The organism is Ignavibacteriales bacterium (assembly GCA_026390595.1).
Taxonomy (GTDB): Bacteria; Bacteroidota; Ignavibacteria; order UBA10030; family UBA10030; genus UBA9647.
The window spans coordinates 57,672-115,342 of record JAPLFQ010000025.1 but is presented as its reverse complement, the minus strand read 5'-3'; the positions used below and the strand labels follow the sequence as shown (position 1 = coordinate 115,342).

41 protein-coding genes (2 of these 41 cut by a window edge) are annotated in these 57,671 nt (G+C 54.1%); 27 read left to right on the top strand and 14 right to left on the bottom strand.

The window, feature by feature from the left end; translation table 11 throughout:
• From NTU47_14395 to NTU47_14385, 3 genes are all read right to left on the bottom strand, one after another.
• Positions 1 to 2,571: the 5' portion of a phospholipase D-like domain-containing protein gene (locus NTU47_14395; protein ID MCX6134999.1), read on the bottom strand. It extends 786 nt beyond the left edge of the window; 2,571 of the gene's 3,357 nt are visible here — the first part of the coding sequence; the start codon lies at positions 2,569 to 2,571; its stop codon lies beyond the left edge, outside the window.
• A gap of 68 nt (positions 2,572 to 2,639) precedes the next feature.
• On the bottom strand, positions 2,640 to 3,635 hold the full coding sequence (locus tag NTU47_14390; GenBank protein ID MCX6134998.1) for a hypothetical protein: 996 nt from the start codon (positions 3,633 to 3,635) through the stop codon (positions 2,640 to 2,642).
• Positions 3,632 to 5,896 (bottom strand): TonB-dependent receptor, encoded by a 2,265-nt coding sequence (locus NTU47_14385; GenBank protein MCX6134997.1) that lies wholly within the window; start codon positions 5,894 to 5,896, stop codon positions 3,632 to 3,634. Before NTU47_14385 ends, NTU47_14390 begins: the two co-directional genes overlap by 4 nt.
• Positions 5,897 to 6,218: 322 nt before the next feature.
• Between NTU47_14385 and NTU47_14380 the strand changes: the two genes are divergently transcribed.
• From NTU47_14380 to NTU47_14265, 24 genes are all read left to right on the top strand, one after another.
• Positions 6,219 to 6,611 (top strand): (deoxy)nucleoside triphosphate pyrophosphohydrolase, encoded by a 393-nt coding sequence (locus NTU47_14380; GenBank protein ID MCX6134996.1) that lies wholly within the window; start codon positions 6,219 to 6,221, stop codon positions 6,609 to 6,611.
• A gap of 87 nt (positions 6,612 to 6,698) precedes the next feature.
• Positions 6,699 to 7,616: an A/G-specific adenine glycosylase gene (locus NTU47_14375; GenBank protein MCX6134995.1), complete on the top strand. Its 918-nt coding sequence runs from the start codon at positions 6,699 to 6,701 to the stop codon at positions 7,614 to 7,616.
• A gap of 8 nt (positions 7,617 to 7,624) precedes the next feature.
• Positions 7,625 to 8,266 (top strand): hypothetical protein, encoded by a 642-nt coding sequence (locus NTU47_14370; protein ID MCX6134994.1) that lies wholly within the window; start codon positions 7,625 to 7,627, stop codon positions 8,264 to 8,266.
• A gap of 1,121 nt (positions 8,267 to 9,387) precedes the next feature.
• The gene (locus NTU47_14365; protein MCX6134993.1) at positions 9,388 to 9,777 is read left to right on the top strand and encodes a hypothetical protein; all 390 of its coding nucleotides are present in this window, start codon (positions 9,388 to 9,390) and stop codon (positions 9,775 to 9,777) included.
• A gap of 5 nt (positions 9,778 to 9,782) precedes the next feature.
• Entirely contained in the window at positions 9,783 to 10,280 is a 498-nt protein-coding gene (locus NTU47_14360; GenBank protein MCX6134992.1) for a YajQ family cyclic di-GMP-binding protein, read from the top strand.
• Positions 10,281 to 11,870 (top strand): N-acetylmuramoyl-L-alanine amidase, encoded by a 1,590-nt coding sequence (locus tag NTU47_14355; GenBank protein ID MCX6134991.1) that lies wholly within the window; start codon positions 10,281 to 10,283, stop codon positions 11,868 to 11,870.
• Positions 11,871 to 12,358: 488 nt separating this feature from the next.
• Positions 12,359 to 15,505, top strand: a complete 3,147-nt coding sequence (locus NTU47_14350; protein MCX6134990.1) for a carboxypeptidase-like regulatory domain-containing protein — start codon at positions 12,359 to 12,361, stop codon at positions 15,503 to 15,505.
• Between the two features lie 139 nt (positions 15,506 to 15,644).
• Positions 15,645 to 17,807: a hypothetical protein gene (locus NTU47_14345; protein ID MCX6134989.1), complete on the top strand. Its 2,163-nt coding sequence runs from the start codon at positions 15,645 to 15,647 to the stop codon at positions 17,805 to 17,807.
• A 32-nt stretch (positions 17,808 to 17,839) separates the two neighbouring features.
• Complete coding sequence (locus NTU47_14340; protein ID MCX6134988.1) at positions 17,840 to 18,880, top strand: PorV/PorQ family protein; 1,041 nt, start codon at positions 17,840 to 17,842, stop codon at positions 18,878 to 18,880.
• Positions 18,881 to 19,055: 175 nt separating this feature from the next.
• Entirely contained in the window at positions 19,056 to 20,264 is a 1,209-nt protein-coding gene (locus NTU47_14335; GenBank protein ID MCX6134987.1) for an IPT/TIG domain-containing protein, read from the top strand.
• A gap of 134 nt (positions 20,265 to 20,398) precedes the next feature.
• The gene (locus tag NTU47_14330) at positions 20,399 to 21,730 is read left to right on the top strand and encodes a T9SS type A sorting domain-containing protein (protein MCX6134986.1); all 1,332 of its coding nucleotides are present in this window, start codon (positions 20,399 to 20,401) and stop codon (positions 21,728 to 21,730) included.
• A gap of 479 nt (positions 21,731 to 22,209) precedes the next feature.
• Positions 22,210 to 22,623, top strand: a complete 414-nt coding sequence (locus NTU47_14325) for a four helix bundle protein (protein ID MCX6134985.1) — start codon at positions 22,210 to 22,212, stop codon at positions 22,621 to 22,623.
• A 1,021-nt stretch (positions 22,624 to 23,644) separates the two neighbouring features.
• Positions 23,645 to 26,782: a TonB-dependent receptor gene (locus tag NTU47_14320; GenBank protein ID MCX6134984.1), complete on the top strand. Its 3,138-nt coding sequence runs from the start codon at positions 23,645 to 23,647 to the stop codon at positions 26,780 to 26,782.
• Positions 26,783 to 26,991: 209 nt separating this feature from the next.
• Positions 26,992 to 28,362, top strand: coding sequence for a glycosyl hydrolase family 18 protein (locus tag NTU47_14315; GenBank protein MCX6134983.1), 1,371 nt, complete (start codon positions 26,992 to 26,994; stop codon positions 28,360 to 28,362).
• Between the two features lie 8 nt (positions 28,363 to 28,370).
• A complete protein-coding gene (locus NTU47_14310) occupies positions 28,371 to 30,491 on the top strand; it encodes a hypothetical protein (GenBank protein ID MCX6134982.1) in 2,121 nt (706 codons plus the stop codon).
• A 78-nt stretch (positions 30,492 to 30,569) separates the two neighbouring features.
• Positions 30,570 to 31,724 (top strand): PorV/PorQ family protein, encoded by a 1,155-nt coding sequence (locus tag NTU47_14305; protein MCX6134981.1) that lies wholly within the window; start codon positions 30,570 to 30,572, stop codon positions 31,722 to 31,724.
• 19 nt (positions 31,725 to 31,743) lie between these two features.
• Positions 31,744 to 32,697: a GNAT family N-acetyltransferase gene (locus NTU47_14300; GenBank protein MCX6134980.1), complete on the top strand. Its 954-nt coding sequence runs from the start codon at positions 31,744 to 31,746 to the stop codon at positions 32,695 to 32,697.
• Positions 32,698 to 32,866: 169 nt separating this feature from the next.
• Positions 32,867 to 33,577: a PIG-L family deacetylase gene (locus NTU47_14295; protein ID MCX6134979.1), complete on the top strand. Its 711-nt coding sequence runs from the start codon at positions 32,867 to 32,869 to the stop codon at positions 33,575 to 33,577.
• A 128-nt stretch (positions 33,578 to 33,705) separates the two neighbouring features.
• On the top strand, positions 33,706 to 34,638 hold the full coding sequence (locus NTU47_14290; protein ID MCX6134978.1) for a GNAT family N-acetyltransferase: 933 nt from the start codon (positions 33,706 to 33,708) through the stop codon (positions 34,636 to 34,638).
• Between the two features lie 140 nt (positions 34,639 to 34,778).
• Positions 34,779 to 36,551, top strand: coding sequence for a discoidin domain-containing protein (locus NTU47_14285; GenBank protein MCX6134977.1), 1,773 nt, complete (start codon positions 34,779 to 34,781; stop codon positions 36,549 to 36,551).
• A 133-nt stretch (positions 36,552 to 36,684) separates the two neighbouring features.
• Entirely contained in the window at positions 36,685 to 37,785 is a 1,101-nt protein-coding gene (locus NTU47_14280; GenBank protein ID MCX6134976.1) for a heparan-alpha-glucosaminide N-acetyltransferase domain-containing protein, read from the top strand.
• Between the two features lie 3 nt (positions 37,786 to 37,788).
• Positions 37,789 to 38,994, top strand: coding sequence for a DUF1343 domain-containing protein (locus tag NTU47_14275; GenBank protein MCX6134975.1), 1,206 nt, complete (start codon positions 37,789 to 37,791; stop codon positions 38,992 to 38,994).
• A 273-nt stretch (positions 38,995 to 39,267) separates the two neighbouring features.
• Positions 39,268 to 40,758 (top strand): sodium:solute symporter family protein, encoded by a 1,491-nt coding sequence (locus NTU47_14270; protein ID MCX6134974.1) that lies wholly within the window; start codon positions 39,268 to 39,270, stop codon positions 40,756 to 40,758.
• Positions 40,759 to 40,914: a hypothetical protein gene (locus NTU47_14265; GenBank protein MCX6134973.1), complete on the top strand. Its 156-nt coding sequence runs from the start codon at positions 40,759 to 40,761 to the stop codon at positions 40,912 to 40,914. It abuts the gene before it with no gap.
• An 81-nt stretch (positions 40,915 to 40,995) separates the two neighbouring features.
• Here NTU47_14265 and NTU47_14260 read toward each other — a convergent pair whose 3' ends face one another.
• Positions 40,996 to 41,229, bottom strand: coding sequence for a hypothetical protein (locus tag NTU47_14260; GenBank protein MCX6134972.1), 234 nt, complete (start codon positions 41,227 to 41,229; stop codon positions 40,996 to 40,998).
• On the opposite strand from NTU47_14260, the gene NTU47_14255 reads away from it, so the two are divergent.
• Both NTU47_14255 and NTU47_14250 read left to right on the top strand, forming a co-directional pair.
• Positions 41,210 to 42,121 carry a hypothetical protein gene (locus NTU47_14255; GenBank protein MCX6134971.1) on the top strand — a complete coding sequence of 304 codons (912 nt, stop codon included), beginning with the start codon at positions 41,210 to 41,212 and terminating at the stop codon, positions 42,119 to 42,121. The two genes, NTU47_14260 and NTU47_14255, sit on opposite strands and share 20 nt — an antisense overlap.
• The gene (locus tag NTU47_14250; GenBank protein ID MCX6134970.1) at positions 42,118 to 44,670 is read left to right on the top strand and encodes an Ig-like domain-containing protein; all 2,553 of its coding nucleotides are present in this window, start codon (positions 42,118 to 42,120) and stop codon (positions 44,668 to 44,670) included. The genes NTU47_14255 and NTU47_14250 overlap by 4 nt, the downstream gene beginning before the upstream one ends.
• Positions 44,671 to 44,788: 118 nt before the next feature.
• Here the strand turns inward: NTU47_14250 and NTU47_14245 are convergent, their stop codons facing one another.
• Both NTU47_14245 and NTU47_14240 read right to left on the bottom strand, forming a co-directional pair.
• On the bottom strand, positions 44,789 to 46,660 hold the full coding sequence (locus NTU47_14245; protein ID MCX6134969.1) for an Nramp family divalent metal transporter: 1,872 nt from the start codon (positions 46,658 to 46,660) through the stop codon (positions 44,789 to 44,791).
• Positions 46,661 to 47,314: a metal-dependent transcriptional regulator gene (locus NTU47_14240; GenBank protein ID MCX6134968.1), complete on the bottom strand. Its 654-nt coding sequence runs from the start codon at positions 47,312 to 47,314 to the stop codon at positions 46,661 to 46,663. It abuts the gene before it with no gap.
• A 182-nt stretch (positions 47,315 to 47,496) separates the two neighbouring features.
• Between NTU47_14240 and NTU47_14235 the strand changes: the two genes are divergently transcribed.
• Positions 47,497 to 48,597, top strand: coding sequence for a response regulator (locus tag NTU47_14235; GenBank protein ID MCX6134967.1), 1,101 nt, complete (start codon positions 47,497 to 47,499; stop codon positions 48,595 to 48,597).
• 183 nt (positions 48,598 to 48,780) lie between these two features.
• Here the strand turns inward: NTU47_14235 and NTU47_14230 are convergent, their stop codons facing one another.
• The 8 genes from NTU47_14230 to NTU47_14195 all read right to left on the bottom strand — a co-directional run.
• Complete coding sequence (locus tag NTU47_14230; protein ID MCX6134966.1) at positions 48,781 to 49,515, bottom strand: outer membrane lipoprotein-sorting protein; 735 nt, start codon at positions 49,513 to 49,515, stop codon at positions 48,781 to 48,783.
• The gene (locus NTU47_14225; GenBank protein MCX6134965.1) at positions 49,515 to 50,789 is read right to left on the bottom strand and encodes an MFS transporter; all 1,275 of its coding nucleotides are present in this window, start codon (positions 50,787 to 50,789) and stop codon (positions 49,515 to 49,517) included. The genes NTU47_14230 and NTU47_14225 overlap by 1 nt, the downstream gene beginning before the upstream one ends.
• Positions 50,790 to 50,821: 32 nt before the next feature.
• The gene (locus tag NTU47_14220; protein MCX6134964.1) at positions 50,822 to 51,658 is read right to left on the bottom strand and encodes an ABC transporter permease; all 837 of its coding nucleotides are present in this window, start codon (positions 51,656 to 51,658) and stop codon (positions 50,822 to 50,824) included.
• Positions 51,655 to 52,590, bottom strand: a complete 936-nt coding sequence (locus NTU47_14215) for an ABC transporter ATP-binding protein (GenBank protein MCX6134963.1) — start codon at positions 52,588 to 52,590, stop codon at positions 51,655 to 51,657. Before NTU47_14215 ends, NTU47_14220 begins: the two co-directional genes overlap by 4 nt.
• Before the next feature lie 347 nt (positions 52,591 to 52,937).
• Entirely contained in the window at positions 52,938 to 53,627 is a 690-nt protein-coding gene (locus tag NTU47_14210; protein MCX6134962.1) for a hypothetical protein, read from the bottom strand.
• Positions 53,628 to 53,652: 25 nt separating this feature from the next.
• Positions 53,653 to 55,677: a hypothetical protein gene (locus NTU47_14205; GenBank protein MCX6134961.1), complete on the bottom strand. Its 2,025-nt coding sequence runs from the start codon at positions 55,675 to 55,677 to the stop codon at positions 53,653 to 53,655.
• 105 nt (positions 55,678 to 55,782) lie between these two features.
• Positions 55,783 to 56,736 (bottom strand): hypothetical protein, encoded by a 954-nt coding sequence (locus NTU47_14200; GenBank protein MCX6134960.1) that lies wholly within the window; start codon positions 56,734 to 56,736, stop codon positions 55,783 to 55,785.
• Positions 56,737 to 56,901: 165 nt separating this feature from the next.
• Positions 56,902 to 57,671 carry the 3' portion of a hypothetical protein gene (locus NTU47_14195; GenBank protein ID MCX6134959.1) on the bottom strand. 121 nt of this gene lie beyond the right edge of the window, so only the last 770 of its 891 coding nucleotides appear in the window; its start codon lies beyond the right edge, outside the window; the stop codon is at positions 56,902 to 56,904.

Here is a 57,671-nt window from a genome sequence, read left to right as displayed (position 1 = left end):
ACCGTTCACATTGAAGACATGCGGCGTGTTATCCAGTTTCCGCGCACCGAACCTCGAATTCGCTGCGTTCGACGTTGTTGAATCGCTTCCCCACATTTCGTTGAATTCAGCCGTGTACGCTCCAGCCAGAGACTGATCCTGAATCTCAATGGCGTTCTGATAGTCATCGTTTGTTCCGGAATCAGTCAGATTCCAGGAACCTGTCCACACCCATGCCTGGTCCGGTGTCCCTCCACGGTAATCGATGATCAGGAACTTGTTGTGGTGCAATCCAACGCCGCCGTTCACTGCGTCGTAATCATCTGTGATCCACGGAATACCGGCCGGCACTATGTATTGATTGATCGTGGTTCCGGTCCCCGCGGACATATTATCACGCTCTATGATAAACCTGACTTTCACCCCCCGCCTCCACGCCTCGCTTAACGCCGACGCGATCGTCTGCCCGACTTGTCCGCTCATACTATAGAGAGCGCAGTCGATCGACTTCTTTGCAGCGTTGATGCGGCGCACCAGGAGCTCGGTGAGATTTGCGTTCCCCTTCGCCGTATCCCCCCGCGCCAACGACGTGTTGACGGACTTGTTGAAGTAGACGTTGATCTGACCCGTCGAGCCCTGTGATGCCGTACTGATGACCCGATCTCCCGCAAAGCTCGTGTCGGTTCCGCTGACCGAATACGCCTGAACATGATAGGTCGTTGCAGGAGACAACCCTGAGAGCGTAATCCGATGAACCGTTTGCGGCGTCGCATTGCCGATGACGCCAAGCTCATATGCGCGGGTCCGTCCGTACCGGGCATAGTTCGAGCCCGGTTTCGCTGTTTCCCACTGCACGTCAAACCCCGTCGGTGTTATGGACCTTTCCAGAGGCAAAACAGTAATAACCGGGCCCTTGGAGAAAATATCGGTACTGAAACGGGGCATGACCTGGTAGCCACCAACGAACGGCGGCGTTGCCACAAACTGACCGACGACGCCGACGAGATCGAACTCGCCCGCCGGAGCCGGGGTGTTCGCGATACTGGTGACGTCACCATCAATGCGCACCTGAATACTGTCGGTCTCATCACGGAGCCAGAAGTTCGAGCCCGATCCACTCACGCCCCACACAGAAACCGGCTGCCCCAATGCGTTCCGGACAGTCACGCGGTTCAACTGCACGAGCATTCCCTCGTAGAACTCAATCCCGTTCGACCCGTCGCGGGTCAACTGGGCACATGTAACCACGACTGGAATGACCTCGTTCCCACTGCTGTTGATCTTGTGCAGAGTAACGCCTGCCAGTTCCGTCAGTCCGTTGAACTGAGTTATCGTTCCCGTTATCGTCACCTCATCTCCGATCTTCACGGCATTTTCGAACGTCTGGTCGAATACCGCGAGACCTCCCGACCCATCCTGGATGTACGCAGGCCCTCCAAACTCCTTCGCAGCTGTCACGATCCCCCTGACGCTCACGGGCCTCTGCAGATTGAGCGGAATCCCCTGCGGATCGTTGACTTTGACCACTGCTACAGCCTGTGGATTCCCGTACAGAACGAACGATGGCAGGGGAGTCACTAACGCCGTCGAATCGCTCCCGGCTCCGGACTCGAGAGAGAAGAGGATCTTCACTGTCGTATCCGGCGCGGCAAGACCCGCAATGCGAATCATGATGCTGTCGATTGCGGTTATCGTGAACCCGGTTACCTTGACACTGTCCCTGGTTTGCTGAAGAAGAGACTGGCCGCCATTGGATACTGTCACACTGAACGATGCACGTGACCAATCAAGCAAAGGATGCTTCGCAAATCGCAGACCTGTGATGGGCGCATCGGAGACACCATGCAGGATAATTGTCGCCTGGATTCCCGTATCGGCTTTCGCTATCAGCGGCAGGACGGACGCGACACCGATGCCTGCCTGGATTGCTGGAGGGGGTTCCTTCGGAGTGGCACTGTTCTGCGGATTGATGTTCGATTGAGCGACGAAATCACCCGCGTTGTTGTTTGTGTCCCTCCCATTTCCCGATTTCTCTTCCGAACCGCCGGGTCCAAGCGTAACGTCCGTCGAAGTTGCCGACGCCTTGCGTTCAGCGCTCGTGGTGTTCGAAAGCAAAGGAGCCGGCCCGGAACCCTCAAATGAACTCGCAACTCCGTATCCCACAAAGTCAACGACTGACGGGTCGGTCGGTCCAGTGACAGGAGTCGACCCTGACGACAGGGCGACTTTGCCTTGCGTCCCGGAAAGCGCTAGTATCCCTGTTGCATCAGGCGCAGGAAGATCTTTTGTTCCCCCCGCTCCTGGCGCCTCCTGAATCAGGAAAAAGCTCTTTGGTTGAATGATCCCTGAAAAGACATGAAGATTCGTTGTGCCGAATGATCCCGTCGCGGAAGCATACTGAACCGACCAATTGACCAAGGTGACTGGAGCATTCGTCGGATTATAGAGTTCAACAAAGTCATTCTTCCACGTCGAACCGCTATTGCCTCCCCCGCCATAGACTTCACTGATCACGATATGGTCCGCGACCTGTCCGAACAGCGGAGCAGAGAGAACGATGCCAAACATTGCACAAAGAACACGAAGCCTCATTGATTCTCCTGAACGATGGTCTTTCGATTTATTGTTTTTCCCGGTTGCGGACAAGGCGTTGGGGTCTGTCAACGATAGTTGTACCCAAAGGACCTTACGTAGTTGAAATCAAGAAAGAATAATGACTGGTTCACAAAGTATGTGCCGAAAATCCCGATCCCTCCCCCGATATTGGAGTACACCAGTTGATCGACGCGTACCGAAAACTGATCGAGCGAGCCGTGGACGCTGGAGTAGTACTTCGACAGCGGCGTGTCGTATTCCATGAGCACAAAGGTCGCTCCGTGAACTCCGTAATTGCTCTTTTGCGGATCACCGGCCGAGATGTTCGCCATCGCTGAATCGATGGCAGCAAAATCAAACGTCAAGGAAGTCTCCATCGTATACGACGGATAGAGAGCCGTCGGACCTTTCGATCCGGCAAAGTACTTCAGCGGAACCTCTATTGTGCCCATCACCTCCGCAGAGCCTACCATCTTGGCATAGGAGATCACGAGCCGCGGGAAGAACAAGTGAGGATCGGTTGCAGCACCGTTATCCCAGCTGAGCACCCAGTTTTTGACTCCCGGCGGGAAGTTCATTCTTGGATTGATGCCCTGGGGAAAATCGAAGGACGAAGCAACAGGGCGGATCGCCGGAGCCTCCGTTTGAGCGGTCAATTTTCTCCCATCGGGAAGAGTCGCCGTAATCGATATTTTGTCGGACGGCGCAGGGAGCGGCATCCGGCCGTAGTAGGAGTGCTGCTTCGAACCGTACCGCAGGGAGTCGGGGTTGAATCGGAGACTGTCCTTCATCGGATATTCCCGGCCGTTGACCGTTACCCTCAACGAAGCCCCGACAACCGAAGGATCGTTTGTGTTGACTGACGGATCGAACCCATCCACGTCGTACACCCTCGCGAGCAATGCGCTCACTGTCGAAGACGGCCTGCCTGCGGTTGCCTGAACATAGCACTGTAATACGTATTCATCGCGCGTAACGGCTTTGGGATTGAAGGACTGATCGCATCCCGCCGACATCAGCAGTACGAAGCCTATGATCAGTATGATTCCCCTGCGCATCATAATTCGACCTTCAACGAAACGGAGGGAAGAATCCGTAGCATATACACTGCTTTTCCCGTGTCACGGTTGAAATAGAAGACGTTCTTGTTGTCGTAGACATTGATGAGGCTGATTCCAGCCGTGATGTTCGCGTTCTCGATCTGGAATTTTCTGCTGAGACTGAGGTCAAGGCGGTGGTAGGCCGGAAGCCGTGCTGAGTTTCTGCTTCCCCAAACTGTGGACGGCTCCACACTTCCTCTATCATAGTTGGAAGACCAGGGTTCGAAATCGACCCGATCATAGTACCCGGCGATCGGTGTAAAGGGCATACCTGAATGGACGGACCACGTCGCGCTCGTCTGCCAACCGGATCCGAGTTCATACCCTACAAGCACATTCATCGCATGACGTATGTCGTACCTCGGGAAGTACCATACTCCGTTTCTAACCTTGAACGCCCAGCTCAGCGCATATCCGATCTTGGCATACATTCTGCCGGGCTGGTACAATGTGAGCAATTCGAGACCGTACGACTCCCCGTCGACATTCACGAAATCCCGGTCCTTCTCGGTGAATTTTCTCTCATTGATATCAACGAGGTTTGCGATGGGTTTGAAGTACCCAACGAGTTCCGTCGTCAAATCATCTCTCCATTGCGTTTTCATCCCCAGCGAGAAATGGGCTGCGCGGGCGGAGTTGAGGTAATTGGGTGTGATCACCCAGGGCTCAAAAACGGAAATCAGTTCGCTCTCATCAGAGAGCGTCGTCATTTCCTGTGAGTACCATCCGAATGACCCTTTGAACGAAACCGAGGGTGTCAACCGATATGTTAAACTCCCGCGGAGTTCGTAGAGGAGCGGGCGATACTCCGAGACCGCAACGAGCTTGAACCGGATGCCGATCGTAAACCCGATATTGTCCCACCGATAGAACCTGTAGTCAGCGTACGCGCTCAGGTCCACACCGTGCTGGTCGACCGAGAGTTTTTTCCCGTACAGGTTCTGCAATTCCAGCGACGTTGAAAGAAATTTGTTCTGCCACCCGAACACGAATTCATCTTTGCTGTCATACAAATAGGTGAAGTCCCAGTCTGCCGTGAAATCCGACACGCGGTTTTTCCGCGGTTTGGCCTGGCTCAGGTTCGGATACAGTTCGGCATCAAATCCGCTGTACGAAATTGACACCACGGAGTAGAGCGGAGTCGACCATATCTTGTGCCAGTTCAAACCCAGGATCCTGTTGCGGATCAGGTAGTTTTCCTGAAACGGGTCGTCGTTGATCACCTGGTCGCCGCTCAGAAATCCGTGAAAAGCGAACCGGCTGTTTTCGTCGATGTCCGGATTCGCGTAACTCAGCTTCCAGGACAGGTCATAGAAATCAAACGGAGAGTCCTGGTTTCTCAGATAGTGTTTCATCACCGAAGCGTACCAGCTCTTCCTCCCCGTCACCAGAAAAGAGCCTCCCGAAATAGGGCCTTCCAACGCTACCTTGCCGGCGAGCAGTGTTGCATTCGCCGTCTCCTGGAAGCGGTTCCGGTTTCCATCCCGCGTCACAACGTTCAATATAGAGGAGAGTCTCCCCCCGTATGATGGAGGGAACCCACCTTCGTGGAATTCGAGCAGCGAGACCATTTCAGGGTCCACAACGCTGAAGATCCCCAGCGTATGAAAGGGACTGTACACAGTTGCGCCATTCAGAAGAACGAGGTTCTGGTCGCTTCCGCCGCCGCGCACGTAATAGCGGGCGCTGATATCGCTTGTTGTGGCCACTCCCGGATTTGACTGCAACACACGGAAAATGTCCGACTCGACTCCCGGCGGCACCATGGCAATTTCCTTTGTCGAGATCTTCTGCAGACCAAGGTTCGCTTCATTCGGGCGCGCCGGTCTCTCTCCGACAACAAGCATCTCCTCTTTTTCGATGACCGTTGCCGAAAGCTGAATATCTTTCTGGAGGATCTGGTTTTCGCGTACAGTAACCGTGTGCTCCTTTGTACGAAATCCGACCTGGGAGACCATCAACACGTACGTGCCGGGCGGGACAGAGGAGATGTGATAGAACCCGGACGAATTCGTGGAGGAACCGAGTGCTGTTCCCCGGAGGACGACATTTGCATACGGGATCGGCTGGCCATTGGAAGAATCCGTGACTGTGCCTCGGATTCTCCCCTGATCGATCGCTGCCTGGGAAAATGCGGGGGGACCGATCGCGGCCATCGACGTGAGAAAGAGGAACACCACGTACCTGCGCGGATGAGAACGTTTTCGTAATACTCGTTGCATGAAATCCTGAATTGTACTGATGACGTTCGCTGCGCTCCCACCTTCTGTGCAGCGCGGGCTCCATCGGGGGCAGAGCTGAGGCTTCGGTGAGGCTGGTAACCTAAAGTAGAGAGAATCCTTCAGACCTGCAATTGCGTGAGGTGACATTCCGTTATCAACCTGGAGAAGCAAACCGCCAAGAGCGCGAAGAGCGCCAAAAAGAAAAAGATGTTGCTCAGTTCTTGGATTCTAAACTTTTCGCGTTCTTGGCGGACTTGGCGGTTCGTCTTCATTTACCGCGCAAGTTGGAATTTCATGGTTCATTCGGTATATTTTCCAACATATGACACGAGCAGCGGTCGCCATCATTCAGAACGGCAAACAAATACTCATTTGCCAGCGGAAAAAGACATCCCGCTATGGACTCAAATGGGAGTTCCCTGGCGGAAAAGTAGAAGAAGGAGAATCATTCTTCGATTGCATGAAGCGCGAACTGCGCGAAGAGCTCTCGATTGCGGTTGAGAGATTCGATCGGTCGGAGTCACAGATCAGCAGGTATGACGATGGCGGAGTTTTTGAAGTCATGTATTTTTTTGTGTCACGCTTCGAAGGCACTCCGGTTAACAACGCCTTCGAACAGATTCGCTGGGTCACGCTCCCTGAGCTCAGGTTGCTGGACATACTCGAGGGGAACAAACCCATTGTTTCACGTATGAATGAAGCGATATTCCAGTAGAGCTGCTGTGACCTTTTGGAATGGTGATTATCCATTTTCCGTTGACCGTTGGCCATGATTCATTATCGCGCTCGAAAAGACAACCAAATGACCAAACCAGTTCATCGGGAAAATCGGAAATCGAAAATCATCCTGTCACTCCTGCGCTGGTATCGGAAGCATGGGCGCGAACTTCCCTGGAGAAACGAAAAAGATCCGTACCGCATACTCGTGTCGGAGGTAATGCTCCAGCAGACGCAAGTAGCCCGGGTTCAGGCCAAATATCCGGAATTCCTCAAGAAATACCCCACATTCAAGAAACTGGCGTCCGCCGGGACTTCAGATGTAGTGCGGGCCTGGCGCGGAATGGGATACAACAATAGAGCGATTCGTCTCCACGCCCTTTCTCAGAAAGTCGTTCGTGAGCATGGCGCAAAACTCCCGCACAGAATCGAGGACCTCAGGAAATTGCCCGGCATCGGGCGCTACACTGCTCACGCCATAGCATGTTTTGCATTCGGCCAAAGAGTCCCGGTCGTGGACATAAACGTTTTTCGCGTCATGGGCCGGCTCTATCCTGTGAACAACAAGGAGACTCTCCACACACCACATATTGTGTGGGAACTCGCGAGTGCCCATCTCCCCCGCTCAAACGCTCACGACTGGAACCAAGCCATGATGGATCTCGGTTCTACGATCTGCACAGCTGCGCGGCCGCGTTGCGGAAGCTGCCCATTGAAAAGGTATTGCCCGAGCGCCCATGCCGCTCCGCAGAAGCTCTTGCGACGATCCAGAATTGAACCTGGCCGAAACGGAATCCCCAATCGGATCTACAGGGGAAAAGCAATTGAAGTTCTGCGAGATCTGAAGGCAGGTGCGTCAATGAACTCCGCATCTCTGGCGCGCAAAGTCGTGACTGACTTCACGCCGCGGGATCGGCCCTGGTTCCGCTCTCTTCTTCAAAGCCTCGAGCGCGACGGCATGGTCAGGTTGAGGGGCAAAACAAGAATCTCTCTATCTGACTGAGGAGGTCTTTGAAAACGAAAGCCCGCGAACAGGCTCTGACTGATTTGAAGTTGCTCCATGAAGCCAGAAAGGAAGCAATCCGCAACCGGCTGGGGGACTTTCGTCGCGTGAACCCATCCAGTTACTTCTATGAGATGGCATACTGTCTCATGACACCGCAGACGAGCGCGGAGAGTGCGGGAAAAGTTGTCGAAGTACTCCAGAGACTCTCCTTTCACTCAAAGCCCGTTGAACCCGAGCCCATCCTCCGCAACCGCGCCACGTACATTCGATTTCACAGAACGAAGTCACAGCACTTGTTGAGGCTGAAAGATGATTTTCCCGTCGTGTTGGAATTTCTTTCGAGCAACGCTCCCGCTTCTGAACTTCGCGAATGGCTCGTGAAGAATGTGAAGGGATTGGGATATAAGGAAGCGACCCATTTTCTTCGGAATGTTGGTAGGAACGGCGGATTGGCGATCCTTGACCGTCACATCCTGCGAAACCTCAAGCGGTACGGTGCCATCCGCTCGCTCCCCAAAACGCTTTCGCGAAAACACTACCTCTCCATCGAGCGACAGTTCATGCGTTTCGCAGACCGGATAGGAATTCCACTCGACGAACTCGACCTTCTCTTCTGGAGCATGGAAACGGGAGTGATCCGGAAGTAATGATGATTCCATCCTCGACGATCACGTATTGTCAACGAAGTATTTTGTCTTTGGAGCGGGGACAATCGGGAGCGCCGCAGCGTTCGACTTCGCGCTACCTCCGCACGCTGAATAGATGACGACTAGTGTCGCGTCTCGCATGTTCCTTATTTTAGTCGTACGGTTGAACTTCTTGCACCACAGAATGCAACCCGAGGATCACAATCGAGTTTTTCCTGCAATCTCAGTACAAAGCAAAACACACACCCCTTCCGCCCAACAAGACGGCGGACGAGTACATCCCCTCTCCCCACCACGCCGGCCATCACACAGAGGGGACTCTTTGTGCGCGATACAAGAACGTCACGTCCCCTCTCGTGCGAAACCACGTGGGTTGTGGGAGGGGAGCAGAAGGGTGTGTGCCTTTTCGTGATAGCCTGAGTTGATGTCTGCTCAGATCTCTGCGTCGTGATGTGGACGTATTCAAGGTTCTTCCGAGACGCAACACTAACAGTGACCGAAGAACCTACAGCGTGGACTATTCGATGCAGACAATCGTTCATGGCTCAGATCCTTCGCTCCCGCCCCATGAGAGGTGTAACGAAACGGTACTAATGAGACACCTCGAAGCACTGTCTGAGAATGAGACACTTTCTCGCCTCTCTGTTTCCTTTCTATGGGACCATCTCCAACAGAGGCCGTTCCTCCTGATTATCTTGGCTTCTCGAGGAATCTGTCGATGAACTCTCCCACCCAGCCCGCAAGCAGGGTTGACCATTGCGGGCCAATTCTGGCAATTCGATGGCTCGCATTGGAGCAGGCAGTCCTTTACCGCATTCGGTGCCCGATAATCCGGTGAGACGTGGTGACCGCATTATTGAATCCTCAGCCATTGATTTTTTCGATGAGAATAACAATATTACCGGTACAGCATCGGATGGGTGCTAACCCGTTTTCGTTTTCCGCTCAACCCATTGCGGGCGAATGAATTGCGAGACGGTGCGTTGATCCGCCCGAAGTTTGCGTGACGTTTGAAAATCTTTTGCGAATCACGTGCAACACGCGGCATCAAATTTGAATTAACTGCTGAGATCACGGCAGCGGTCTTCCGGGTTGCCACCATAACTCGAACGAGTTGACCTATGGGACAAACTCAGCTTTTCCTTGTTGTTCTGGGCATGATGCTCATCGGCATCGCGATTTATGTCGGCGTGAGCATGTTCTCAGCCAACACGGTTGAGGATTCGCGGAATGCAATCATCGTTGACCTCCAGAACTTCGCGGCGCGCGCCAATGCGTACTACTGGAAGCCGCCGACACAGGGCGGAGGTGGCAAGAGTTTCACCAACATTTCTATGTCGCAGGTCTATCCGATGAGCGAGAATGCAAATGCGGCGTACCACATAGAAAGCGCTCAGGATGACCAGTGTGTAATTTCCGGGGTCGGCAAAGTCGTCACCACAAACGGGGATTCTATCCGCGTCCGTATCCGCGTCACCACGCAGCGCAACATTGTTGAGATTATCAATTAACGTGCATGGCCCAGCAGAATTCATTTGACATAGTCTCCGAAGTCAATCTCCAGGAAGTCGACAACGCCCTCAATCAGGCCCGCAAAGAGATCATCCAGCGATACGATTTCAAAGACTCCAAGACGCAAATCGACTTCAATACCAACGAGAAGCAGATTACCCTCCATACCATCGACGAGTTCCATCTCAAGAGCGCCGTCGATATCCTCCAATCCAAGCTGATAAAAAGAGGCGTGTCGATCAAAGCGCTGCGCTATGGTCCCATGGAGCCCGCGACAGGCGCCACTGTCAAACAAGTGATCACACTCGTGGTCGGGATCGGCAAGGATGATGCCCGTGCAGTTGTGAAGATGATCAAGGACTCAAAGGTCCGAGTACAGGCCCAGATCATGGAGGATCAGGTCCGAGTGAGCGGGAAGGACAAGGATGATCTGCAGTCTGTGATCCAGCTGCTGCGCGATGCCGACTTATCGTTCCCTGTGCAATTCGTTAATTACCGATAGATGACCAGCACTCGTTTTTCTCTTTCCGCTGCAGCAGTCCTGGTTTTCCTGCTCTGCTCTCCCCCTTTCATCGCACTCGCCCAGAACACTTCGCTTCGTATCCAGTTCGGCGACAAGATGACGACGGTCCCCGGCTATGACAGCGCCGGAGTCGTATTCATTTCGGTGCAGGAGTACGCGGCAGCGATGTCGCTGCCAAGCGCGAAAAGCCCGGAGCGGCGAAAGATCGAAGTCCGCCTTCCAAATCACCGCGTGAAAGCTACCGCCGGAAGCCCATTCCTGGTCATCACGGATATCACAACGAGCATCTCTTCCGTGTATCAGGTAACGAGGGGCATCGTGCTCAAGGATAGTCTGTTCTATGCGCCCGCGTCCGAATTTGTCTCCCTCCTTGAGCGTCTCTCCCCTCTCGGCGTGTCGCTGCAGACAGATTCGAGATTGGTGACCAAGGAACCGGTGGCCGCTGAATCCCAGTTTGATGTCACAGGACTCTCGATAGAATCCCGTCAGAACGGATATCTCCTCACCATCAAAGCGCCCAGAAAACTCGGCACGTTTGACGCGTTCCTATCGCATGATGGCTGGCTCTACGTCACGATCAACGATGCACAGGCCGATACAGTGGCCCTCAGCCGCTTCAAGGCAGTCGATGCCATTCGCAGGGTGCTGGTGTTCCAGTCGCCGACGTCAGTTCAGCTGACGTTTCAGGTTTCGCCCGATATCGTCCAGGTCGACCCGTTGATCGACAGCCAGAACTCGAACCTGCTCATTGCTCTTCATACACGAAACGCCGTTCCAAAGGAAGAACCCGAGAGCAAAAAGGCGGAAGCAGTCAAAAAGCAGGGAGAGACGCAGGACAAGTTGCAGCGCGCACGTGATCGCTCCAGGCTGGATGTGATCGTCATCGACGCAGGCCACGGGGGGAAGGATCCCGGAACAATCGGCGTGAGCGGAACCCGCGAGAAGGATGTGGCCCTGGGTGTCGCGCTCAAACTCGGAGAGCTTATCAAGCAAAACCTGAAGGATGTGGAGGTCGTGTACACCCGGAAGAACGACACGTTCGTCGAGCTCTACCAGAGGGGGAGAATTGCGAATGACGCTGAGGGAAAGCTTTTCATCAGCATCCACTGCAACTCAACCGAGCGGAAGCCTTCCTCTGCGAACGGATTTGAAATCTACATCCTCCGCCCCGGCAAGACTGAAAGCGCAATTCGGATTGCCGAGAAGGAAAACGACGCGGTCAAGCTCGAGGATAACTACAAGGACCGGTACCAGGAGTTGACGGAAGAGAACTTCATTCTCATCACCATGCGCCAGAGTGCTTTCATTCGCTACAGCGAGGAATTCGCCGCGCGAGCGAGCGAGGCGATGGCGAACCTGTTGAAAATTCAAAACAGCGGTGTCAAGCAGGCGGGATTTCTGGTCCTCGTGGGAGCTTCCATGCCGAATGTACTTGTCGAAACAGGCTTCCTCTCGAACAGGCAGGAGGAAAAAATCCTCCGCAGTCAGGAGGGGCAGCAGAACGTCGCTCATGCACTATTCGAAGGGATCAAACAGTACAAAGAGGACTACGAAAAAGCACTTCAGTAGCTTGTCTGCCTGACTACCATAATTGACAAGTTCATTGTTCAGCTATGCTTCCATCTTACATTTTCATTTCTCCAGCTGACTCTGCAAGTAGCCCATCTCCAGTGACATCTCAAGTGAACCGCCTCTACGTCTTACAGGCAAGGGCACTAGCTCCCGTTCATCCCTCTTCGTCCCATTAAAACCTTCATGATTTTCGATTGTGCTATTCGGATTTTATTTCCAACATCGTCCGGTGTGAGGGCTCTGCACGCACTCACGCACAATTCGCGTATCCATCGAGATGACAGCGCTCATTCTCCATTTACGGTGATTGCGAAGGGACTGAGACAGCCTCATTTCGCTTGACATCCTGACGAAGTTTTTCAATATTCTCGCAGGCTACTATTCGACCATGCAGGCGTGGAGCTCATGCTGCATCACTCTCACTATGCCCCCCTTTTTGGATACTACTCTTATTGATCTTACAATCGTATCAGGAGAATAATGATATGAAGTCCGTTAGATACGTCCTTAGCATCTTGTTACTGTTCTCGGCTTCAGTCGCCTGGGCGCAATCGGGCAAGATAGCTGGAAAAGTAGTTGATGCGCGGACGGGAGAAGCGATCGTCGGTGCGAACATCGTAGTGGAAGGCACGCTGATTGGTGCCGCGTCCAACTTCGAAGGGTTCTTCACGATCTTGAGCGTCCCGCCGGGCACCTACCGTATCCGCGCCTCCGTTCTGGGCTACACTCCCTCCACCCAGATCGACGTACGTGTGAACATCAACCAGACCACTCAGATGGAATTCAAGATGAGTGAGCAGGCCATCCAGGCGCAGGAGGTGGTTATTGTTGCCACACGCCCTGTCGTTGAACGGGACGTTGCCGCAAGTCGGGCGAACATCACCGCACGGGAAGTGGAAAACCTGCCGGTGTCTCAGGTGTCCAGCGTCATCGGACTTGAAGCCGGCGTGCAGGGTCTTACAATCCGTGGAGGAGGCTCTGAGCAGACTGCATTCATGGCAGACGGTCTGACGATGAGGGATGAGAGGAACAATCAGCCATATACTGCTATCAGCCTTCTCGCTGTCCAGGAATTCCAGATTCAGACCGGCGGATTCAGTGCAGAGTATGGCAACATCCGCTCCGGCGTAATCAACGTTGTCACGAAAGAGGGAAGCCCCAAGAAATACAACGTTGGCATGCAAGCGCGCATGAGCCCGCCAACAAGAAAGTACTTCGGAATCGCACCGAATGATGCGAGTTCGTACTGGGTGCGCCCCTTCCTTGACAATGCTGTCGCGTGGACCGGGACGAACAACGGAAAGTGGGACCCCTGGACGCAGGAACAGTATGCGGTCTTCGGCGGATGGAACGCAATCTCACAGGCACTGCTGAGCGACAACGACCCCACAAACGACCTCACGCCAGCAGCGGCACAGGATGTCTGGAAGTGGCAGCACCGGAAGAATTTTGACATTACCAAGCCCGACTACGATATCGACTTTGGCCTTGGCGGACCTGTTCCCGGAGGCGAGGGTCTTGGAAACCTCCGGTTCTACGCGTCATTCCGAAGTCAGAACAACCAATTCGCCGTCCCACTCTCACGTGACGGCTACAACGACTATAGCACGACGTTGAAGGTCACCTCCGACCTTTCGAACACGATGAAGTTGATGGTCGAAGGAACCGTTGGTCGAAATGAATCGGTGGATATCAACCAGACCGGCACCTACGGGAGCTTCAGCTCCGCGGCTACCGAAGGCAGCGTTATGAACCGCGTGAGTTACATTGACACACGCCTGTTCACGACAGACTATTGGGCACCGAACAGTGTCAACCGCCAGATCATTGGCGCCAAGCTTACGCACGTCATCAGCCCGACAACGTTCTACGAAGTCGTAGCCCAGAGATTCGCCTCCCAGTACAGCACCAACCCGGGACGGACGCGCGATACGTCGCGTATCTACAAGTTCGGAAACAGTTACTATCTCGACGAAGCACCCTTCGGGTTCTTCCCTACTCCGGGAGTCACGTCACTGACCGGAATCGAAGGCATGCGTATGGGTGTCGGCATGAGCAACGCTCGCGACAGCAGCAAGATTACATCGTATACCCTGAAGTTCGACATTACCAGCCAGCTCGACCGGTTCAACGAGTTCAAAGGAGGGATTGAATTCGCTTACACAGACAACGCCGTCAACTATGGCTCCGTTGACATGGTGCTGGCAACAGGCAGATCACTCTCAAACTGGCATACTTATCCCACGAGGTTGGAAGCTTATGTAAAGGACAAGCTCGAGTTCGAGGGCATGGTTGTTGACGCCGGGCTCCGTTTTGCAATGTCGCACGCCGGCGGAGAATGGTTTGTCTACGACCCCTACACGAGGCTTTTCCAGGGTTTACAGTCGTTCGGAATCGACACATTGCTGCAGAAAGAGCCAACCAAGTATGTCATGACCGTGATGCCACGGTTGAACATTGCCTTCCCGATCACGGATAATGCTAAACTCTATTTCAACTACGGTCATTTCCGCTCGATGCCTCAGCCGGAAAACCTGTACCTGATCAGGCACGAAACCGCGAGTTCGAATATCGTACGACTCGCGGACCCAAATCTCCAGCTGGAAAAGACTGTTGCGTACGAGCTGGGATTTGAGAACAATATCATGGACATGTTCCTCCTGCGCATTGCTGCCTACTACAAGGATATCAGCAATGAGCGCACGACCACCGAGTACATTGGCTACAATAACACGCCGGATTATACAGTTTCGACGAACAATCTGTACGAAGACGTTCGTGGTTTTGAAATTACGCTCAGGAAAAACCGCGGAAACTGGATTCAGGGTTTTGTGAACTATACGTACATGGTCAGCACGAGCGGTCGCTTTGGATGGGCCGTCCAATACCAAAACGCTGTGGATCAGAGAAACTACCAACGCACAAACCCCGTCCAGTCCAAGCCGATCCCACAACCGTACGCACGCGCGAACATCGATTTCTTCACGCCTCTGGATTTCGGTCCCACATTTGCCGGCATCAGTCCTCTCGCAGACTTGCGCCTCAGCGTACTCGGCTCGTACAGTTCCGGCTTCTATTTCACCTATGTTGGCGGCGGGTCATTCCCCGGCGTTTCAAACAACCTTCAATGGAAGAACCAGTTCGGCCTGGATATCCGCGTGAGTAAGAACTTCACCCTCTTCGATCGCGTCAATCTCATGCTCTTCATGGACGTCAACAACGTCCTGAATCTCAAGCAGCTGACGACGTATGGTTTCGTGGATGGTACGGATTACGACCGCTATCTGAAATCGCTGCACTTGTCGGAAGATATGAATCAGTACTACGGCCAAATTCCAGGCAGCGACCAACCGGGTGACTATCGCAAGGCGGATGTTGCGTATCAGCCCATGGTATTCACCAACAAACTTACCGAGGTCGCGACCAAGTACGCCACGCCGATTTACTATGAATATACAACCCGTTCATATTTCCGCTGGGTCAACAATGCATGGCAGCCCGCAAATCAAAGCGAGGTTGACCAGGTAATCAAGGACAAAGCCTATATTCATATGCCGACGCAGGATTGGTGGAACTTCCTCAATCCACGCGACTTCTACTTCGGCCTGAGAATGTCGTTCGATCTGTTCTAGTGAAGAAGTTTCACGCAAATGCGCAAAGCCGCAGAGAAAGACCAGATACAAAAACAACTTTGCGTTCTTTGCGGCTTGGCGTGAGAATTTTAGAAAAGACGAAATTTCCTGAAGTGCGTATCAGTATAATGAGGAACTTATGAACAAGCTTATGAAGATAACAACGATATACTTTTTCTTCCTCGCGACGATGGTCATGCTGGTTATGATGAGCGACCGAGCACAGGCCCAGGGACAGGTCAAGTGGATTCAGGTCGGCTCGCTCCACAACTGGTATTCTGAAAAAGGCGGGGAAATAGAGGAAGGAAATGTCCTCGAGCAGCAATATGGCTTGCGCTGGCCGGCATTGGTCAACCGAGCTGACAATCAGGCTGCAAAAGGGTTCTGGATGGGCGCAAAGAATTTCACGGACCAGAATGGTACCAACTGGGATACAAAGGTCATTCAGCTTGGACCGCGGTGGAACGGCAACAATCAGTTCTATCCGAAGACGTTTGATGTGTACGCCCAGTTCGATCCGCCGCTCGTGTTCGTAGACGGATCCCCTTCTTTCTCTAATCCGGAGGAGATCAAAGCTGTCACCGACACGCTCAAATCGGACCGGATGATCTACAATAAGGCTATCACCGGTCTAGGCATCACAATAGAGAGAAGAATCTACGCGTTCGGGCAGCAGTATCACGACAACTACCATATCATGGATTATACGTTCACAAACACGGGCAATCCTGAGATAGGTCTGACGGCGAAGACCCTGACTGGCGTCACGTTTTACTGGCAGTTCCGGTATGCGACTGGAGGAACCGGCCCAGGATATCAGGTTAACAACTCCGCCCGCTGGGGGATCAATGCAATGAATGATGCCCGGGGATTTCCACAGGACACAAAGAACAATTTGATTCCCGCATCGGAGAATGATGTCAGGGTCATGTACACATGGCTAGGCTTTCATAATGCATCGGCCAAGCCGACGGCAGGAAGTTCACCGAACGCAGCGACCTTTGATAACATCGGCGAGCCGATCTTCAACCCGTCGCTGTCACCTTCGGGCTTTCTTCAAGCCTCCGACACAAATTGGCGCCTCGGCGGAGCACAGTTCGCGGGGAACGGACCACTCTATGCGGACAAATCTGCGACAGAGCGCGTGAACGATCCGAATCAACCAACGACCACAAGTTTCATAGCCTCGGATGATCCAATCACATCAAACGCCGACAAGCAGTTCAACAGTGACGCCATGAAGTTGCAGTACGCGAAAGGGGTGGAAGGGCACGCTCCTCGCCATGCGTGGCTTGTTGATCCCGCCGGAAAGTTCTCAGAGCAGACAGTGATGGGCAATATCGGCGATGGCGCTCCGGGCGGCTGGTCGAATGGAACGGGGTACGGCCCGTACACGCTCGCACCAGGACAGAGTGTGAGGATCGTCTTGGTAGAAGGTGTCAGCGGCCTGACGTTTGATCAGTGCGTGAGTGTAGGATTACAGTACAAACGAGGGACAATCACCACCAAGGCGAAGAATGATTCCGTTCTCTCTGGTCGCCTGAATTTGTTAGAAACAGTACGACGGGCGGCGGCGAACTTTAAATCCGGATTCAATATTCCAAAACCGCCTTATCCGCCAGCGACATTCAATGTGCGCGGCGGCGGTGATCGCATTGCACTGACTTGGGACCCCAATCCAAAGGAATCTGCAAATGGATTTGCGGGGTACAAGGTTTATCGGGCAACCGGTCGGATCGACAGCACGTACCGATTGGTGTACCAGTGCGGTGGAACGAAACCGAGCGATGCAAACGTAAAGTATGACGCGTCCAAGACGTATGCATACAACGATGTCGCCGCGACCCGGGGTATCTCGTACTACTATTATATCTCGTCGTTCGGAAATCCAATTGCCGCCGATCCGGTGACGCGGACACCTGCCGGCGTGCTCGAGAGCAACCTGTTCTACACCAGGACATACGACCCGGCATTCCTTAAGCGGCAGGCCGGAACGAGCGCGAGTCAGATTCGCATTGCCCCAAATCCGTATGTGATTTCTTCGAGCGAAAATACACTTCGGTTCCCAAGCGAGCCGGATAAGATTGCATTTTTCAATATCCCCGGCAACTGCGTCATCAGCATCTACACCGAGCTCGGAGAGCTCATTAAAAAGATCGTTCACGAAGACGGAACGGGTGATGCATACTGGAATTCCATCACCTCTGCCAACCAGGTTATCGTGAGCGGTATTTACATTGTTGTTATTGAAAACAAAGACACTGGTGAGAAGACGATCAAGAAGCTCGTCGTCGTCCGATAAATATTACACCACTCATTTGATAGGTACATCTCATGCGTAAGAGCAGAACATTCTCTCAGTACCTCATCCTCCTCGCGATGATGGTCACTCTGATTTCAACCATGACGAGGGCCCAGGAACGGACCGACGCCAAGCTGGCACAGACAGGCATGAAATTCCTGAGCGTCGGCTTGAGTGCCCGCCAAGGAGCACTCGCTGATGCCTTCACCGCGGTCGACGGTAACTCGGCCTCCCTGTTCTATAATCCGGCAGGCATGGCACGACTGGACGGAACCGTCGACGTATCGCTCGGTTCAGTAAACTGGATTGCCGACATCAAGCAATACAGTCTCGGCGCCGCCATAAAGGCCGGCGATCTCGGTGTATTCGGGATCTCCTTCCAATATGCCGACTACGGCAACATTGAGGCGACCATACTCGCAAACAATTCTCAGGGATTCCTGGATGTCGGATCAATCAAACCGAACGCCTACGCCGTTGGTCTCGGGTATGCACGCGCATTGACCGACAAGTTCTCGGTTGGCGGTAACGTCAAATTCGTTCGCCAAGATCTCGGCACCGGCATCACACAGGCATCGTATGTAGGAACAGCGGGAAGCTACACTGACGCGACGGTTGTCGGCGACAGCAGGAACGCCGTCGATGTCATCGCCTTCGATTTCGGCCTGATTTACAGAACCGGATACAAGAGTCTGACACTTGGCATGGCAGTCAGGAACTTTGCCCGCGAGGTAAAATATCAGAAAGAGAGTTTCCAGCTCCCTCTCGCCTTCAAGCTTGGAGTGTCGATGAACGTGTTCGATCTGGTCGGTTTCTATCGCGAAAAGCAGTCGCTTCTCGTGACGGTGGATGCCGAACATCCCCGGGACTTCCCCGAGCAGATGAAAATCGGACTCGAGTACGTCTTCATGGACGTTGTATCGGCGAGAGTCGGCTATGTCGGACCCGCGGATGAGCACTCGCTCTCTTATGGCCTCGGCGTCCAGTACAAGTACTTCGCCGTCGACTACGCGTATACACCGTTCGGGATTTTCAATCAGGTGCAGCGGTTCTCGGTACGGATGTGGTATTAAGAAGAGTTTTGAGTTTGAAGTTTAAAGTTGGGGGTTTGCTGGTTCAAAGACGTGAATTTGAGAACAGTACCAGCACAACGAAAATCCTGGATCTCCACCGAAGGCTTGAGTGCCTTTCATGAAGACAACCGACAATCGGCAATTGACAATCGAAAATTTACTACTGGGTATTCCAATGCGTACTTTCTTACAAACCACACTTCTCTTCGTCATCCTTGTTCTTGGTTTGGTACTAGTGAGCGGCTGTGAGAACCCGAAGACGGGCAGCCTCTATGATGCCACCGCAACCAGCCTGCCGCAACCGACTATCACAAGCGTATCGCCAACCGGGAGTGCGTTCGCAGGAATGGACACGATTGTGATCACCGGGACGAATTTCTCCACTGCGCTCGGTGACAATTCTGTATTGTTCAACGTAACATCCGCGGCGCTCCTGAAGACGACAGCAACGCAAATTACGCTCAAGGCACCGTTGGTAGCACTCGACAGCGTTGCCATCAGAGTCAGCGTTTTCGGTTCCCCTCTGTTCAGCAACACGTATCAATACAAGCTGTTGGCGGGAATGGCCAAGTTTGGTACGTTCATCGCTACGGAGACCGCCACCTCACTGGCAATTGATGCAACCGGGAACCTCTACTCAGGATTCTCAAGCAACGGCCTCGAGGCTGGTGTTGCAAAATTCACAGCTGCTGGGACACGATCGGTGTATGCACCGTCGACGGCAGGCGTGGCGATCTGGTCGGGCCTGAAATTCGGTCCCGGCGGATTCCTCTACGCAGCCAGGAATGCCAGGGCTATGTATCGTTTCCCCGCAAATGGGGGCGGATCAGGTGCAGTGTACCAGGCGTTGCCTGTCGGAGTTTTTGCGTATGACTTTGACTTCGATCAGAGCGGCATGATGTGGATCGGCGGGAACAACTCGTCGATCTATCGACTCGACCCCAACAAGGTTCTGACAACATTCCCATTTGTGGGACAAATACGGTCCGTAAGGGTCTACAACGGATACCTATATTTTTCGGCAAAAACAGATGCCGGCGAGAAGGTTTGGCGGGCGCAGATATCGACTTCCAGCCTGGGAACACCTGAAGTTTACTTCGATTTCGGGGCAGTCTATCCCACGAATATTGCCAACTGCATAACTTTTTCTTCTGACGGAATTTTGTATATTGGCACGGATTCCCCGGACGGCATACTCGTGGTGAATCCGGACAAATCATACAGCGCTCCTTTCTCCGCTTACAGTGCTTTGTATACCTCGTCCATCAGTTTTCTCACTTGGGGAGCTGGTAACGATATGTACGCTTCATCCTCAGCTGGCGTTCTCATGAAGGTAACAGTTCGGGGCAAGAAGAGCGCCCCCTACTACGGAACCACAATGTAATTACATCGATAGTTCAGACAACTTTCCATATCCATCTCTGTCACAGCAAGGGAGGTGATTTCCTCGATTTCAGAGCAGCCCAAGTTTGTTGTGGCTTCAGAATCACAAACAACCAATTCATAGGAGGCACGATGATGAAAAAGCTACTTTTCTTGACAGTCTGCTTGTTGCTGATTGTCTCTGCTGGTGCAACTGCACAGTGGAAGTTCGTGAAGTACTTCCCTGATACCGTCACCTATCCTAACAAGCAATGGCCGAGTGGCATCAACAACGGAATCGCCGTCGACCCAGAAGGCAAGATATGGATTCAATCGTACGCGTACGCCTCCGGCGTCGATAGTATCGGCGGAGTGAAGACGGGCGTTATCCAAGTATTCTATCCGAACGGAAAACCTGCGTCATTCTCGCCGATCAAGATCCTGACGGGAAAAGATGATAAGGGAGTTACACAAACCGATACGCTTACTGGCAGCGGCTATGGGCTCAGTACCGATCCATCCACTGGCAATATCCTCTCCATCAAGTGGAGCGCCAGAATATGGAAGATCGACTACAAGACGGGAAAAGGGCTGTTCACAAACCGCGCCCCGATCCCAGGATATACCAGTTCACTCGGCACTCCGATGGCTAACAATTTCGGGGAAGTGTTCATTGCTCCTGTGGTTCCCGGAAACGCGGTCGCGATCCTGAACAGTGATTTCACAGCAGCAGGAACTGTCACCAACGCTACCGGCGGCTACGCTCGCGCAATCGCTGTGTCGGGTGACGGAAACGATGTATACGTTCCGCTGTTCGACAAGAAACAGATCAAAATCTTCCACAGTGACAATGGATCGCTCGGACCGTACATCCCGAAAGACTCACTGATGGGCCTCGTCCCCGAATCGATGACATGGGGTCCGAAGACCGGTTATCTCTGGACGACCAGCGGCAACGCCACTTCCGGCCTGCCGGATGCTCCGTATCAGGGCTACCGATGGTACGCTTACAACATTACGACAAAGAAGATCGTTGACAGCATCAAGTTGTACGATCCTCTGGTCCCGGAATTCGGCACGGATCCTCGTCCCCGTGGTATTGCGTTCAACAAGAACGGCGATACGGCGTATGTTGCGTGCTTCAATGGAACGATGGCTTCATGGGTAGAAGTCTTCGCAAAGACCGGCGCAACGCAGGTCGAGCAGGATAAGAATGTGATCCCAACCGGCTACACGCTTTCCCAGAACTATCCGAACCCCTTCAACCCGTCAACGCAGATCCGCTTCACGCTTACACAGACCGGCGCGACGTCTCTGAAGGTGTACGATCTGATGGGACGCGAAGTGGCAACTCTGGTTGATGAGAGCATGAATCCTGGCGCCTACACTGTGAAGTTCGACGCATCGCATCTCTCGTCAGGCACCTATATGTATGTCCTGACCTCAGGAAGCGTTCGTCTGACGAACAAGATGGTGCTGGTAAAGTAAAGCGAAAAGCAATGTCGAATATCGAACAAGGAATAATGAAGTCTGAAGTGGGATAACACCACTTCGTTGTTCGGAGTTCGAGTATTCGGTGTTCGAAATTCAACGGGCATCTTGGCTGCACAAGCTGGGTGCCCGTTTTGTTTGTACAGAGACGAATTTCCAGTATCGAACAAGCAATGATGAAGTGTGAAGTAGGGCAACACCACTTCGTTGTTCGGAGTTCGAGTATTCGGTGTTCGAAATTCAACGGGCATCTTGGCTGCACAAGCCGGGTGCCCGTTTTGTTTGTACAGAGACGAATTTCCAATATCGAACAAGCAATGATGAAGTGTGAAGTAGGGCGACACCACTTCGGTATTCGGAGTTCGAATGTTCGGCGTTCGAAATTCACCGCGAACTAATTGGCAAATGGAATTTGCTGGCAGGTGCTTTCCCTTCTCGGTAGTTTGCTCGAACAGAAACCTAGGGAGTAAAGATACATGAGCAAAGAATCCGCAGGAAAAAGGGAATTCGACCTCGAAAAGCGCCTCGTGAATTTCGCGGTCCAAGTTGTTAAGATTGCAGAGTCACTTCCTGGCACCAAGGCAGGAAATCATCTTGCTGGCCAACTCGTCCGCTCAGGCACTTCGCCTGCTCTGAACTACGGTGAGGCACAGAGTGCGGAATCGAAGAATGATTTCATCCACAAGATAAAGGTCGTTCTCAAGGAATTAAGAGAGACAGGGATTACATTGCAGATTGTAGGACGCGCAAGCCTGTACGAGCCAGCCGAGAGCCTTGTGCAAAGCCAGGACGAATGCAATCAACTGATTTCCATATTTGTGAAGAGCGTGCAGACGGCTGAGAGCCGACGGGATGGGAAAAGAGAATCTCGAATATCGAACAAGCATTGATGAAGTATGAATCGGGGTACCACCACTTCGATATTCGGAGTTCGAAATTCAGCGGGCATTTTGGCTGCGCAAGCCGGGTGCCCGTCTTGTTTGTACAGAGACGAATTTCCAATATCGAACAAGCAATGATGAAGTATGAAGCAGGGTAACACCACTTCGGTATTCGGAGTTCGGATGTTCTCAGCCAAAGGCTGATGCGCCTCTGGCGCAGGTGTTCGAAATTCAGCGGGCATTCTGGCTGCGCAAGCCGGGTGCCCGTTTTCTTGTACAAAAACGAACTCCCAATATCGAACAAGCAATGATGAATGTCGAAGTGCCAAAAGCAACTTCGATGTTTGGAATTCGATTGTTCGGTGTTCTGCATTTGTACAAAGACGAATTTCGACTATCGAACAAGCAATATTGAATATCGAAGTGTGGTGTCGAATTATTCGTTGCCCACCGCATCCTTCGACTACAGTCGCATAAAACGCTCCTTTCGCTCAGGATGTCTCTCTTTCTTTTCACTCACAGGCCAACAAGAAGAGCATGCGACACCCTGAGCGCAGCGAGTGCTCTTACGAGCGAAGTCGAAGGGTGTTCTGCGAATGCTCGAGCTTTGCCAACTTCTCTGAATTCTCATTTTCAGCAACGAGCGATTCGCCTTCCACCGCTTGTCACCTCTCCCCTCTTGACAACCCCGGCTTCGTTATATATATTGACCCCCGAAGGAGAAGTGCACACAGAGTGATGGGTGCTCCATGGCTCGTGGCGATGTTCATCCTGATGTTCGAGGCGGTCACTTGACCGCAACCTCCAGATAAACCAGGCTGTGCCAGATCTAGGCGAGCGTTGGTCCGCTCAGTGCTCCCTTCGTAGACTCCACCCAACTTCGTAATTCGCTGTTCGGCGTTCGATATTCGCTATTCACCATGGTTAATCCGCTTTTTTTGGTGGGGGGAATATCGAACAACGATTAACGATTGTCGATTATCGAAGTGGTTTACACATTGCAGTTCATCATTCCACCAAGGGGTTTGGCATGAAACGCCTACGCTCATCCCAACAACTCTTTTCATTTCTGACAACCGTCGTGTTCATCACGCTCCTTGCCACCGCATCGGCACTGGGCGCCAACGGCAAGATTACCGGACGGATCGTCGACAAGGAAACGCGCGAGCCCCTTCCAGGGGCAAACGTGATGATCACGCACATGATTCTCTCGGACGGGAGAGAAGTTCCGTTTGATCGTCAGGTCGGCGCCGGATCGGATCCTTCGGGATACTACTTCATCCTGAACGTGCCGCCTGGCTCGTACGTCATCAAGGTGAGCGTGATTGGCTATGGCCAGGTTGTACAAAAAGGCGTTCGTGTTGACCTCGATCGGACAATCACCGTTGATTTTGAACTCTCAGCGTCCGCAGTTCAGATGGAGCAGGTGGTGGTTACGGCCCGGCGGGAGACAATCAAGCCAGACGTGGCAGGGACACAGGAAGTGATCGTGACATCCCGATTGGAGCAAATGCCGGTGACACGCGTGGATGAGTTCATGAACCGCGTCAAGGGTGTCCAGCTGGTCAGCGGAGCAGAAGGAAATGGGCTCAGTGTCAGGGGCGGCGCGATACGTGAAACCGACGTGAGGATCGATGGCATCTCGCTGCAGGATCCACGATCGGAGAATTCGTACCTCGCCCTCAATTCGACAACCATCGAGGAAATCCAGGTCCTGACCGGAGGCTTCCAGGCGAAATACGGCGGGATGCGCTCCGGCCTCCTCAACGTCGTCACAAAAGATGGCCACCGCGACCACTACACCGTCGCGTTGAAGGCAGATATGGCCCCGGCACAGAAGAAGTTTTTCGGCACCAATCCGTGGAGCACCGATTCCTGGATCTACCGCGTTTTCGCCGGTGAGTATGCGATCACGGGTGTCCCAACGGGAGACACCGTGGTTCCGGCAGAATTTCGCGCCTTCCGCGGATGGGGAAACAGATTCACGCAGGACCGCCGCCTCGATACGCTCCAGAAGCTGGCTCTGTGGAAGGCCCAGCATCCGCAGTATACGTTCGCAGACAAGCCCGACATGTTTGTTGAGGGAAGCATCACGGGCCCGCTTCCCGGATCAGACATCCCGATACTCGGAGCGTACGCGGAACATACAACATTCCTTCTGGGCTTCAAGTATGAAAACTCCCAGCTCGCGTTCCCCGTCGGTCCCCGAAACGATTATCTCGATTGGAATGCGCAGCTCAAACTCACTTCGACGCTCAGCGACAATACGCGGCTCTCCATCAACGGCCTGTACGCGAAGGTGCAGACTGCCAGCGGCGGCCAAACTACAAGCTATGGGGGCGCTCTGGTCGACCAGTCGTCCAGTTTTGGCTTCCTGAACAGCACAGGTTCGTCCGCTCGCCGGCAAGCGAGCCTGCTCGCCGGGGATAACCTGTGGCAGATTTTCAACAAGAGCCGGCTTCAGTATTATGACCAGCAGTACTTCGTCGGCGGCACAAAGCTGACACACACTTTGTCCTCCAACGCGTTCTACACGATGGAACTCCAGTTCGGCTATAGCAACCAGCAATTGCGGCCGTACTCGTTTACACCAACATCGGGCGATTCGCTTACCTTCACCAACGCAAACGGTTCAACATACAAATACCTGAACGTCCCTTCCCTCGGCACGCCCAATGCATCGACGAATTTCGGCTACGACGCTTTGAACATGTTCGCCCTCTATGGAGGACTGCAGCGTGTTGACTCCTCGTATTCACTGGTCGGGCAGCTCAAGGGAGACCTCACCGCACAATTGGGCCGTCATCACCAGATCGAGGCCGGGTTCTCGGCGCGGCTCCAGCGGCTGTTCGTTTATACGGGTACATGGCTGCAATCGCAGCTCTCCTACACTCCGGATCTCTGGCAGTATTACACCGCGACACCGCTGGAGATTGGACTGTATCTTCAGGACAAGCTTGAATTCGAAGGGATGATCCTGAACGCCGGTGTGCGGCTCGACTACCTCAATCCTATGAAAGAAGGATTCGATGCAGGCATTCCGGTCGATGATGATTACCGGAAACTGTACAATGACGTCTATCAGAATCTTGGCGGCACATGGGGAGGTTATGATCGCTGGACGCTCTTCCGCGCCATGCTCGACAATCCTCCCGGGTTCCCGCGAACGGAAAACCGGGTTCAAATCTACGCGTCACCCCGGCTCGGCGTTTCTTTCCCCATCACCGAAAGCAGCAAACTGTATTTCAACTATGGCCATTTCTACCAGCGCCCGGCAATTTCGTTCATGTACAACATGACAATCGACCAGGCGGGAGTCACGGTCCCAACACCGAACCTCACGATGGGACGCACCGTCTCCTACGAATTCGGCTATGAACAAATGTTCTTCCAGGACTTCCTGTTGAATATCACGGCGTACTACAAGGATGTCCGGAACGAACCGCTAAGCCGTCAGTTCATCAATTACTATCACGACAACATGGTCACCGCGTACTTCCCGGACGCTTACCGCGATGTCCGCGGCATCGAACTCCGGCTCGAGCGTCCGCTCGGAAGCTGGGTGACCTTCAACGGCATGTTCGACTACATGCTGCAGAGCGCCGGACAGACCGGCCTGGCCCGGGTCTACGAGAACAGGCTCGAGGCAAAGGATGAGCTCCGGTCAGCGAACCTCTCCACGACCGATCCGCTGCCACGCGGCAACATGAACCTGAACATTCACTCGCCGAACGATTTCGGTCCGGAGCTTGCAGGCATGCGTCTGCTTGGCGGCATCTATCTGAACCTCTTCTTCGAATGGCGCGACGGCGGACGGCTCCTGTGGAACCCCCAGGAACCCGATGTGAAAAACCGCTTGTATGTAGACGTCGTCGATTACTGGAACCTGGACTTCCGCGGATCGAAGGCGTTCACTCTCGGCGGCACTTCGTTCGAGGTCGTCGTGACGGTAAAGAACCTCACGAACAACAAATGGCTTATCCCGGAGAACATGCTCCGCACGCAGTACGACGAATACAAGGCATCGCTCCGGTTCCCGTTCCAGGGGGGTAACGACAAGTGGGGACAGTGGGAATCTGACGACAACCATATAAACGTCGGGTGGTGGGATGCTCCGATTTTCCTGAATCCCCGGCAGGTTCTGCTCGGCTTGCGTCTCAATTTCTAGATCCTATCTCGCAAATCCTGGAAGAGAAGACAGTCCTGATCAAAATAGAAAATGGAACACTTATGACGCTGATGTTACAAGATTTCCACAGATGAATAATCTGTGACAATCTCGCGCCTCCTCTGTTTCATCTGTGTGCTATACATTGAACAAGGATATAGTCATCATATGTTTTTTGAGTTCACTTCCAAACACGATATGGTGTGATGATGAAATTCAGGATAATAGTTTTCTTCGCTTTGTTTTGTTCATCAGCTCTTTCCCAACCCAAGCTGGTCGTCGGCTATTATCCGAGCTGGAACAAATCATCATTCCCACATACCCTGATCCTGTACAGGAATCTCACGCAGATCGCACACGCGTTCATCTTCCCGCAAATGGATGGTTCACTTGATCTGAGCGGATTTACATTCTATCCGGAGCTCATCCAGGCGGCGCACCTCAATGGCGTCGGCGTCGTGATTTCCGTAGGTGGATATGATCTTGTACGAACTCCGCGGTTCGATTCGGTGGCTGCCAAACCTGCATCGCGCACCAGGTTTGTAACAGCCCTCAAGGATTTCTGTCTCACATATGGTTACGACGGCGTCGACATGGACTGGGAATACCCAAAATCAGCCGGACGCTCGAATACAACGCTCCTGTTCCAGGAACTCCGAACGGCCCTTTCAAGCGTGTCGCCTGCGCTTTCGTTGAGCATCGCAGCACCTGCAACCGACTGGAACAACGGCTACGACTGGACAGTCATGAAGAATATTCTGGACTGGGTCGGTGTGATGACGTACGACTTCTACGGGAGCTGGACCACGAAGGTGGGACCGAATTCTCCACTTTACGGAAACCTCTCACAGACGGATCAAGGTTGGGTGGGAAATTCGGTCTCCTTTTACAGAACGAAGGGTGTGCCTGATTCGAAACTGCTCATCGGAACACCCTTCTACGGATGGCAGTTCAACGGATCGACAATGTACGGACCCGGCGTTGGAACTGCACAGAAGGCCTACAGCTCAATCACACCGCTGATGCAGACAGGGTGGTCACGGTCGTGGGATGCCGTCGGTCATGTCCCCTATCTCACCAATCCCACTCAGTCGATCATCATCAGCTACGATGACTCCGTCTCGATCGGCGAGAAGATGACGTATGTCAAAAATCAGGGGCTCGGGGGAACGATCATCTGGGCCCTCGGCCAGGACTACTTCAGCACCGGTCAGCAGCCGCTCCTGCGGTCAGTCGCTGCGGGGCTGGGCCTCATCAGTGATGTGAAGGAACTGGTTTCCGGCAGCCTGCCGAAGACGCTTGAGCTTCAACAGAATTATCCGAATCCGTTCAATCCGACGACAGCTATCAGCTATCAGCTGCCTGCCCCGAGCGGAGCCGAGGGGTCAGCGGTAAGTTCTGTATCGCTCAAGGTGTATGATCTGCTGGGTCGGGAAATCGCCGTGCTCGCTGAGGGTCCGCAGAACCCCGGTACGTACACTGTGCGCTTCGATGCTTCGACCCTTCCGAGCGGAGTGTACATTTACCGGCTGACCGACGGAACGAGAAGTATGATGCGAACGATGATTGTCTTACGATAGGAGTTACCATGAAAAGCATTCTACGATGCAGCGCGGCGCTGATACTCATGTTTGCCTTTACGACGGTCCTCGTCGGACAGCAACGGAATTACGATCCGTTTCCGATGATGATCGACGTGGGCAACTTCAACATGAGCATGAACAAACTGAACGGTGAGGGGGGCCTGCAGACACAATTCAGCTGGATGCTCACCGGCGCCAACCCACAGAAGACAGAGCTCTTCTACTGGCCCCAGGACCGGTGGCAGTCCAACATGCTGTATCAGATCTTCAATCCTCTCGTTCTCGATGACAACGGAATCACCGATGAATTCGGAACGAAGCAGCAGATGTACACGCGCGGCGGAGCGCTGACAAATCCGGGCTCGACCGATTGGGCTATGGAGGTGCGACGCTACCGGCCTCCCATCATCGTTGTGGATGGAGTACCGCTCAATCCCCCGTACCGATGGAACGTCGATCCAACGCTGAAGTCCGATATCAAAATCGAATTTGAGGATGTCTGCAACCAGTTCGGCATCCGCAGTCATGTGGAGGTGTACGCTTTCAGCAACCCCGGCCTTGCCGACTTCTTCATCTGGAAAGCGACGCACAAGTTTACAGGCGAAATTAAGAGGCCCCGCGAGGCAGCCACTTCAAGAGACACTCTCCCCGACCAGACTATCCGGTTCTGGTGGCCCATCGCATTCAGCCTCGGACCCTCAAAAGCAGGTGAATATGGCACATTCGGCGGGTTTTCTTACGAAGCAGAGGACGACCTCGACAGCTGGTTCAAACGCAAGTCCGAGTTAGTCACCAACCGGTCGCGCGATTCCCTCTACGTCGCATACTATTATGATTACCGGGCGCTTCAGACTCAGGTGTACCCAAACGGCTCAACGGATGATTCAGGAGACCCGGACCGCGTCACGGGGTTCCTGAACTCGACACAGATCCCCGGCTACACTCTGCTCTACGCGAGCAAAGCGTACAACAGCCAGACCGATGACAAGAATCAACCGTACGCGATGCCGCACGGAACCATCATCGGCGATTTGTGGGGACGAAGAGACAACGGGCTGCTGCAAACGTATCGCGGCGATGACAACCGCGGCCGATTTCCGCTCGATGCGATCACTTCAGGCATTTCGACAACAGTTCAGAAAGGACCGATGCGCTTCATCACGAACGGCCCATACCAACTGACCAAGAACCGTGCACAGAACCGGTTCGACTCCCTGACGTTTGTGTATGCTGTCGGTGCCGGCTCGATTTCATACAATGCTGCAGATTCAATCGGCCGTGCCTGGATGAGCAAACAAATCACTGACGCCCAGAAGGATGCCGCAATTCTGAACGGGCGGGATTCTTTATGGAAGGTGCTTGATCGGGCGAACTGGGCATGGGACAGGCTGAGTCGCGGGCTGGCGGTCCCCTCTCCTCCGCCTCCGCCCGACATCACCGTGACGTCCGGACCCGATAGAATCGCCGTCCAATGGTCTTACCCGGAACCGTCCTACTTCAAGGATCCCGACACCGGAGTCGATGATTGGTACGCGTGGCGTGTCTACAGGAAGCAAGGAGCTTACTACGTCAATGATCCGCTCGACCAGCGGAGCAAGGCTCGCTGGGAACTGGTGTATGAGACAACGGACCGCAGTACGTTAACATACATCGACAAATCGATTCAGCGGGGCGTCGACTACTACTATGCCGTCACCGCGGTTGATAACGGGACGCAGAACACGAGCGGGCTCGATATGGGAGTAAGACTCGAGAGCTCGCGCTACGCGACCCGATCGCAGCTTCCGGCAACATCGTTCAAGCCGGGATTGAGCGAGAGCAACAAGGTGCGTGTCGTTCCGAATCCGGCCACGGTCGCAGCCGGCGGTCTCGGGTTCTCAGGTACCCCGAACAAGATTCTTTTCGTCAATCTTCCTGTGAAGTGTTCTCTCAGAATTTACACTGAAACGGGAGACCTCGTCCGGGCAATTTCGCACTATGGAACCGCCGACCACGAATGGGATCAGCGGACGGATGACAATCAATACGTTACCAGCGGCATTTACATCCTGGCGGTCACAGAATGCCAGGGACTGAACGGTGAAAGCCTGGACAATCAGTTTGTGAAGTTCGTTTTGGTGCGATAAGGTCGCCCCATGTTCGGGTGCTGATTCCCCCAGAAGACGAAAGCGTGTGCGTTACAGATTTTTCTCAAGGAGGATGCAATGATTATAGACCATCTCAAGAACTCCTTCACAAGCACAATTGTCATTCCCGCTCGTCGTAAGCGGGAATCCAGACCGCGCATTCTGGACTCCCGACTGACGATCTCGGGAGTGACAACCGTGGTTGAGATAGGTTCCAGAAGGATGTTTCCAACGATCTCCGTTTTCCTTCTCCTGATCCTGATTTCTTCAGGGGCCGACGGGCAGATCGTCAAGAAGGCACAAGTCGGATTCAGGTTCCTCGAGAATCCCGTGTCGGCAGAGGTCGTCGGACGGGGCACGATCGGCGTCACGACCACGCTTTCGGCGAACTCGATCTTCTGGAACCCGAGCCAGCTCGGGTGGATCAAATCCGGCTTGGACCTCGACGTCAGTCACACGCAGGGAATTGCTGACATCAATTACAACGCAGCTGCTGCTGCTCTCCGCATCGGCAACTTCGGCGTAGTCGGATTGAGCATGCTTTCGATGGACTACGGGACATTTTACGGCACGCGCAGGGCAGCCAACGAACAGGGCTACGTGGAAACAGGCACGTTTTCCCCGACCGCCTATGCGGTTGGCGTAGCATTTTCGCAAAAGGTCAGCGACCGGTTTTCGTACGGCGTTCACCTGAAGTATGTGAGCCAGAACCTGGGCGATGCCTGGGTCGCACCTACAGGAACCAGCCTCACCGATGCCAATCTGGCCATCGGAACCCGCTCCTATGCTCAAAGCGGGCTTGCGATGGACGTGGGAGCGTATTACGATTTCATGTACAATGGCATCCGTTTCGGTGCGACCTTGCAGAACATCTCACGAGAGATTCGCTATGAGAACGAGTCATTTCCCATGCCGTTTGCCGTGAGCTTCGGCGCAACCGTCGAGCCCTTCCGGTTTCTCTTTGAGAACCCTCAGGATCTTTTCATTCTGAGTTTCGAATCGCGGCATCCGCGCGATTTCAACGAAAAGCTGAAAATCGGCGCCGAGTATCATTTCTTCGAAACCATCATAGCCCGCTTTGGCTACGCGACAAACTATGACGAACGCGGCCTCACGGCCGGCCTAGGCGTGCGCTACATCGTCGGCAACACGCCCGTGCGGGCCGACTACGCGTTCCAGGATTTCGGGATCTTCGGGGCCGTCCATCACATTTCTTTCGGCATCAGCTACTGAATACTTGCAGAGGAAATCTATGTCCTTTTCTATCACTCCATACACCGATGCCGCGCGCGACGAACTCTTGAAGCTCTGGGCCACGGCACTGCCGCTCGACGCCATCACGGTTGACACCCTGGAAACACGAGTGCTGCTGGACGAGAACTTCGATCCGGAGACTTTCCTCCTCGCCCGATCAAACGGAACGCTGACCGGTTTCGTCCTGGGAATTCATGCGAAGCGCATGCATCTCGGCGACGCCGATCCCGCCGGGGACCGGTGTTGGATTACCGCACTCGGAGTTCACCCCGATTCCGATGTGAACGAAATCGGCGGTCTGCTTCTTTCGGAGGTGGAGAAGAAGTTCAAGGCGCTTGGGAAGAAGGAATGCAGGGTGTCCGGTTATCCACCGGGATATTTCACACCCGGCATTGACGTGCGTACATACAAGCACTACCTCGATCTCTTCACGGCGCATTCATACGAGGTGTTCCACGAAGCTATCAGCATGGACGCCCCAATTGTGCTCTTCACTGTCCCGGAGAAGACCGTTGGAATCGAAAAAGCCCTGAATGAGGACGGGATAAAAGTTCGTTCGTACCGCCGCGGCGACCTTGTGAAGTTCATGGACTTCCTCGAGAAGACGATGCCGTCAGACTGGGTACGAGTCGAGCGACGTAACTTGCACAAAATTGCCGAGGGGGGATTCCATCCGGAGCAGGTTATGGTGGTTACCAAGGGGGATGAGATAATCGGCTATTGCCAGTTTGAAGGGTCTCATTTCGGGCCATTCGGTGTGAGCGACGCATACCAGGGGAAAGGCATTGGAACCGTTCTGCTCGCCCGGACGCTCGAGCGGATGCAGCACGAGGGATACCATGATGCGTGGGTGATGTGGACAGACGATGTCGCTGCCAAGGTATACGGCAAATTCGGCTTCAAAGAGACCCGGCGTTTCGCGATGCTGAAGAAGGATATTTCGGCAACTTAGCTATACCGTAAAACCTTAAGCTTGACAGAAAGGAAGACTAACCGCTAAGGACGCGAAGAGCGCAAAGGAACCAGAATCCTCGAGATATTGATACGGCAATATTCTCTTGGCGACCTTGGCGGTTTGCTTTCAGACACGCCTTCAGAGGCTCAAAAAAGGATCCAAAACTATGGCGGACGAAATCAGAAAAACCATTCTCGCAATCGGAGCACACTGCGGCGACATGGAGGTCACATGCGGTGCGGTCCTCGCAAAACACAGCAAACTTGGCGATCAGGTCGCCATTCTTCACCTGACACTCGGTGAGGGGGGAAACCCCAAGATGTCCCCCCAGGCATACGGGGAACAAAAGCGCAACGAGGCAATGGCAGCAGCCAACGTCATGGGTGCAGAAGCGATCTTCGCCCCTTACAGGGACGGTGAACTTCCGAATACTGAGGAGGCACGTCTCCATGTGGCCGACGTCATCCGCCGCGTTAGGCCAACCCATATCATCACACACTGGCGAACAAGCATCCACAAAGACCACGCTGCAACGCACTCCATTGTGAATGATGCCGTTCTCCTCGCGTCACTTGAGGGAGTAGTGACCATCCATCCCCGCCACAGAGGGATACAGGCGATCTACTACACAGAAAACTGGGAGGATCCGGAGAATTTCAAACCGTACCTCTATGTGGATATCTCCGCTGAACTGGAGACCTGGAAAGAGGCAGTGATTCAGTATCAGTTCATCCAGGGAGGGATTTCTTCCTTCCCGTACCTGGACTACTATGACGCACTGGCCCGCGTTCGGGGTGCCGAGGCCGGTAAACGCTACGCCGTGGCTTTTGATATCGATCCGTTTGAGAAGAAACGCATTGTCGATGTTCTACCGTGAATAAGATGAGAATCTCACGCTAAGACGCAAAGATGGACATTTTCCAATCCTTCTTCCAGCTTTGCTACCTTTGCGACTTTGCGTGATCACCCTAGCACTAGAAATCTAATCAGAAAGTGAGCTGCTTCATGTCATCCGAGATCCGGCAATACAAGGCGGAGGATGAGCTCAGCGTCACCGCATTATGGAATCTCTGTCTTCCCCGCGACGAAGTCACGCTGAATACCTTTCGGCGAAAAATCATTCTGGACTCGAACTTCGATTCCCGCGGCTGTTTCGTCGCTGTGGCTGACAACGAGATCGTCGGCTTCATGCTCAGCCTTTCCCGCCGGTATCCCTATTTCGATGTCGGCATGGAAACTGGACGAGGCTGGATTACCACGTTTTTCGTGCATCCAGACTGGCGGCGAAGAGGAATCTGTACAGAAATGCTCGCGCAGGCCGAACGATTTCTTCTCGATCAAGGAGTCAAAGAAGTCCATATTTCTGATTACACGCCCAACTACTTCATCCCCGGCGTTGACCTCGATGCCTATGCCAACGCACACGAGTTTCTCATCGCGCGAAGGTATGAGAAGGTGCAGAGTGTGTATAGTATGGGCCGGTCCATTGTGGATTTCAGCATCCCGGACACAATGAAGGAGCGTTTTTGCCAGCTCCAAAAGACGGGCTTTTCAACGTGCGTGTTTGAGCCGCGCTATATCCTCGTTCTGCTGGAATTCCTCAGAGAGAATTACCCGGGCGACCTGTTCCGGGTCGCGCTTGACCGATTACGCGAAAATCCGCAATGCGATGAGATACTCATAGCACTCAAGGACGAAAAGGTGGTGGGGTTCAGCCACTTCATGGATGAGCGATTCGGCCCGTTTGGAATCGACGAGGCATATGCCGGACGAGGGCTGGGGCCCATGCTCTACTACAGCACGGTCGAACAGATGCGCAAGAAGGGACGACAAAACCTCTGGCTCGCCTGGACGTCGGGGCGTGCCAAGGATTTCTACTACAAGGTGGGACTCCGTGTCCTTCGCCGTCACGAAATCATGAAAAAGTCGTTTGACTAGAAGGAAGCGCACACTGACTACACTGAAAAGGACGGGATGACCACAGATTGATCGATCTGTGTGGATCAGTATATCAGTGTCAGCTGTGTGCTATTTCCCTTGCCCTGCAATGTTGACGCTGCATCAGAAGGAACACTCTCATGTCAAGACGTTTTCTCACATCGTTCTTTGCCCTCTTCCTTTCCGGATGGTCGATAGTTCTTCCACAGACGGTACACGTGGCAGTCGAGGCCGGCACCATCGTGACATCCATCAACCCGTGGCTCTATGGAATCAACACGGCACGATGGGATGAATCCCTCTTTCCCGGGCCGGCATCGGAGATGTTGACGACAGCCGACAGGGATGCAATCGGGAAGATCAAGGCATCCGGAATCACCCTCCTGAAGTACCCCGGCGGCAATGATGCCGATGCGTATGTCTGGAATGCGAAGTCGAACAATGCGTCGGAAATGGACACAGACGAATATATTGAACTCTGCAGAGCAGTCGGCGCGGAGCCGTTCATCACGGTGAATTTCAACGAGCCTCCCGAACTTGCAGCAGCGTGGGTCAGATACTGCAACGTCGAGAAAGGGTATAGTGTCAAGCTGTGGGAGGTTGGAGACGAACAGTGGGGCACCTGGGCCCGCGGGCATGTTCCGCCTGAGCAGTATGCGAAAAAATACATCAACTTTGTGAAAGCGATGCGGGCCGTGGACCCGTCCATCAAGGTGGCAACGAACGTACCGCTGGGACTTCACCCGGAAAACTGGGCGGAGCGTGTTATGAAAGCTGCCGGCGACTACATCGACATGATCACGTTCACGTATTTCCCTCAGCCGTCCGGAAAAGAAAACGACGACACGCTCATGACGACCGTCGCAACGTACCGAAAGCTGTATTCCCAGTTGCGCACAGACATTGAAAGGGCGGTCGGTCGCGAGAAAGCTGCCTCCATTCTCTACGTCAACGTTGGATACAATTCTGTGAGTCACTCTCCCGGTCTGCAGACCATTCAGGTCATCAACGCGCTTTGGACAGCCGATATGCTGGGAAGCATGGCGGAGCTTCGAACCGACATTGCCTGCTTCTGGGCTCTTCATAATTTCTATCCTCCACGAGGCGGCGATTATGGGTATCTTTCTTCTGAAGGCAGCAATACACCTCGCTTTAGTTACTATGTTTTCCCTCTGATGGCAGAGCATTTCAAGGGAAACGTGGTCAAAGCCACATGCGACGACCGGGGCCTGTCGACGTATGCAAGCAAGTCCGGTAAAGAGCTGTCCGTTGTCTTCATTAACAAGAAGCGGGGAACATCGACAAACGTCGAAGTGCAGCTCTCAGGCTTCAAGCCCCGAGCCAACGCGTCGGTTTGGGTTCTCGATGAGAAGCGGCACAACACCCCCCTTCAGGACCTCAAAAATGTCTCCGACAAGTTTTCGGTGAAGCTTCCCCCCTATTCGATCACGGCGCTGAAGATAATCGGGCAGGATTCAGTCCTGCAGTCAGCCGATATCGCCCGCCTGGCAACTCCGTCTGCGTCATCATTCTCCACCATCGGGCCGCATTTCAAGCCTGTGAGTGCCATTGACGGGAAGTCCTATACGAGGTGGAATTCCGCTGCCTGGACAAAGTCAAACGGACAGGAGCAGCAGTGGTTTCAGCTTGCCTGGAAATCCCCGCAGACGATCAAGCACGTGAGGATCACTTGGGGCGAAACGTTCGCAGTACACTATCAGCTGCAGTCATCGCTCGATGGCAAGAAGTGGTCGACAATGCGCGAAGTGACCAGCGGGACCGGCGGAATTGACGAGTGTGATATTCCGCCCGTGAAGGCGCGTTATCTTCGCATCGACGGCAAGAAGGGAACGAAAGGAATTTCGGCGTATTCGATACGGGAGATTTCTGTTTTCGGCGAACAAGCGAACTAACCACGGATGACACAGATGAAACGGATTTCCACGGATACGAACACACCGTGACCATCCGTGCTTTTTCCGTGTAATCCGTGGTTGCTCTTCATTTTAGGTTTCAGTTTCGAGAATCGAATCTTAGGTTAGACCCATGATCTCCAGCCAACCACTTCTCCCCCAGCGTTTGACCTCGCTCGATGCCTTTCGGGGCTTCGCAGTAGCCGGGATGCTTCTCGTGAACAACCCGGGCACATGGGACCCGGCAATTGTACCGCGGCTGCTGCTCCATGCGGAATGGCACGGCTGCACATTTGCCGACCTCATCTTTCCGTTCTTTCTGTTCGCTGTCGGAATGGCCATGCCGTACAGCGAGGCAAAAAAACGCGAGCACGGGGTTTCGGTGTGGAGAGGAATTCTCATCGCTGCGCGGCGTGCGCTCCTTCTCTATCTTCTCGGAGCGTTTCTCAAGTCCGCTTCGATCAACATGCCGGGGCTTCATTTCGGCATCCTGCAACGCATCGGAGTTCTCTACTTCATCGTCTACCTCCTGTTGCCGCTCAAGGTCCGCTGGCAGGCTTCCATCGGAGTAACGCTCTTGTTTGTCTGGTGGGCCATCCTTGCGTTTGTGCATGGACCTGGCGTAATCCCGGGATCATTTGACCGCGACGTCAATTCGGCTCAGTGGCTCGACAGCTTCATACTCGTTCCCGAGGACAAAGAGACGATTATCAGCATGATCCCTGGAATCTCCACCGTGCTCGCGGGGGTGCTCCTGGGACGCTTCCTGATGCGTCAAGCCAACCAGAAATCAGTCATGCGTGTGCTCGCGTTGGCGGGGGTCGCCGGCATAGGTCTCGGCCTGCTGTGGGATCTTGTGGTACCCCTCAACAAGATCCTCTGGACAGCATCCTTTGTGGTCTTTACCGCCGGCTGGTCGTGCCTGGTGTTCCTCTTGTTCTATTGGATCATCGAAGTCCGCAAAATGTCCAAACTCGCATTTCCTCTCATAGTCTACGGCATGAACGCGATCACCCTCTACGTCTTCACCGGACTATTTGTCCGCTGGGTGATGCTGTCTTGGAAAGTCCCTTACAATGGGACGATGACATCACTGACCGGGTATTTCTACAAGAGCTTTGCAGCCGTCGCTGGTCCGACCATCGGATCGATTCTCTATTCGACGATGATCATTTTCATCGGCTGGCTGCTCTGCTTTTGGATGTACCGTCGCAAACTCTTCCTCAAGGTTTGAACATTGACGAAATCTGCAGCAATACCAAAAGCTCAGCATGCCGTGTCTATTGGAGCCGACCGGCTCCTGCATGATTCTACTGATCTCATTGCGGGAATGCGGGTCGGCGTCCTCACCAATCACACCGGGCGGCTGTCAGATGGGCGCTCCATCATCGATGCTCTTGCCGGTTCGGGAATCTGCGAAATCAAAGCGCTGTACGGTCCCGAGCATGGAATCGGCGGAGACACCCCTGACGGCGAAGTGGTCGAGCACGTCCTTCATCCGCGTTACGGGATCCAGGTCTACTCCCTTTACGGCAAGACGCATAAGCCAACCCGCGCAATGCTCGATGGGGTCGACGTCATAGTCTGCGACATACAGGATGTCGGGGCGAGATTCTACACGTTCATCTCCACCGTTGCGCTCGCGATGGAAGCCGCTGCAGAGCAGAACCTCCCATTCATCATACTCGACCGCCCGAATCCGATACGGGGACTTTCGTTCGACGGCCCGGTGCGCGTCTCTTCCCTCAGGTCATTTGTAGCGTGGATGCCCATCCCTGTCACACACGGTCTGACAATTGGCGAACTTGCGCGGCTTTGGAACGACGAAGGATGGCTGACGAACGGTGTCAAAGCCCCTCTCAATGTGGTCGGGATGGAGAACTGGGAGCGTTCGATGTGGTATGACGAAACGGGGCTTTCATGGATTCCTCCATCTCCAAACATGCCGTCACTTGAAACGGCCGTGATCTATCCGGGCGCTTGTTTTGTCGAAGGTACGTCCATCTCGGAAGGGCGAGGCACTTCCACTCCCTTCCAGGTCCTTGGCGCACCGTGGGCTGACCCGGACAGGATCTTAAAGGAGCTTTCGGCGTTTGATACTCCCGGCGTCGCATGCTCCGCTGCCGAGTTCACTCCGGCAGAGATTCCCGGAACCGCGAGCGAGCCGAAATTCGAGGGAACCGTCTGCCGCGGCATACGTCTTTCAGTGGTCGACCGGAACGCCGTCAGGCCCGTCCATCTCGGTGTATCAGTTCTCTCGGCTTTCAAGCGGGCTCACACCACCGAAACGGTTTTCCGGAATCGCCGGCTCGATATTCTGACGGGAAACAGGAGCGTACGGCTGCAGCTCGAGCGCGGCACTCATCCGGATGAGATCTGTGAGGGGTGGACGGAAGAACTCAGGTCCTTCGGAGACATTCGGGCGAAGTACTTGGTCTACTGAGCCTCCGGTAGAGGAGATAAGAACAGTTCTTCGTTAACCCGCCTGCCCCGAGAAGCATGGTTCGGCGGGCAGGTTATGCTGTCGAAGAATGCCCATTCGCAGAGCACCAGGTGAGCTGTCCAAATTGTAGGTCGAAATGACATTTCGACCAGGTTGAGATTCTCGAATCGTTTGGTTACGACAATTTTCTACGACTTGGCTGTTGGTCGAGAGTACTTTTTGGACAGCCCAGCACAGTTCGTAAATTCGAATCATCCATACAGACTCTGCCCTATGAACTTTCATCTTATTGACTGGATCATCCTCCTAGCGTATCTGGGTGTCTCCGTCTTCGTCGGAATCCGCGCCAAGCGGTACGTCGAGAACATGGAAGGGTACTTCGTAGCCGGAAGAAGAGTGAAGGTGGCACTCGGTTCGGCCACACTCATCGCCACAGAAATCGGCGTCGTGACCTTCATGTATTTCGGAGAGCTCGGGTACGTCACCGGACTCTCCTGTTTTGCCCTCGGAATCGTCGGAGTCTTCGGCTACCTCGTCATCGGAAAGACGGGCTTCATCGTCTCGGCCCTGCGGCGTCTGAAGATCATCACGATCCCTGAGTTCTACGAAATCCGCTATAACAAGAACGTCAGACTACTCGGGGGAATTCTGCTCTTCCTCGGCGGCGTGCTCAACATGGGCGTCTTCCTGAGGATGGATGGAATTTTCCTCACCGAGACGATGGGGTTCAGCCCGGATGTGCTCGCCATCGTGATGACAGTCATGCTTCTCATCGTCATCAGCTACACTGTGCTCGGCGGCATGTTCTCGGTCGTCATTACTGATTTCATGCAGTTCGTTCTGCTCACATTTGGCATGCTCGTGGCGACTCTCTTTGTTCTCATTCACGTGGATTTCACGAAGATAGGCGCCGTGGTCATGCAGCAATTCGGTGAGGCGGGTGTGAATCCGATAGTCAATCCCCGGTTCGGATGGAGCTTCCTGCTCTGGATGATGATTGGAAGCATCGCAATCTCCGCACTCAATCAGCCGGCTGTTTCCAAGTCGTTTGCCTCGGAAAGCCCTGAGGTTGGCCGGAAGGTCTTCCTCTTCACAGGCATTACGCTCGCGGGACGATACATGATTCCGATGTTCTGGGGAGTGGCTGCGCTGGCGATGTTTGGGCCGTCACTGAAACCGACGACGGCGATGCCTCGGCTCCTTGGAACCGTTGTCCCTTCGGGTTTTCTGGGATTGATGGTCGCCGGCATGCTCGCCGCTTCGATGTCGACGTACAGCGCTTACATGTTGGCCTGGAGCTCCGTCGCCACACGGGACATACTCGCCCCGCTCAGCAAGAAAGAGTTTTCTGAGAAGACGACAATTCGGCTGAGCAGAATCATCTCGGTCCTGATCGGAGTTTTCATCCTGATATTTGGCTTATTCTACGAGCTCCCGGCGACGGCGTTCCAGTACATCGCCATCACGGGGGCAATGTACGCCGCCGGCGCTTTCGGGTGTGTGGCGTTCGGACTCTATTGGAAGCGGGCGAACGTCGTCGGCGCTTATTGCTCATTGGGTTTTGGTGCCATCGCTCCAATTGGTTTTCTGGTTCTGGAACAGATGAAAGATCGCCTCCCTGCTTCCATGCTTTTTCTTGTCGACGTCAATGTTTCAGGACTGATGAGCTTCGTTCTCGCTGTGACCGGGATGATCGCAGGGTCCCTCCTCACACAGCGTTCGCATCCGCCTGTCGTCCTGCAGGCGCAGAAAGAAGGAGAGTGAATGATGGATACATCAGTGCTCGTCTGGTTCGTCGTGTTCGTCTTCGCCGCACTTCTCTTCTTCGGGACGGCAGTTGTGATCACGGTGGTTGGGATTCAGGACCTGAAAGACCTTCTTTCCCGATCAACAAAGAAGGGAACAGAACCGACAGCTTGACAAGCATCCGGTTCGTGCGACGAGATGAACCGCAAGCGTCGCAAAGATCACCACGCGTGAACTGCTAGTTGAAGAAGACGCTTAATCCTCTCTTGGCGGGCCTTGGCGTTCTTGGCGGTTATTCATAATACGCTGTGCGGCCGACCTGAGCATGCCGACAATCGTCGACAATCCGATTTGTGAACCGCCGTGCGCCCGGGACAAAGCACGTTGATTCAAACGCATTCTTTGCGTTAATTGACTCTGCACCGCGGTTTCAACTTTCACCATGACAATCGAGAAAAATATGACCCGAATGAGATCGTTGTTCTTCATGTTGATGGCCCTCTGCGCATCGATCGGCTATGCACAGATTACGATCACCCGCACCGAGAAACTGACCCTTTCAGGTTCCAACACCTGGTCGCATCCTCAGTTCTCTCCAACGGGAAGCCTGATCTACTTCACAAGCGTTGACGGCAACGGCATCTGGGAGTATACACCCAGGACGAAATCCATCCGGCAAATAACCTCCGACGCCAAATCGGGTCTTGCTTATAACATTTCGGCTGATGGGAAGAGCATTATCTATCGTCGAACGCAGCATGACAAAACGGGTCGGACCAGAAGGCAGGATGTCGTTTTGATGAATCTCGCAAAACGCTCACAGACGGTCGTTGCTTCAGGCACGGACCTATCCGCCCCTTCGTTCTCTGACAACGTGCCTGTCTATTCGACTAAATCCAGGATTGATAAACTGCCGAAGAGCGCGGCCGTCACCAACGTCTCAATTCTGGGCATCGAGGATACGAAAATTGCTCTCAATGTGAATGGGACCAAAACCCTCCTCGATCCCCTCGGCAAGGGAAGCTATGTCTGGCCGGCTCTTTCCCCCGACAAACAGCAGATCGTGGCGTACGAAATGGACCGAGGTGCGTTCGTATGCAATCTGAGAGGGGCTGTCATCAGCAGGCTCGGCCGCCGCGACGCACCATCCTGGGTCAGGTCCGGAAAGTGGATCGTGTATATGGAGGACAAAGACGACGGTCACAAATTGCTTTCCTCGGACCTTTTTGCAGTGAGCCCGGACGGCAAAACCGTCACCCAGCTCACTTCTACCGCCGGCATACTGGAGCTGTATCCCCAATGCTCGCCGACGGAGAACAAGATCGTTTGCAGTACATCGGACGGAAGCATACTGGTTCTTGAGTACGAGGAGCGCCAATGAAAAAGCTCACGCTCTTCCTCGCCCTCGTTTGTGGCACCTCCTTCACAGCGCTCGCCCAGCGTACCGATCTGACCGGCATCAAGATCTGCATCGATCCGGGTCACGGCGGACACAACCCTGCGAATGACCGCTACCTGATTCCCGATCCCGGGACGGCGTACTGGGAATCCGAAAGCAACTTCCAGAAAGCCCTGGCTCTGAAACAGCTCCTGGAAGCCAAAGGGGCGGCTGTCATCCTGACTCGCAATACGAACGACTACCCATCAGACAACGAACCATCATTGGCCACGCGCGTCGCCCTCGCAAACGCGAATAACGTCACGTGGTTCCATTCAATTCACAGCAACGCAACGGGTCTCACCTCGAACACCTCCACCAACTACACGCTGATGATGGTGCGCGAAAAGGTCGTTGCCGGCGGAGACCCAGTCTATGGCCCGGGCACCGGACAACCGGAAACCGTGGAGGCCTGGAGCATGCAGCCGATTATGGGCCCCTACATCCGGGATAAAATGAGAACAAAGAGCTATACGCGGACACTCGACTGGACCTTCTACGGCGGCAGCAATGGAGGTTATACGCTCGGAGTCCTTCGGGGACTACAAATGCCGGGCGAGCTTTCGGAAGGTGAATTTCATGACTACTTCCCCGTGACTCGTCGATTGATGAATATCAGCTACTGCAAAATGGAGGCCTACGCGATTCGCGATGGATTCCTGACGTATTTTGGCGTACCCGCCGATTCGCTCTCTATTGTTGCCGGGGAACTCTCCGAACTTGGAACCAACAAATTGATCGACGGCGTCAAGGTCCGGCTTCTGCCCGAAAACATCGTCTACACCGGCGACCTGTACCACAACGGTTATTACATGCTCGACGGCTTGAAGGCAGGCACACACACGCTGAGGTTCGAGACTCCGGGTTTCAAGGTCGACTCCGTGCAATTCACGGTGGGCATAGGTGAAACGAAGTTCATCGACAAACAGTTTGAGTCCACAGCTGCCCCCGTCATCCTGGCGAATACTCCGACGAACAACGATACTTCGTACGCTGCTTCCGGTCAAATTCAGATTGTCTTCTCGAAAATCATGGACACGGCATCCGTGAGAAGTGCGTTCTCCATCAAGCCATCTGTCAGGGGAACGCTCCTCTGGACCAGCAGTAATACTGTTCTCACGTTCAAGCCCGATTCGGTTGTGTTGCCGTTCAGCACCTTGTTCACGGTCCGCATTGAAGGAACGGCACGGTCTCAGAGCGGGCTTCTGATCGACGGAAACGGGGACGGTGCGCCGGGCGACGCCCTGCAGATAGTGTTCAAGACGCGTCCGGTGGATGTGTGGGCTCCGGTTGTCATCGCTTCCTCTCCCGCCGCTGGTGCGGTCGTCTCGCCGAATAGCGTGGTCAACGTCTCTTTTGATGAACCGCTGCATCAAGGTACCATCAGCCCTCCCAACGTCGTAATTAGAGAGGTTGGCGGCCCGCTTCTCGCCAAAACGCTCCAATATACCGAAGCCAACGGTCGTGGCGGAATCAACATCTATCCGCAGGGAGGATTGATTGCCGGGAAGTCATACCAACTGCGCATCAGCGGCGTGTCGGATCTCAGTGGCAATCCCATTTCCACAGCGACACCTCTGATCTGGTCATTTTCCGTTGCCCCAATCGCACTGCAGTCCACGATCATCGAGGACTTCAGCGCCTCTATTGGCTCATGGTTTCAGCCCCTTGTCAGCGGGAGCACGATGGGTGCCGACAGCGCAACCTTCGTACGGGATTCGATTGTCACATTGAGCGTTCTCCCCGCAAGCTCTCGCTCAGGGAAACTCGCATTCTATTGGAATACCACAACAGCGTCTGATTGGATGATCCGTGAGTATCTTAGCGGCGGCCCCGGCCGCGGTATCACATGGAGTAAACGCGGTACAAAACTGCAGGCGTACGTCTATGGCGATGGGAGCGGTACGCTGTTCCGTTTCGCTGTGGACGACAGTGTGGACGCATTTCCGGACGGTACATCACAGAACCACGAAGTCAACCAGTGGACTCCGATCGATTGGGTTGGGTGGAGGTTGGTCGAGTGGGATTTTGAGAACGACTCCGTTGGAACCTGGCTCGGGAACGGCAAGCTGGAGGGATCGCTCAGGTTTGACAGCTTCCAATTGAAGTATGCGGCCGGATCCAAGATCAAATCCGGCGTGATAAACGTTGCCCAGATTCAGGTTGTCAAAGGGACCGTCACCGCTGTCGAACCCGCAAGTGCTTCTCTGCCTCTTGCGTTCGACCTGGATCAGAACTACCCTAACCCGTTCAATCCCACAACAGCTATTAGCTATCAGCTAATAGCCAATAGCCTTGTGACCCTCAAGGTGTATGACATGCTCGGTCGCGAAGTGACGACGGTCGTCAACGAAATGGGAGTTGCTGGAAAGCATACCGCGGTGTGGGATGGGAAGAATGATCGCGGAGAATCGGTCTCGTCCGGAGTTTACCTGTATCAGTTGAGGGCGGGAGGCTTGGTCATGACGAAGAAGATGGTTCTGCTCAAGTAGCCCCCGCGCTGTAACCTTCCATCACGGTCACCTTCCGAGGGATATCCAGTCTACAGTGAGTCCTTCGGAAGGTCACTCGTCTCACTTCTCCCGTCTTACGCCTCACGCCTTTCTTTCTTCACTGCACCACCAGCACCGGAATCGCCAACCCATGCCGGACCTTTGAAACGGATGTACCGAAGAACAGATCCTTCAATCCTGTGTGCCCGTGCCCTCCCATTACCAGGAGATCGACGTTCATCTCCTTCGAGAGTTTGACGATTTGTTCCGGGGCGCGGCCATAGCCGAGAGCAGTGGTTACCTCGACTCCCGTCTTGCGGACCTGTTCGGCTACACTCTCAAGGTGCTCTTTGTCCTCCCGCGCTTCATCATCAAACGCATCCGACCCAAAGAGCTGTCCTCCAACCCCTTCGACAATGTGGAACAGGAAGAGCGAGGCGTCATACCCCTTCGCAAGAGATTGGGCGTGTGAAAGCACCTTCGGATCGACCGGACTGTAATCGATCGCCACACCGATTCTTGAGAAACGCTGAGGTATGAGTTCGATCTTTTCCGGTATACGCGGTGCGGGCTTGCGCCAAATCTTCCACGATTTCGGCAGCGAAATGTAAATCTGGAGCAACGCGCCCGCCACCGCGATCGGGACCGCCGTCAGCCAGAGCCAGATGGCATTCGAGGCGGCGCCTGATATCCAATTTGAGATTTGCGAAACGAGAAGAGCCGAATTCAACAGACAGATGGTTCCCGCAACAATCCAGGCAAGAATCTTTACCCACAGTTTGTTCACGAAGACTCCCATGATCTGCTTGTCACTCGTGAACCGTATCAGCGGAATGACCGCAAACGGAAGCTGGATGCTGAGAATGACCTGGCTCATGATAAGGAGGTCGTACGAACCCCGGTCTCCCTTCAATGAAATAACGATGACAGCGGGCACGATGGCGATGAGGCGGGTGATCAAACGGCGCAGGAACGGGCGCACCCGGAGCTTCAGGAAGCCTTCCATGACAATTTGGCCTGCGAGAGTGCCTGTGAGGGTGGAACTCTGGCCTGCGGTCACGAGGGCGACGCCAAACAGCGTCCCGGCGAGCGCTGTGCCCATCAGCGGACTGAGCAGCTCGTGTGCCTGCTGAATTTCAGTGACGACCACACCCCGCGTGAAGAAGACGGCCGCAGCGACGATCAGAATGGCTGCGTTCACGAAGAACGCCGCGTTGAGCGCGATCGTTGTATCGATGAAATTATATTTGCACGCTATCCGCTTGCTCTCCTCCGTGTTCCCGACAATCCGGGTCTGCACGAGCGCGGAATGAAGGTACAGGTTATGCGGCATGACCGTGGCTCCCAGGATACCTATTGCAACGTAGAGACTCTCTGAATTGAGGCGCGGGATGAACCCTGTCAGAACATCGCCCCAGACCGGCCCTGCCAGGAATACTTGAATGATGAAGCTGATCCCGATTGTCGAGATGAACATCAGGATCATTGCTTCCATTTTGCGGATCCCGTAGTTTTGAATGACGAGCAGCAGCATCGTGTCGAACCCGGTGATGATGACGCCATAGATCAGGGGAAGTCCGAAGAGCAGGTTCAATCCGATCGCGGTTCCCAGAACCTCCGCGAGATCGCATGCGGCGATCGCAATTTCACACAGGACCCAAAGGATGTAGGCCACTGGCTTTGGGTAGTTGTCGCGGCACGCTTGGGCGAGGTCCCGGCCCGTCACGATTCCCATCCTGGCAGACAAAGTCTGGAGCAGGACAGCCATCAGGTTGGACATGAGCAGGACCCAGATCAGCTGGTAGCCGAAGCGCGCTCCTCCTTCGAGGTCAGTCGCCCAGTTGCCCGGATCCATATATCCGACGCTGACGAGGTACGCCGGTCCGATGAAGGCGAGAACGCGCTTGAACACACCAGCGCCTTCGGGAATCTTCACCGAGTGGTGGACCTCCGAGAGCGAAACACCCGATCGTTCAGATTGCAGCGTCATCTATTTCTCCTCCACAAAAATATTTTCCGCAAGCTTGGCGCTCACAAACTGTTCTTTCCGTCCTATTTCTACACGGATCGATCCGTCGAACCCGATGTGTTCCTTGACCCTGACTTTCTTGTTCAGACTGATACCGAGCCTGGACGCATACTGCAGGGCCTGCGAGTCTGCGTCATTGACGCGGGCGACTGTGACCGTTTCACCAGATTCGACCTGCGAAAGTGAGCGATACTCGATTTGTTCGATGCTTCCGTCTATCGCGGGAATGACATCGCCGTGGGGATCTTTTCGCGGATGCCCGAGGGCTTCGTCGAGCCTCCGCTCAAGCCTTTCGGAGGTGAGGTGTTCCAGCCGATCGGCCTCCTCGTGAATCTCGTGCCAGGGATACTTCAGCACCTCGACAAGAAAGAGCTCCCACAGTCGATGACGCCGGAGAATCTTGAGCGCGCTCTTGCGTCCTTCCGCGGTAAGTTCCACTCCTTTGTACGGCGCGTACGTGAGAATCCCCTCGTCCGCAAGCTTCTTGATCATCTCTGTGACCGACGGGGCGGAGACTCCCAGCCATTCGGAAAGGGATGAAGTCGATACTCTCCCTCCCCCTTCCTGGAGCTTGTAGATGCTTTTGAGATAGTCTTCGACGTTCTCGCTCGCCATTGATCGTCCACCTCCACAACCGGAGAAGAAGTTCACTCGTCCTAAATTATTAGGGTTGCCTAAATATATACTAAGGCGCACAGAAAGTCAATAATCGCACGACCCTCTCCGGCTTAATCCTTGTTTCTCATACAACTTCCTTCTATTTTTGGCAATATTTCTTCTAGCAATCAGGACAGCGCGTGCCCAAAATACTTGTCATTGACGACGACGAACTCATCTGCGAGATGATCTCTTCCACACTGCAGATGGAGGGATTTGTGACTATTAGCGCTCTCGACGGCGACAAGGGAATCGAAGCGGCCCGTAAGCATGCTCCTGACCTCATCATCTGCGATGTCATGATGCCAACAATGGATGGCTTTGCCACATTGACCGCCATCCGGAAGGACCCATCCACGGCGACGACGCCGTTCATTTTCCTTACAGGCCAGACGGCGAAATCCGACATGCGCCAGGGAATGGATCTGGGTGCGGACGACTTCCTTGCGAAGCCCATCATGGTGAACGAACTTGTGGCGGCAATCCGGACGCGCCTTCAGAAACAAGAGCTCGCCCGCAAGGAAACTGAGCGCAAACTCGACGAGTTGCGCGTCAACCTCAGCCTCTCCCTTCCACACGAGATCAGGACTCCCCTCAGCGGCATTATCGGGTTTGCCGAGATCCTTCGCGATGACAACGCCACCCTGAAACCCGATGAAATATCGGAAATGGCGAGATTCATCCTCAAGTCGACAACGCGCCTGGGTCACCTGGTCGAGAACTTCCTCACCTACGCTCAGCTTCAGATTCTCACGGCCAATCCAAACAAGACGACGTTTGTCGGCAAAGAAGCGAGCGTTATTCTCAAAGCCCACATCGAAGAGTCCGCACGAAAGAAAGCGAAGGAATACGAGCGCTCGAACGACCTCCGCCTCTCGGTGGGAACAGCGGAAGCGGCCATATCAACTCAGGGGATGAAGCGAATCTTCGAGGAGATCATTGACAACGCGCTCAAGTTCTCAAAATCCGGATCAGCGATTGAGGTTACCACAGAGCAGTCCGACCATAGTCTCATTCTGAGGGTGAGAGACCACGGGGTCGGCATTGATGCGAAGAATATTGGAGACATCGGAGCGTATAAGCAGTTCGATCGGAATCGACTTGAGCAGCAAGGTTCCGGACTCGGCATCGCGATTACCAAGCATATGGTCGAACTCTACGGCGGACGTTTCAGCATCGAGAGCGAAATCGGAAGCGGCACGACAGTGACGATCGAGCTACCCCGCGTTACACTGAGCTAGTGTTCCATCCCGCATGTACTTTGAATAAGTGGAAATGTCACTCCTAACGGAGTTCACAGAAAATGCCTCGCTTTTCGATCCATAGACATCTCGTCCCTGACGGGACTCTTTCAAACAACTTCAGAGATACAGCGCTAGAGGCTCGGACGAAAACACGTCATTCCCGGATACTCCCCCTTCTGCTCACTTCTTCTTTGGCGCTTCGTCCCGCTTTTCAAAAATTTCGTCCGACAGCCCAACGTTGAGTTTATACTCGAGGTACCTGACGGAGATACTGCCACTGCGGCTTGGACGCGGGGATTCGTCAAATTGAGGCGGGGCTGCCATATCGACATCGAGCCGTTTCTGTGAAGAATCCCGCGCCACGACTTCAAAAGTGGCCTTCATCGTCTTCGGAAGCAGGAAGCCTCCTGACTGTTCGGCGTAGGTAAACGAGAGGCGGAGAGTCCGCCCCTGGTACGGGATTGTTTCGATGCGGCTGATCGTCCAGGTCCCGGGATCAATCCAAAGCACGAGCTGTCCCGGCCGGACCGCGGCTTCCTTCGCTGTCAGCTCAATTTTGTGGACCTTCCTGCCATCAAGAATTTCTTCCCCCATCACTCGCGGGTTATACCGATCTCTCAGCAATGCAGCATTCAACGCAATTCCTTCGCGCGGAAGCATCGCGAAATTCGATGACGAAAAGTGTACTTTGTCCGGCTTCTTGAAGTACATCGTCGCGCTCATCCGCGGAACACGGATACGCTCCATGTCGACATCAGCCTCGATCGTAGCTACGAAATCCCGCAACCCCTCCGTTGTTTTCCCCACGTTCTGCATCATCGCGATTGCTGCTGCATCGGTATTCTTCTTCTGAGCAGAAACTGACATTACGGCAATGCATACGAGAATCGATATGAGAAAGGCGATCCTGTGCATCACGCCCCCTGAGCCGCTTCGCTGCGGGCAACCACGAGGTTGTAGATCCACATTAAAATCGTCGCCCCCACGCCAATACCAATGAGCGCAAGCCAGACGTTTTCCGGTTTCCCCGCAGCTTTGGATGTCTGATACAGCCAGCCGCCAAGAGGGTCACCGACGAAACGTGCGATTGCGATAGGAAGAAACGCATACCCCTGGAACAACCCTTGCTGCCCCGCCGGCGCAATCTCCGAAATATACTCATAGTATCGCGGAGCTTGTATCATCTCTCCGATGGCGAACGCAACGATTCCTGCGGCGATCGTCGGAACGCTCGGGAATATGCCGATGATGATCCAGATCAGGCTGGACATCGCGAAGCCGGCAAGAATTGCCGTCCTTGTGGTCAAGTGCTTCGTCAACCTGTTGATTGGAATCTGCAACAGGATGATTGCCCCGGCTCCCGCCCAGGACTGCAGGATTTCATACGGGTACGCCTTGTCAATGTAGTCCACCACGTAATACGGGACGATGATGAACTCCTGCCAGAAAATGATCCAATAGAGGGAATAGATGAGAAGGAAGATCATGAACTTGAAATTGGCGAGGACAACGAACAGGTTGGCGATTTTCTTGCCGAGCGATTCCTTCACTTCTGTCGCCTCGGATTTGATCTCCTTGTAGAGCAGCAGATTGACGATCAGCATCGCAAGGCAGCTTGCTGATGAGACCATATACACGAACTCATTCCCGAGACTGTCTCGGACGAAGTAGGCAATCGTGGGCCCGACCATGGCACCTACATTGACCAACCAGTAATAGATGGCAAAGCCGAGCGACTTGGTCTCGGGCTTGGAGCCGAGCGCGACTGTTCCCAGCACAGATGGTTTGATGAACGAGCCGCCGAACGCGGTGAAGACAAGAAAAATAACCAGCAGCCAGTATTGCGACATGCCGCCATAGATTCCGGCGAAGACCGACATCCCCATCGACCCAATCAGGAAATAGCCGAGGGCGAGGATCGAAAACGCGATGTTGAATGCACGCCGAAAGCCCCACTTGTCTGCGAGGGTCCCCCCGAGTATGGGAAGAAGATAAATCAGTCCCCCGAAGATCCCAGAAAGTTGGCCGGCCTCCGCCTCGGTGAACCCGAGTTTGTTTCGCATGTAGATCATGAAAACGATCTGCTGGCCATAGTAGGCCAGCCGTTCGAACAACTCCATCCCGTTTGCGACCCAGAAGGTTGGATGAAAACCCTCCCGCATTCGTTGAAGTCCGCTTTGGCTCTCCACAGGTACTCCCTGATTGGTGGTGGGTGATGGTTCTATGAAAGAATATCTTTGCGGCGGAATATCAGCCAGGCCGCGACAACAAAGGCCAGTGAATATGCCCCGAGAACCGCCGACGAAGTGCCGATGGAATCCCATGGAACGGGATCCTCAAAAACCTTCTGCCACACATTCATGTAATTGGTGTAAAGATACGGCTTGATATTCTGGAACAGCTCGAGCGGGATTACCGTGACGAGGAGGAAGATCATGTTGACTCCCATCGTGCTGATAATCGGACCGATCGAGTTTTCCACGAACGAGGAGAAGAAGAACGAGAGCGACGCGATCGTGATCATGGCCCACGCAGCCAGGAAGTACCCCACAAGAAACCGCCACGCCACATCGGACTCCGGCAGTATCAGAATTCCCCGCACCAGGACAATCAGGTCCCCTCCGCCGAGCAGGATATGCGACAAACCGATGCTCAGACCAGCCATGAAAACTACAAAAACAACCGTGTAAATGGCCGTTGTATAGTATTTCGAAAGGAAGATGCGGGTACGTGAAACAGGGCGGACGAGAATCAGTCTGTACGTGCCGGCTGTGGCTTCACCCGCAAGCTGGTCCCCTGCCACGAACGAGATCAGCAAAGGGATGTGAACCCAGAGGCTGTTCATCATGTTGTGAGCGACGAACCAGCCATTGAACAGATTCCCGACGAAAAAGAAATCCTGTTGCAGCGAACGAAGAGAGTGCTGCAGGAACCGCCCCCCCTCGAACTTCATAGCTACCTCCACGAGAGGGACAACAACCCCCACCAGGAGAAAACCGATGTAGGTTCGCTTCTTCAGAAAGGTCTTGATCAATTCGTAATAGACGAGACGGATCATTGCTTCTCTTCCTTCCCTTCCGTAACGCCCCCCTCGGTAATCGAAAGGAAATACTCTTCGAGCGACCGTCGCGGGACCAGCGCCTGGACGTCAACTCCCTCCCGGACGAGAGCCCGGGCAAGTTCGGGAACATCCTCGAAGGACATCGGCACTTCGAACGCATCTCCTTTTTCTATGATCTTGCTGGCACCACGCGCGGCCAGCACTGTTCTGACTTTTTCAAGCGGGCGCCCCTGGACGGTGACGACCTTCTCTCCTTTTTCAAGCAGCGTGGCCACGTCGCCCTGCGTCACGAGCTCGCCCCGGTTGATGACCGCCATGCGATTGGCGACCAGTTCCACCTCATTGAGGAGATGCGAGGAGAGCATGACCGTCTTGTTCTGATCGCTGGCGAGATGCCGGATAAGATCTCGGATCTCCTTCATTCCCTGCGGATCGAGTCCGCTTGTCGGTTCATCGAGAATGACAAATTCAGGGTTGGCGAGGAGAGCCTGTGCAATCCCAAGGCGCTGTTTCATCCCGTGGGAGTACGTTTTGACCTTGTCGGCAGCACGTGAAGCGAGGCCGACCAGGTCGAGTACTTCGGCGATTCGTGTCTTGCTCACGCCGCCGTTCAGTGCGCCGACAATTTCGAGGTTTCTGCGGGCGGAAAGATAATTATAGAAGTCGGGCTTTTCGACGATTCCCCCGATGGACAAGAGAGCTTTCTCCCGTTCCTTCTCAAGAGACTTGCCGAAGAGAAACACCTCGCCTTCTGTGGGCCTGATCAGGGAAAGCAGCATGCGGATGGTGGTACTCTTGCCGGCCCCGTTGGGACCAAGGAACCCGAACACATCTCCGCGATGGACTTCGAGGTCGAGATGATGAACAGCCCACCGGCTCTTGTACTGCTTGCCGAGGTTCTTGGTTTGTAGGATTATCTCGCCCGTCAAGGGATCCTGGGGATAGTAAGAGAGAGCGCGAATTCTGTCAGACAATAGTGCGGGCAATGTAGAGCTTATTTGAGGTATTTTCAAGGGTGCTCCATACTTCGTCAATCGTCATTCGTTGATCGGCGTTCTCCGCCGGAGGTGCCAGCCCGCCTCATAGAACATGTGAGGCTGGCGAGGATGCGCCTCCGGCGCAGATATCACCAAGATCATCATGTCTCTGAGAAGAACGAATCGCCTGTGAATATCAAAAAATGAACAATCGATCTCCGAATTTCCAAATGTGCTCCCAAAAACAGCAACGCCGCAGACTGAGCCGCGGCGTTGAGTGAAAACAATATGTCTCTGAGCTACTTTACCTGCTTCAACCTGTCGAGTGCACCCTGCACCTTTTTAGCCTGGGCAGAAGGCAGATTCTCCCTCGAGAGCAGAGAGTATTCCGTGACCGCCTCTTTCGTGAGCTTCATCTTCTCGAATGCCGTCGCCACGGTCAACCGGGCGTCGAAATTCGCTTTCAGTTCAGGGTGCGTCCGCAGCGTCTCTTTGGACTTCAGGATGGAAGTCGCATAGTAAGAGTTGTCAAACAGGACGCGGGCTCCGTGGAGTTCCATCTCTCCCACTTTGGTATCAGTGAATACCGGCGCGCTTGTTTTCGCCGCGTTGTCACCGTGGAGCACAGTTGCCGAGGGGATGGCGAGTTCATCGCGTTCCCGCGGCGGCACCGCGAGGATGTTCTGCATTGCCAGCTTCAGAAGGAAGTCTTCCTGGCTCAGCTGCCGGACATCCGAGATGTCGAGAATGGTCATTTCCGGCACCGTCAGCTTGCGCTTGTCGGCCTCGATTGTCGCTGTTGCGCCGGGTCCCGTTCTCATGCTATCCTCGGGCTTCAGAAGGTCGCCCACTTTCAGTTTCCTCCACTCTTCCATGACCCCTTTCCGCACTTCCACGTTTCCTTTCATCGCCTTGACGACAAAATCGCCTGCACGCAATGGAACAGCCATCAGCGCCGCGATCATGATCCACAGTAGCCGAGTACGCATTGTTGTATCCTTTCAGTTCAGGTCTTTATTGAAGCATCAGGTCAACCAGCCGGACCCAACCCCGGACAACTCCGAGTCCGACCTCGACAGAATCAAAATACTCTTTCGCCCCCACTTCCCACGCACGCTGGAACCCTTCCGTGATCGCCGTGGTCTCAACGGGCACCCAGACAGTTTCTTCACCCCGTTCGTTCTTCCGGACCACATACCGCTTGGGGTTATCGCTTATGAGCTTCGCCTGCGCAGCAGGGACCCCGGTATCAAACATCATGAAGATGTGCGCTTCATCCATCCGCTGCGGCGGCACCACATCGATGAAGGCGGTGCTGATCCCCACGCTCGACAGCAGGGAAGAAAAACAGACAGTCATGTCGTCACAATCGCCGCCCCTCAGTACCAGTGTTTCCGATGGAAACTGGACCCTGTCCTTGCTCGCCTTCGGGTCGTTCACGTATGTCAGACGCGTCGCAAACTCGTTAAACAGCAACCTGGCCGATCGGAATTTCTCGAGCTGCCTGGTCGCCGCAGCCATCGTGTCCTTGTTCTGGCTCATCACGGACCGCGTGAATCGCATGATGTCCGGATCTTCGGGCGTCACAAAGTAGCGGAGCGTCAGCGCGTCTCCGTCCCAATCATTCCTACCCCGGATGATCACGCGCGTCTGGCTCTTGTCGTCGTAGTCTTCTGCCGGCGAGGCCTTGACGAAGACCTCCGCCGCTCTCAGGACCATCGACGGGACAAACCGAATTGCGTCGTTGAAAATCGCATAGAAAGGAACATCGGCCTCGGCATTCGGCTCTATGTATACGGGCCGCGGCGTCTCCGTCGGGCCGTCCATGTACTGATCGACGAAGAACGAGACTTTTGCCGAGATCGGCTTTGACGAAATATTCTTGACCCTCGCCTTGCCCAGCGGCCTGGACGCGAGCAGCTGGTAGGACGAAGGATACACTTCACTCAGTATCTGCACATACTCGATCTTCGCCCAGACTTCGCGCGTTCGTCCGAGCGAGATATTGGCCGAGAGTAGAATCTGGCTCGGCGTGAAGGCGTTGTAGCCCAGGTCCTGCACGCCCCTGTCAACGAACTCCTGAACCGACGGCTGTGACCGTGACTTCAGGAACTGAACATAACTCAGGTTGAGCTTTGCCGGACCGTATGAAAAACCGACACCGCCGGAGAACCCTGCGACAAACTGCGACGACGTACCACCGAATAACACTCCCTGTCGCAGCGCCCAACGTTCCGCCACCCTCCACTCCGCACCGAATCCGCCTCTTGCCTGCGTGTCGAAATCGAATGCGAACACCGTGGTCTGCGACGCCTGGTATGCCGCTCCTACCCGAAGTGTTTTCACATTTCGCAGAGCATACTTCAGAACGTCCTGCGGGAGTTCGCTTTCGGTCAATCGAAACAGGTTCTTCGCAACCGCGCCGAAACTCCACTCTCCCTCTGGTTTCCAGTTCAACCCAACATCAATATTCCAGGCGCTACCGGAAAAATTGAGGGTTTCAATACGCCCGAGAATTCCAAGTTCTGTGATAAGCCTTGTGTCAGTGAGGTACTGTTCCCTGTACCTCGCGCTGATTCCCAGTCCCACCGTGGGCGTCACCTGATACCCGTAGGCAAGCGCAAATTCCTCCCGGTAGCTGATGCGCCTCCCGTTATCGATCTTTGCGCTGTCTCCCTGAAATGAGAACGAACTCGGCTCGATGAAATCGAGGTTCATTCCCGGCGAATACGAAGCTGCGACGACGTGAGCATCCAGGAATCGTTTCGCAGTCCCGGCCGTGTACAGAGAAATCCCTTTCAAAGGAACATCGCGTCGAAAAGCTGCATACGATGACGCGGTAAGATCCCAATCACGTATAGACACCAAGCCGGCAGGATTCCAATCGATACTCGCTATGTCATCCGAGAGCGCCGTAAACGCGCCGAGCGCGGAACCGCGCGCGGACGTCAGGTGCTGCCCGAAGGCAGTGACGGTAACGAATTGAAAAAGTATGAATGCCCGGCGTAGTCTGGAAGATCTTTGCTTTGTGGGGAACACGCAAGAATCTAGGCGCCGTTATGAAACAACATCAAAGCTCTGACTTTATCTCCTTTGTGTTCTACGTGTGATCGTGATCGTTGAGCCGGAGCGAGGAGCGAATCCTCACTTCAGCCAGAGAAGGACGTTATGGATGGATGCCGCCTGCACGAGGACATCTCCATCATATCCCGGGACCGTGGTCGTGACCCTGTTCGATGAGATGAACGAAAAGAGGTACCGACCGTCGCTGTTCGCGCGAACGCTTTTCAGGACTTTCGCCGGAATGACGATGGAATTGGATCCTTCCTCGATGCTGACTTGAAGGAGCGGTTTTACGGGGGAATTGGATTTTGCGTCAAACGAGCTGATCAACAAGCGCAATTCGCCGCCCCGTTTCCCATCCCAGCGCATGTGAAGATCTTCGTTGCGGAACAGTATCGAACCAGCTCTCGGTTCGAGAACGGTAATTTCGTCCGGACTGACGATTTCCCTGCTGAAGGACGAAACCAGGTTCTTTCCATCCGCCGCGAAGCGATACCGCTGCCCCGGTGCGTATGTGAAGTTCGAAACCGGGACATTCTCCTGGTCGACGAGCGTGTAGGTCTTCCCTGCGTTCTGGCCAGGTGACACACTCGACCACGTCCTCAAAGGCCTGAAGGTCTTTGGAAGGTCTACAGAGTTGACCTTCGCATTCCCTACATCGAGACCGAGATAACCGATCACTTTTGCCTGCCCCTGGCTGCTCTGGGCAAGTTGCAGATCACTCTGCTGCGTGATCGGGCGTCTCTTGTCGTTGAGGAGAACTCTGGAATACGAGAATGTGCTCCGATACGATCCGAAATCCGTCTTCACCCCGTTAACCAGAAGGGTCGCAGGATACGACTGCTCTTCGGTCTGCAGAACACCCGAGGTATCGACGGAGGCATCAACGATCAACGTGGAATCGATGGCCGGAAGCACTTTCACTTCCAACGCGGTCGCACTCTGATCCGTGGTCAGTTCAACCGGGAGTTTCTCCTGGCAACCGACGAACCAGAGCACAGTAAGAATCAAAACTACGAAACGTGACCTACGCATAAGCCATACCATCCATTGACAATATACTCAAATCCCCCGTATTCCGAAATATCCCACGTCACTCGTTATTTCTTGCCAAAAACGACAATAAAGCCAGTCTAAAAGTAAAACTGGCTCCCGCTGTTCCCCGGAGCGAGAGCCAGGTGGGGATCCACTATGCCACATTTATTGCACTGTATACGGGATACCCCAAAACCTTGTAGAGACAGGCGCCTCCATATCACATAAGGACTCTCGTGAGATCGCCTCAACCACTGCATGAAACACCCCCGGACGAGGCTGAGCACGGACAGTGTTCTCATACGTGTGAATGTACTTGTCGCCAATCCGATTCTCGATCTTCAGCGGCAACAACGTCCGCTGTCCCCATTTACCCCGGTATCCAGAACGAAGAACGACCATGTTCGGCTCGACTTCACTCGTCTGGACCATCACTCTCACGTCGAGGTCGGTTTCCCCTCCGACTGTCGCAAAGTGCCCTAGCCCGGAAACTCTGAACGGCCACGTTGGCTCGTCCGGGGATTTCAAAGAAATCATATCACCAGATTGCGTTCGGAGCTCGAACTCGCTGATCGAAACATTCGCAGTCTCGGTTCCACCGTGAACGATCGAAACACCGTTCAGCTTCCAATTCCTGGCCGGATATCCGGTCTCGCCAATCCGCATGAACCGGGCTTTTCGCACGCTGTGTTCCCTGAACGGCTTGGAGATAAGCGAATTCCGCATCCGGGTGCTTTGCTGATAAGGCGCTGAGATCTTCATGATCCCGTCGATCGTGCGGGTAACCGTCGCAACCACACAGTCAGCGCTCACTTCCTCAAGTCCCACCGACTTTTCTACGCTGTGTATGATTCTCCCCCAACGCAACGGATACCCACGATCGTTAATCTTCGTTGATCCCCCGCAGTAGTCTGACGAGTATGCATCCCCGTCAT

Excerpts from the sequence above, each read along its gene's own strand:
- NTU47_14390 (MCX6134998.1), bottom strand. The coding sequence starts at position 3,635 with ATGATGCGCAGGGGAATCATACTGATCATAGGCTTCGTACTGCTGATG.
- NTU47_14385 (MCX6134997.1), bottom strand. The coding sequence starts at position 5,896 with ATGCAACGAGTATTACGAAAACGTTCTCATCCGCGCAGGTACGTGGTG.
- NTU47_14380 (MCX6134996.1), top strand. The coding sequence starts at position 6,219 with ATGACACGAGCAGCGGTCGCCATCATTCAGAACGGCAAACAAATACTC.
- NTU47_14375 (MCX6134995.1), top strand. The coding sequence starts at position 6,699 with ATGACCAAACCAGTTCATCGGGAAAATCGGAAATCGAAAATCATCCTG.
- NTU47_14365 (MCX6134993.1), top strand. The coding sequence starts at position 9,388 with ATGGGACAAACTCAGCTTTTCCTTGTTGTTCTGGGCATGATGCTCATC.
- NTU47_14360 (MCX6134992.1), top strand. The coding sequence starts at position 9,783 with ATGGCCCAGCAGAATTCATTTGACATAGTCTCCGAAGTCAATCTCCAG.
- NTU47_14355 (MCX6134991.1), top strand. The coding sequence starts at position 10,281 with ATGACCAGCACTCGTTTTTCTCTTTCCGCTGCAGCAGTCCTGGTTTTC.
- NTU47_14350 (MCX6134990.1), top strand. The coding sequence starts at position 12,359 with ATGAAGTCCGTTAGATACGTCCTTAGCATCTTGTTACTGTTCTCGGCT.
- NTU47_14345 (MCX6134989.1), top strand. The coding sequence starts at position 15,645 with ATGAACAAGCTTATGAAGATAACAACGATATACTTTTTCTTCCTCGCG.
- NTU47_14340 (MCX6134988.1), top strand. The coding sequence starts at position 17,840 with ATGCGTAAGAGCAGAACATTCTCTCAGTACCTCATCCTCCTCGCGATG.
- NTU47_14335 (MCX6134987.1), top strand. The coding sequence starts at position 19,056 with ATGCGTACTTTCTTACAAACCACACTTCTCTTCGTCATCCTTGTTCTT.
- NTU47_14330 (MCX6134986.1), top strand. The coding sequence starts at position 20,399 with ATGAAAAAGCTACTTTTCTTGACAGTCTGCTTGTTGCTGATTGTCTCT.
- NTU47_14325 (MCX6134985.1), top strand. The coding sequence starts at position 22,210 with ATGAGCAAAGAATCCGCAGGAAAAAGGGAATTCGACCTCGAAAAGCGC.
- NTU47_14320 (MCX6134984.1), top strand. The coding sequence starts at position 23,645 with ATGAAACGCCTACGCTCATCCCAACAACTCTTTTCATTTCTGACAACC.
- NTU47_14315 (MCX6134983.1), top strand. The coding sequence starts at position 26,992 with ATGAAATTCAGGATAATAGTTTTCTTCGCTTTGTTTTGTTCATCAGCT.
- NTU47_14310 (MCX6134982.1), top strand. The coding sequence starts at position 28,371 with ATGAAAAGCATTCTACGATGCAGCGCGGCGCTGATACTCATGTTTGCC.
- NTU47_14305 (MCX6134981.1), top strand. The coding sequence starts at position 30,570 with ATGATTATAGACCATCTCAAGAACTCCTTCACAAGCACAATTGTCATT.
- NTU47_14300 (MCX6134980.1), top strand. The coding sequence starts at position 31,744 with ATGTCCTTTTCTATCACTCCATACACCGATGCCGCGCGCGACGAACTC.
- NTU47_14295 (MCX6134979.1), top strand. The coding sequence starts at position 32,867 with ATGGCGGACGAAATCAGAAAAACCATTCTCGCAATCGGAGCACACTGC.
- NTU47_14290 (MCX6134978.1), top strand. The coding sequence starts at position 33,706 with ATGTCATCCGAGATCCGGCAATACAAGGCGGAGGATGAGCTCAGCGTC.
- NTU47_14285 (MCX6134977.1), top strand. The coding sequence starts at position 34,779 with ATGTCAAGACGTTTTCTCACATCGTTCTTTGCCCTCTTCCTTTCCGGA.
- NTU47_14280 (MCX6134976.1), top strand. The coding sequence starts at position 36,685 with ATGATCTCCAGCCAACCACTTCTCCCCCAGCGTTTGACCTCGCTCGAT.
- NTU47_14270 (MCX6134974.1), top strand. The coding sequence starts at position 39,268 with ATGAACTTTCATCTTATTGACTGGATCATCCTCCTAGCGTATCTGGGT.
- NTU47_14265 (MCX6134973.1), top strand. The coding sequence starts at position 40,759 with ATGATGGATACATCAGTGCTCGTCTGGTTCGTCGTGTTCGTCTTCGCC.
- NTU47_14255 (MCX6134971.1), top strand. The coding sequence starts at position 41,210 with ATGAGATCGTTGTTCTTCATGTTGATGGCCCTCTGCGCATCGATCGGC.
- NTU47_14260 (MCX6134972.1), bottom strand. The coding sequence starts at position 41,229 with ATGAAGAACAACGATCTCATTCGGGTCATATTTTTCTCGATTGTCATG.
- NTU47_14250 (MCX6134970.1), top strand. The coding sequence starts at position 42,118 with ATGAAAAAGCTCACGCTCTTCCTCGCCCTCGTTTGTGGCACCTCCTTC.
- NTU47_14245 (MCX6134969.1), bottom strand. The coding sequence starts at position 46,660 with ATGACGCTGCAATCTGAACGATCGGGTGTTTCGCTCTCGGAGGTCCAC.
- NTU47_14240 (MCX6134968.1), bottom strand. The coding sequence starts at position 47,314 with ATGGCGAGCGAGAACGTCGAAGACTATCTCAAAAGCATCTACAAGCTC.
- NTU47_14230 (MCX6134966.1), bottom strand. The coding sequence starts at position 49,515 with ATGCACAGGATCGCCTTTCTCATATCGATTCTCGTATGCATTGCCGTA.
- NTU47_14220 (MCX6134964.1), bottom strand. The coding sequence starts at position 51,658 with ATGATCCGTCTCGTCTATTACGAATTGATCAAGACCTTTCTGAAGAAG.
- NTU47_14210 (MCX6134962.1), bottom strand. The coding sequence starts at position 53,627 with ATGCGTACTCGGCTACTGTGGATCATGATCGCGGCGCTGATGGCTGTT.
- NTU47_14200 (MCX6134960.1), bottom strand. The coding sequence starts at position 56,736 with ATGCGTAGGTCACGTTTCGTAGTTTTGATTCTTACTGTGCTCTGGTTC.